Source organism: Virgibacillus sp. Bac330, from assembly GCF_003667845.1.
GTDB classification, from domain to species: Bacteria; Bacillota; Bacilli; order Bacillales; family Amphibacillaceae; genus Virgibacillus; species Virgibacillus chiguensis.
In genome coordinates this window covers 1,095,757-1,153,427 of the sequence record NZ_CP033048.1, presented here as the reverse complement: position 1 = coordinate 1,153,427, position 57,671 = coordinate 1,095,757, and the positions used below count along the sequence as shown (strand labels likewise).

Genomic DNA, 57,671 nt, shown 5'->3' with positions numbered 1-57,671 from the left:
TCATGGAGTAATGTTTGATACAGGATAATAGCAGCCATTCCAATTAAAGGTTGGTATAAATGAGTTAATGATTTTGCATAATCCGTTGGCAGATTTCCTTGAAATTCCACCCAGTATCCTTCAATGGGTAAAATTTTGCCTATCCTGTTCATTCCCATCTAACCCTTTCCATCCGTGTTATATTCTTTATTATTATTCATAATATCCTTTAGCTCGTCTAGGAAAACATTTATATCCTTAAATTGTCTATATACTGAAGCAAAACGTACATATGCAACTTCATCGACATCAGAAAGGCGGTCCATAATTTGTTCCCCTACATCTTTACTATGAACTTCTGAAATACCTTCATTTCGTAATTCTTTTTCTACATTTAAAGCAATATCTTCAATGGTTTCTAACGGTACAGGGCGTTTTTCACAAGCTTTAATTAAGCCACGAACTAACTTATCCCGACTAAATTCTTGCCTCGCGCCGTCTTTTTTCACTACGATTAACGGTACATCTTCAATCCGTTCGAATGTTGTAAACCGGAAGCCACAACGTTCACACTCTCTTCTTCGCCGAATTGCTTGTCCTTCTTCTATTGGTCTGGAATCGAGTACTTTTGTGCTTTTATTTTGGCAATTTGAACATCTCATCGTTCTGCCCACTCCTCATTTCAACCGTTACCTGTCTTGTTTCGTGATGAAAGGTAATGCTTTATTTATTTCTCTATATAATTGTTGAATGACTTTTGTACTATAACCAAAATCTATTGGTAGTTGAGATTCTGTTGTAACAGAAAAATCAATAGCGGTTTGATATGGTCGTACCATAATTACTGTTGCAATAATAAATGCTTTTTTCCCTTTTTTAACGTGTATACTTAATTCTCCATGCTCTTTGGACATAGCATGAATGCGGTATTTGGATGACTGTTGAAATAAATTTTCAAGTGCTTGCATTGCTTTGTCTTTCGTTGTTTTATAATAATGTGTTTGTAAACTGTCATCCCAATGATTATCTTGTGTTTCAGCATGATTACTAAAATATTTGGAAATGGTATTCCGAAAGCCCATTCTAAAAAGCCACCTTCATAACATAGATATTCTATTGTATAGTAGTTTCATTTTAACATGTTTTTCGTAAAACCTCTATATCATAACAACAGCAAATAGCGCAAGCCTTTGACTAACAGACCTTACGTACATAAAGCATACATTACTTCAGAATCTATTTCTTCTAATAAACTATACACATAGACAACAATGGGTTGATAGACTATGTTGTGTCTATCAACCCATTATTGTCATTATGTTACGCTTTCGATGATGTCAGTTTCCCTCAGCTTAGAAAACTTGGCTTAACACCAATCCCGTATAGACTCTGATTCAGCACATTCAGTACCACACGTTCTATTTTTCTACTTACATAATAACTGTAGAAAGGATATGAATTACTTTATTTTTCATTGCTGAAACGTAATGTTCCCATTCCTCTTGTGATTTCCATTTTTTCTACTTTGCTTGCCTGCAAGTGTTGCGATATACTTTCTACCGCTATGTAAGGATCAATACTGTATCCACACGTATATACATCAACACTAGCATACCCATGTTCTGGAAAACTATGTACCGTAAGATGAGATTCAGAAATAATAATGACACCACTTATTCCAATTGGTGCAAACTTATGAAACGTAACTTCTCTAATTTCTGCTCCAGCCTTTAAAGCAGCTTCAACGAAAAAACGTTCCATTTCTATTATGTTATTTAATACATCTTTATTGCATTTCCAAAGTTCAACAATGATATGCCTTCCCTTTGTATCCATTCACTACTTCATCCTTATAGTGTTCTTCATTTAATTGAAAAGCTCATAACTATAATTATAGTATGATTGTTCCATTTGAATACAACGAAAAGTATAAACGTTTTCTGTATGGATTGCAATATTTTCATTTCGTTCAGAGTGAACTTTACATAAGTACGTTCTTGAAAAATAATTTTTCCCATAAAGTGAATCTTCAATCAGTAGGGCAATTCATTATCCCCACTGATTGTTAGCGCCATCATTTTTACTCACAAGACCGACTGGATACGAAACATTATAATATTGTAGAAGTGTCAAACGTAAAACTTGCTGCTTGTTCATTTGATGTTACTTAGCTCATTTGCATATGCTTTTCAGCAAGATAATAACCTACGTGTTTCGTTAAATCCAATACACGCTTAGAGTAGCCCCATTCATTATCATACCATGCTAATACTTTTATTTTGCGCCCCTCCATGACTATCGTTGACAGACCATCTATAATGGCGGAATATTCAGTAGTTGTATAATCAATAGACACTAGTGGCTCATCACTATACTGAATAATGCCGCTGTAGTCAGCTTCGGCAGCTTTTTTAAATACTTCATTAACTTGTCTAGCTGTAACTTCATTTTTTACATCCACTACAAGATCTACTAATGAAACGTTAGGTGTTGGTACACGTAGAGCCATGCCATGAAGTTTGCCATTTAAATGAGGGAGCACTTCTCCCAAAGCTTTAGCTGCACCAGTAGAAGTTGGGATAATAGATTGGGTGCAACCTCTAGCTCTTCTTAAGTCTTTATGTGGATTATCAATGTTTTTTTGGTCATTTGTAAAAGCATGTACAGTCGTCATTAACCCATTTTCGATACCGAAATAATCGTCAATAATTTTCACAACAGGTGCAAGGCAGTTTGTAGTACAAGAAGCATTGGAAACAACATCATGCTTTTGTGGATCATAAGCATCTTCATTAACTCCCATTACTATCGTTTGATCTACTTCTTTACCTGGTGCAGTAATGACAACTTTTTTAGCTCCTGCACGAAGATGCCCACCAGCGCTTTCTTTTGTTTTGAATTTCCCAGTAGCTTCAATTACGACATCAATTGCTAGTTCCTCCCACGGTAATTGTTCGGGGACTCGAGAATTAACTAATTCAACATGGCTTTCTCCTACCATAATCCCTTTTTGAAGCGGTTTCACTTCCTCGTCTAAAATTCCATGTACGCTGTCATATTTAATTAAATGCGCTAACGTTTCAGCTGGATAACTAGCATTAATGGCTACCACATTTAGATTTTTATCTTTTATCGCTTGTCGAAAAACCATTCGCCCAATACGGCCAAATCCATTTATTGCAATTCTCGTTTTTCTCATACGACTTCCTCCTATTATGAGTTATACTTTTTTAGTTTATTTATTAATTAGTATAACACATTTAAATATATATGTGACTACAAAACTCAAATTCAAATATATTTCAGTTTTCTTATGATTTCGAACTAACGTGGTTTGAGGTATGCCCTTCATTTTTAATGATTGAGGAGCTTTTTCATGTTTTTTGTTTTTATAAGAACAAAGCGTAGGTCGTCTGTTTAACAACGTAGCGAATGAAACAAATCAACGAAGATAAAGGCATCACAGTAAGTGGCCGAAACGATGGCGACTTATCCTAAGGCTACTTCATGATGTCGCCTAGCTGTTGGGTGATTCCTTATCTACAAACACCTCACTTTATAAATTAATATCTTTTTAGAAAAACTTGCTCAGGGCTTTCTTTTTTCTTATGCGGGAAAAGTTCTATGCTTTCTTAAAAAAACATTCACACCGAGAATGGATGCGAATGTTTTTTGATTTAATCAGGGAGTATATTCCATGATAATAGCAACTTTTCCAATTGCTCAAAAGATGCAAATTTTGATCCAGTATTATCAATAACCCCGTCAGCTTTTTTGACTTTTTCTGTTATAGGCATTTGCGCTTTTATTCGTTGCTTGGCTTCTGCTTCAGAATAGTCGTCCCTCTCCATTAAACGCTGTAATTGCGTAGCTTCATCAACATAAACAACAATCGTTTTATCAACGAGCGAACTCAAATTATTCTCAAACAATAAAGGAATATCAAGCACAACACATGTATATCCTGATTGAAGATAAGCGTCTCTTTTTTCAACCATTTTTTTTCTTACAGCAGGATGAACAATATGATTTAATTGCTCTCGCTTCTGTTCATCTGCAAATATAATTTCACCTAGCAATTCTCGATTTAATGTCTTATCCTCACGTAAGATTTCCGAACCGAAATGTCGAATAATTTCTTCATATGCTTGCTCCCCAGGTTTTACAACTTCCCTAGCAAGTTTATCCGCATCAATGACAGGTATACGAAAATCATCAAACATTAAAGAAATGGTACTTTTTCCCGTTGCAATACTACCAGTTAGACCAATAATTACACTCATTATATCACCTCTTTATTGGCTGACAGCTTGTACAAATATGTGTGCCACGTCCACCAACCTTTAATTTAGCGATTGTATTACCACATGTTTTACAAGCTTGATTTTCTTGACCGTATACATAAAGTTTTTGTTGAAACATCCCCATTTCACCTTGACTATTGACATAAGAGCGTATTGTTGTACCGCCCTGCAATACAGCTTCTTCTAAAGTAGCAATGGCTTGCTTGCGAACTTCTTTTATTTCTTTCTGTGTTAATTTGTTTGCTGGTATTAAAGGATGAATACGCGCCTTGAACAACGTTTCATCTACATAGATGTTTCCTAATCCAGCTACAATCGTTTGATCTAATAAAGCGGATTTAATAACGCGCTTTGTTTTTTTCAGCTTCTCAATAAAATATTCTACCGTAAATGCATCATCGAATGGGTCAGGACCTAACAAACATAACGGCTTTTGATTCATTTCCTCTCCGCGATGAAACAAATGCATCGTGCCAAATTTTCGGACGTCATTATAACGTAATTCTTCTCCGGTAGAAAATCGAAAGATAATATGTGTATGTTTCTTTACCGGTTCTCCTTCTTGATGAACGCTATATTTCCCTTCCATTCGAAGATGTGAAACGAGAATATAATCATTTAATTCAAACAATAAAAATTTCCCTTTTCGGTGAATGTCTAATATTTTTTGCCCTATAACCTCTGACTGAAATTGCATGATATCATCAGGTTGCTTAATTATTTTTGGCCAATAAATATCTATTTGATCAATCGTTCTGTTGATTACAAATCGTTTTAACGTTTTGCGAATAGTTTCTACTTCTGGTAATTCCGGCATCTCCTTAACTCCTTACTTAGCATCAAACCAACTATCTCCATAAGCATAATCAACCTTTAAAGGTACATTTAAATCCACTGTATGTTCCATAATAGCTGGCACTATTTCTTTTAATGTTTCTACTTCAGACTGTGGTGCTTCTAAAATCAACTCATCGTGTACTTGCAATAAAATTCGTGCTTGCAACTGTTCTTCCTCTAGCTTACCACGCAAATCAATCATCGCTTTTTTAATAATGTCCGCTGCACTTCCTTGAATTGGCGTATTCATAGCAGTTCGTTCAGCAAAGCTTCTTTGATTAAAGTTACGACTGGTAATATCCGGTAAATATCTTCTGCGATTCATAATTGTGCTAACGTACCCCTTATGTTTTGCTTCTTGAACGATCTCGTCCATGTATATCTTTACACCAGGATAACTTTCAAAATATCGATCAATAAACTGTTTTGCTTCTTTTCGCGTAATACCTAGGTTCTGCGATAATCCGTAATCACTAATGCCGTATACTATACCGAAATTAACTGCTTTTGCTTGTCTACGCATATTTGCGGAAACTTCTTCTTTGTTCACATGAAAGACGTCCATCGCTGTCTGCGTATGAATATCTTTTTCCTGTTTAAATGCGGTCATCAATTTTTCATCACGAGCAATATGTGCTAATACTCTCAACTCAATTTGAGAGTAATCAGCAGCAAACATAACCCAATCCTTTTGAGCAGGAATAAAGGCTTGACGTATTTTTCTACCTTCTCCCAAACGTATAGGGATATTTTGTAAGTTTGGTTCGATGGAGCTTAAACGACCTGTTTGCGTTAGTGCTTGATTAAAACGAGTGTGAATTTTATCTGTTTTTTCATCTACTACTTTTAATAATCCTTCAATATAAGTAGACTGCAATTTACCTAATTGGCGGTATAATAATAGCTTCGGAATAATTTCATGCTCATCCTGAAGTTGTTCTAACACATCAGCAGCAGTGGAATAACCCGTTTTAGTCTTCTTAATAACTGGGAGACCTAGTTTTTCAAACAGAATCGGACCCAGCTGTTTTGGAGAGTTTAAATTAAACTCCTCACCAGCCAATTCATGAACCTCTTTCTCTAATTCTGCTAAACGATTTTTCAAGTCGGTGCGCATTTCTTCTAAACGTTTTGTATCAACAAGCACGCCTGTATGCTCCATCTCTCCAAGAATAAGCGCCAATGGCATTTCTAACTCCTTAAATAATTCGTACTGTTCATTTTCTTCAAGTTGTTTTTCCATCTGTGGCTTTAGTTCATAAAGCATGGTTGCTTTTCTTACCACATGTTCTCTAAAAACTGGCTGTTCGGGAATTTTCCGCTTCGCTCCCTTCCCATACACTTCATCATCTAGATACACATCCGTTCTACCTAATCTGTGGCTAATAGCTGGTATATCATGATTATTTTCCGATGGGTTAATTAAATAAGAGGCTAATAGCATATCAAACGCAATACCTTCAATGTGCATATTAGCTCGTGATAACGAAACGAATGTTTTTTTGGCATCAAATACATATTTTTTCATGGAAGAATTCCTTAACCATGATTGAAATTGACTTGATTGGATGGCAATATCTTTTGGTAAAAAGTAAGCCGCTTCTTCATTAACGATGGAAAAGCCTTGAATGGATGCTTGATGATAATTTTCTTCTAACATTTCAACAATAAGTGCCTCTTCTCCCGTAAACAAGTCATCGTTTACTTCCTCTAATATTGAAAATTCAATTGGCGGGTGTTGTTCCTGGTTTTCCATTGGCTTATCTTCTTCAGACCCTTGTATTCGAGTTAATAATGATTGAAAGCCAAGTTCGGTAAAAATCGCTCTGACTTTATCTTGCGCATACCCGTTATAGATAACATCGTCGGGTTTAATTGTAATGGGTGAAGATCGATTAATGGTTACAAGTTCTTTACTCATAAAGGCTTCTTCTTTATGAGTTGCTAGCTTCTCTTTCAGCTTTTTCCCACTAACATCTTCCAAATGGTCATACACATTTTCTAAAGTATGAAATTGTTTTAGTAATTTGACTGCCGTTTTCTCCCCCACCCCAGGGACACCAGGTATATTATCTGAATTATCTCCCATCAATGCTTTCAAATCAATAATTTGTTCTTGCGTAATTTCCATTTTTTCCTTTAAAAAAGCAGGTGTATAACGCTCAACGTCGCTAATTCCTTTTTTAGTCAAACTTACAGTCACGTGATCAGAAACTAATTGAAGCAAGTCTTTATCACCAGATATAACGGTTACTTCCCATCCATTTTCTTCTACTTGCTTAGATAGTGTACCGATTATATCATCTGCCTCATAATTATCCAGTTCATAATGTGGGATAGAAAATGCATCTAATACTTCTTTTAATAAAGGGAATTGTTCCGATAGTTCTGGAGGTGTTTTTTGTCTTCCTCCTTTATATTCCTTATATGTATCATGTCTAAAAGTTGTTTTACCGGCATCAAATGCGACCAACATATGTGTAGGCTTTTCTTCCTCTATCATTCTTAATAGCATGGTTGTAAAGCCATAAACAGCATTTGTATATACGCCTTTATCGTTATTTAAAAGCGGTAACGCGAAGAATGCACGGTAAATAATACTGTTACCATCAATTAATACCAATTTATTGCTCATAGTTTCGCCTCCGATTATTTCATCATTAAGCATATTTTATCATTCTATCCCTATAAAGTGAAACGCCGTATGCGCCACGTCTATTTTCTTTATACTACGATATTCTAAATGTATAGTAATAAAATAAGCCAAGCTCGCTGTTTTTATTAAAACTTAGCTGTAGCTCGTCTTCTCTACTACTTACCCCTAATTTTCTATCAATTAAGAAAAAAGGGATAGGAGACACTTAAGTTTCTCTCCTATCCCTTTTATTCGTTATTGTGCCTTATCGTCCTTATTCATTGGCAAACTAACCATTATCTTTGTCCCTTTATTAATTTCACTTTCTATATCAATCGTACCATCGTGTACTTCTACAATATGTTTGACAATCGCTAAGCCGAGCCCAGTGCCTCCGGTATTACGGCTTCTAGCTTTATCTACTCTGTAAAAACGTTCAAATATACGAGGCAGAGCCTTCTTTTCAATACCTATCCCTGTATCCTCTACTTCAATAAGTGCTTTATTGCCTTGCTCCATAATTCGTAAATAAATATGGCCTTGTTCTGGTGTATAGTTTATAGCGTTATCGATAAGATTAATAATAATTTGCTTCACTTTCTCTTTATCCGCTGTAAGTTGTAAACTTTCTTCAACAGATTTATCAAATGTCAATCCCTTATCAGCAAACTTTTGATGTATGACAGGAATTACTTCATCTACCAATTCATGCATAGTAAAAGTGGAAAGAACCAGTTGATGATTTTCCTTTTCTAGTCGAGAAAGAATTAACAAATCCTGAATTAATAATTGTAACCGATGACTCTCGTTATATATTATTTCTAAGAATTCCTTATTTCTCTCTAAATCTTTCATCGGATTATCTAATAATGTCTCAGCAAACCCTTTAATAGACGTAATCGGCGTTTTTAACTCATGCGAAACATTCGCCACAAAGTCTTTTCGCATTAATTCTAGTTTTTTCAACTCCGTTATATCATAAAGTACGAGCACCGCCCCTTTTAATAAATTACGTTCATCAAAAATAGGAGCGCCAACTATCTCAATATAGTATTTATCCAAGCCTTTATAATGCGTAAACTCTTCTTTAATATTTCGTTCGTATAAAAAGGTTTTTTGAACCGTTTCATGAATAACTTCATTGTGCAGCACATCATAATAAAGATGACCTTGAAAATCATTCGTTGTTTGCCCAAACATAACAAGAAATTTACGGTTAACAAAGTGGATATACCCTTTGGCATCTATTAAAACAAGTCCACTCTGTGTATTTTCTATAATCGTTGATAATTGTTCTGCCTGCATTTGCTCTTGAATAGTTAATTCATTTAAATTTCGCGCTAAAGCATTAATCTTCGTACTTAACTGTCCAATACTATCTGTACTTGGATGATGAAATCTAGCTCGATAATTACCTTTTACAATCTCATCCACTGTCTTGGTTGCTTTTTTAATAGGCTTTAAGACTGATTCATATAAATGAATGATAAATAACAATAAAACGATAAATTGAATTACTAGTACTGCAGCTAATACTAGATAATCTCCAATTAAAACGCTTAACAGAATACCGGTTACTAAAACAACTAAAAAAACACCTACTGTGTAACCGAATATAGGTTTTTCAAACAAAAATCGCATTAACTAGGGTCCTCCAATTTATAACCAAGACCTCGTACCGTTTTAATATAAACAGGTTTTTTAGAATCTGGTTCTATTTTATCCCGTAAATGAGAAACATGAACATCCACAATACGGGTATCACCAACAAAATCATAATCCCATACACCGCTAAGAAGTTGGTCACGTGAAATAACCTTTCCTTTATTCTTTGCTAGATAATATAACAGTTCAAATTCTTTTCTTGTAAAGGTAATCACTTTCCCCGCCATTTCTGCTTCATATCTTTCAGGGAACACTGTTAAATCACCAACTTGTATAAATGAAAAATTAGATTTTTCTACTCTTTTTGCTCTTCGTAAAATAGCTTTAATTCTAGCCACCACTTCTTTTGGGCTAAAAGGCTTCGTTAAATAATCATCTGCACCTAATTCCAATCCAAGTACTTTATCAAATTCCTCATCTTTAGCAGTAAGCATAAGAATCGGTGTATTTATCTGGTTATTTCTTAAATACCTACAAACATCCATGCCATCCATCTCAGGGAGCATAAGATCTAAAACAATCAAATCATAATTGTTGCTTTGTGCTTTTTGTACTGCTTCATAACCGTCATAAGCAACATCTGTCACAAAGCCCGCTTTCTCGATATTAAAGTTAAGCAATGTTACAATAGATTTCTCGTCATCTACAATTAAAATTTTCTCGTTCATATCCAGTCCCCGTTTCTACATACTTTAATAGGTTCCATCTCCATCTTACACTGAATTGTTTAGAATGTGAATACGATAAGAATTTGTAAATTTATTTTTACACAGTATCAATGTATGAAAAGGAATGTTGATTGAACGATAATACAGTTTATGCTAATAAGGGATAAGTTATGAACAAAGTTTTAGAGTAGTTTTAAAAGAAGTTTTCTAAAGATTGCGCAGTTAACGTATTTGGTTTATGAGCTGGTGTCACATACAATTTACCGTTTAAAACGACTTCTCCTTCCTCATCCTTTGCAACTACATTCATAGCGAGGCGTTGATTGCTCTCGTCAATGGCAATTACTTCTAGAGAAATATCTACTTCGGAATTATGATAGACTGCTCTAGGGAAAACCATTTCGTGATGAACAATATGGCTTCCTGGCCCTGGCAATTCCATAGATACTAAAGAAGATACCATGCCATACAGCATGACAGATGGCACGATTGGTTGTTTATAAGGTGTTAATGAAGCATAGTCATGTTGTAAATATAACGGGTTGGCATCATCCGTTAACCCTAAGTACAACAATAAATCTCGATCATTCATTCGAGTCGTTCGACTGCACGTATCACCTATTTTAATATCATATAAGGATTTGCCTAACGGTCGTCTTTTTCCAATCAATCCTTTCATCCCCCAATCCATGTAAGCGATTTCTATTATAGCAAAAATTCAGTCATTTGCCAATCCATATGATGTAATCTACTAAACTAGGCTTTTGTAGTACTTCAAACGAAATACTGGGATAGTAGAACAAAGGTGCAAGCGCCCATTTAGCGACGTAGCGAGTGGAACGAATTAACGAAAGTTTTAGGAATCACGGTGAGGAACGAACCGATGATGACTTATCTTAGGGCAATGGAGTGAAGTCGCCTAGTTGCTGGGCGCTGGAGCCGGACGTGGTTAAATAACTTAGTAAGTTTATCCACAGCTGCAAAATTTTATAACTTTGTAGACCTGAACAAAGGTGCAAGCGCCGGTTAGCAACGTAGCGATTTAAGTGCTGTTATCTCCAACTTACTTGATCAACTTCACTCTCCAATTCTTGAAGCAGGAGTCTTACAGCACCTTATGTTGGGGATAAACCATAAAAGTGTATGCTTTCCTATAGTACAAAAAAACACATGAAACGACAATTTGTTTCATGTGTTTTTCGTTATGCTATAAGCCTTTAATTTAAGACATCTAACACTTTTTTAACCGAATCTGCCGATTTATCAAGTGCAGCTTTCTCCTCTTCCGTTAATTCAAGCTCGATGACCTTTTCTATACCATTTCCACCTAATACAGTTGGCACTCCAAGATAAATGTTTGAGTAGCCATATTCTCCTTCAAGGTAAGCAATAGCAGGTAGAACACGACGCTGATCCTTCAAAATTGCTTCGGCCATTACTGTAAGCGAAGCAGCAGGAGCATAATAAGCACTTCCATTACCAAGTAACCCTACTATTTCTCCACCGCCTTTTCTTGTTCTTTCTACAATAGCATCTAAACGTTCTTTAGATATTAGTGTTTCGAGTGGAATTCCACCAGCATAAGAGTAGCGAATTAAAGGCACCATATCATCCCCGTGTCCGCCTAGTACAAATCCTGTGACATCTTTAACAGAAACATTTAATTCTTGGGCAACAAAAGTTCGAAAACGAGCTGTATCTAGTACACCTGACTGCCCAATTACCCGCTCTTTTGGCAAACCAGATTCTTTAAATACTGTGTATGTCATAGCATCAACTGGATTTGTTAATACGACGATATACGTTTCAGGAGAATATTTCATAATTTCTTGTGTTACAGACTTCATAATCTTAGCATTTGTATTCACTAAGTCGTCACGACTCATTCCTGGCTTACGAGCAATCCCCGCTGTAATAATTACCAAGTCTGAGTCTTTTGTATCTTCGTAATTCGAGGTACCAATAATAGACGCATCAAAACCCTGAACAGGACTAGCCTCTAGCATGTCTAAAGCTTTACCTTTGGTTGGATCTTCCATATTAGGTATATCAACAAGTACCACATCACCTAGTTCTTTTTGCGCAAGCATTAATGCAGTCGTCGCACCAGTGAATCCGGAACCGATTACAGAAATTTTACTTCTCTTTATTGCCATCATAAAAACCCCTTTGTTCTATTTGGTATAAAGTTAGTCGATTAGTTCGGCAAAAACTTCACAATATCTATGTGTGCATTCATCACACAATAGACGTAAAATTTACGTCTATTGTGCAGCAAATTTGTTATTAGTCCATGTTTTTAATTAATTCTTTTCCAAACTCTGAACATTTCACTTCTTTAGCACCGTCCATTAAACGTGCAAAATCATACGTGACGACCTTAGAAGCGATTGTTTTATCCATCGCTTTCGTGATCAAGTTAGCTGCCTCTCTCCACTCCAAATGTTCAAGCATTAAAACAGCAGATAGGATAACGGATGAAGGATTTACTTTATCCATGCCTGCATATTTAGGAGCTGTCCCATGTGTCGCTTCGAAAATAGCATGCCCTGTATCATAGTTAATGTTTGCCCCTGGAGCTATACCAATTCCTCCTACCTGTGCAGCAAGAGCATCAGAAATATAATCTCCATTTAAATTCATCGTTGCTACTACATCAAACTCTTTTGGACGCGTGAGAATTTGTTGCAAGAAAATATCTGCAATCGCATCTTTAACAATAATTTTTCCTGCAGCAACTGCTTCATCTTGCGCTTTGTTAGCAGCATCTTTGCCTTCTCTTTCAACAATGCGGTCGTATTCTGCCCAAGTGAATACTTGATTAGCAAATTCTTGTTCTGCTACTTCATATCCCCAATTTTTAAAAGCGCCTTCTGTGAACTTCATGATGTTACCTTTATGTACTAAAGTAACACTTTTGCGTCCTTCATTGAGTGCATATTGGATACTTGCACGCACCAAACGTTTCGTTCCTTCTTCAGATACTGGTTTAACACCAATCCCAGAAGTTTCAGGGAAACGAATATTAGAAACATTCATTTCTTTTTGTAAAAATTTAATAACTCTATTTACTTCTTCTGAACCTTTTTGCCATTCAATTCCTGCATAAATATCTTCTGTGTTCTCACGGAAAATGACCATGTCCACATCTTCAGGACGTTTAACTGGAGATGGAACACCGTCGAAATATCGTACCGGACGTAAGCAAGTAAATAAATCAAGTTCTTGACGAAGTGCCACGTTTAATGAACGGAATCCGCCGCCAACAGGGGTCGTTAATGGTCCTTTAATCGCAATTTTATATTGGTTAATTTTATCTAATGTATCTTGAGGTAGCCATTCGCCTGTTTTATCGTAAGCTTTTTTTCCAGCATATACTTCCAGCCAATCAATTGCTTTCTCCCCATTATACGCTTTCTCCACAGCAGCTTCGATTACTTCACGCGCAGCTGACCAAATATCTGGACCTGTACCGTCACCTTCAATAAATGGAATAATCGGGTGGTTTGGTACATCCATTTTTCCATTTTCTACAACAATTTTTTCTCCCTTTGTCATAACAATGATTACCTCCTAAATTCATTCTGTATATAGTTTAGCAAAAATAAGTTCCAATGAACATCTTTTGCACACTGTCCTTATTTATAAGAATCATTTTCTCTTCGTTGTAGTAGAAAATAATCGGTTAATCTAAAATTAGCTACATACTATCGTTTATCAATTGTACTGTATTCTGGCGAGATAGGCCCTGTATATTCTGCACGTGGACGGATTAAACGATTATCAGCGTATTGCTCAAGAATATGAGCTAGCCATCCCGATGTTCTACTTACTGCAAAAATCGGTGTGAATAAATCATGATCAATTCCTAGGCTGTGATATACAGAAGCAGAATAAAAGTCGACATTTGCCGGCAAACCTTTGTGATCTTTTATATAATCTTCAATTTTAACTGACATTTTATACCATTTTGGTTCGCCAATTAATTCTGTTAACTGTTTCGACATTTCTTTTAAAAATTTCGCTCTTGGATCCCCACTTTTATAGACACGATGACCCATTCCCATGATTTTCTCTTTATTGTCTAACTTTTCTTGAATGTAAGGGATCGCATTTTCTTCTTCGCCAATTTCTGTAAGCATTTTCATAACAGCCTCATTAGCTCCACCATGCAACGGACCTTTTAATGCACCAATTGCAGCTGTAACACCTGAATAAATATCAGACAGTGTTGCAACACATACTCTTGCTGTAAAGGTGGAAGCATTAAGTTCATGGTCTGCGTGAAGAACAAGTGCTTTGTTCATAGCTTCTACTTCAATTTCTTTCGGCTCTTTACCATTTAACATGAATAGTAGATTTTCAGCATAATTATAACTTAGCTTAGGCTGAACAGGGTCCTTTCCTTTACGGATTCGTGCAAAAGCGGTTACGATAGAGGCTATTTTTGCTTGAATACGAATAGCTTTTCGCTTGTTTGCTTGCGCTTCCATTACTTCTGCTTCTTCATCGTACAAACCTAACATAGAAACGGCGGTGCGTAGAGCAGTCATTGGATGTACAGTTGACAAATCATAAGAATGTAGATGTTTAATAATTGCTTCTGGTACTACCATATTTGAAGCAAGCTCTTTTCTTAATTCGTCTAGCTCATCTTGTTTCGGAAGTCTTTGATTCCATAGTAAAAAAATCACTTCTTCAAAACTGGAATTTTTAGCTAAATCATCAATCTTATAGCCTACATATGTAAGCTGATCATCTATTATGGAACTAATTGACGATTGAGTTGCTACAACTCCCTCAAGCCCTTTCGTTGTTGTTGTCATAACAAACCCTCTCCTTTGTAAATTATTCAGTGTACTATCTTTCGACATACAATCTAAGAACTAAATAATATCCCCCAATGATAATTATAAAGTATTATGAATCTAATGTGAATTGAAACCGATTCACTTACTATTAAATTTTACTAGAAGCTTGCATAATTTGCAAAAAAGAGTTTCCCTAGCTTCAACTTTGGTGAATAAGGAAGGCTAATTTACAGCAAAAATATAGTAGTATTTACCCAATAAATTAAGACTATAAACTAGAAAACTAAAAAAATAAAAGATTGTAATACTAATTTTATTTGGACTTGCATAAATTTATAGTAAGTTTTTAATGCGTAGGGAAAGTTATCCTTTCTTTTTTTACACTTTAGGAAAGCATCGAAATTTAGGTTTTATCGTATAAGTAAAACGCCGGTGTTTTATCCCCATTAAGACTTGATCGTAGCCAAGTTTTTCTCCTATTTTAAAAGTTTTTTTCTATGCTACATGTTTAGATTGTTTTAAGCGAGGAGTACTTCTCTGTTTAACTAACAGAAGGAAAATTATAAGAAAAGGAATTGAGGTTTTAAAGATGTACAAGCCAAGATTATACCAATTATTGCGTTTTATAATTGTAATAGCACTTACTGTTTTAGGCTATGTGTTACTAACTGTAGGTTTCTCCTATTTGTATCCATTACTTATAGCTAGTATTTTAGCGATGACAATCAACCCAATCGCTAATTTTTTTGAGGAAAAATGGAAACTTCCTCGGATGATGGCAGTAAGTGGAACCATGTTATTTACGTTTGCTTTTCTAAGTAGCATCATATTTATTCTATTTTCTGAATTTATGCAAGGAACTACTTTTTTAGCAACACACCTACCAGACTATGTGCAAACGTTTAGCAATTATGTAACAAGTATTTTCGATCAAAAAATCATGCCACTATATGAGAAAATGACGACGTACTTACAAGCATTGGACACTTCCCAACAAGAAGCAATAAACAATTCCGTCAAACATATTACAGAAAATATTAGCGTGAAACTTTCCGAATCTCTCCAATCCATTTTATTACAAATTCCTTCTTTGTTTACTGCCCTTCCAAGCTCCTTTACTGTAACGGTTTTTATCTTATTAGCAGCTTTTCTAATAGCAAATGATTACCAACAAATTTCCTTGTTTAGTCAAAAAATAATCCCTCATGCACTGCAAACTAAAATAAATGGTGTACAAACGCAATTTAAGAAAACTGTCATCGCTTATGTAAAGGCTCAGCTTATTTTAGTAATCATTTCTGCTTTTTTAGTATATATAGGTTTAAAACTTTTGCATGTTAATCATGCGTTTACCATTTCGCTATATGTTGCTTTCGTTGACCTTATTCCATATGTCGGATCCGGTATTATTTTCTTTCCGTGGATGATTTACTTATTTATAGTTGGGGATTATGCTTTAACAATTCAGTTAGCGATTCTATACGGTTCTATTGTCATTGTTAGACAGGTAATTGAACCAAAAATTTTATCTTCTAGTATGGGGACACACCCACTAGTAGCGCTTATTATACTGTTTATCGGACTACAAATTTGGGGAATCATTGGATTTATTATTGCTCCCCTTATACTTATTTCCATACAAGCTTTTTATCAAGCCGGTATATTTCAAGATGTATGGAAATTTATTAAAGGGTAGTGCTACCATCTTCGATATATAATGGTTCGTTTATTGAATAAATATTTTATAAATTTTTCTATTCTTTGGTTGAACAGCTTTCGAGTCATTGGAATAACTAGTAAAAAACCAACTATATCTGAAATAAAGCCTGGAGTTACTAGCAATACAGCACCTATTAGAATACAAATTCCATCAATAATATAGCTTGTTGGGGCTTCGCCACGTTGCATCGAAACCTGCGCGCGGTTCCAAGTTTCTATCCCTTGTTGTTTTGCTAAATAAAAGCCCACCCCTCCAGTAAGAAGAACAAGGCCTACAACCCACCATGGACCTATCCAACCGCCTATCCAAATAAAAACACCTATCTCTAGAGCAGATAAGATAAATGCAATAAGTAAAAATATTTTCATACTGCACACCTCCTGAACAAACTATAACATACGCTATCCGTATAAAACAGCTTAAACTTTCATAGCCTATAACATAAAAAAAGGGGGCGAAACGCCCCTTTTTTTATGTTATAGGACTTTTGTATGTCCTTGATAAATATCACCATTTGCTCCATCAATTGTAATAATTTCCCCATCTTTAATGTCTTCAAACACGTTTTTAACACCAACAATAACAGGGATACCTAGACTTAATCCTACCACAGCAGCATGGGAAGTTAAGCCACCTTCTTCTGTAACGATCCCAGCAGCTTTTTCAATCGCAGGCATCATTTCTCGATCCGAGCCATAAGTTACTACAATGTCTCCTTCACTTACTTTGCTAACTGCTTCTTCTGCTGATTTAACAACAACTGCTTTGCCAAAAGCACTTTTTCGACCGATACCTTGTCCACTAGCAATCACATTACCAATTACGTGTACTTTTAATAAATTTGTAGTTCCACTTTGACCGACTGGTACTCCAGCTGTGATGATAACGCGATTACCATGTTCGACCATGCCAGAACGCAATCCACGTTCTACTGCAATATCGAGCATTTCATCTGTCGATTTAGCCCGTTTACACATGACGGCATGAACTCCCCACACTAAGGAAAGCCTTCGATTTATTCTTTCAGAAAAAGTAACAGCAAGGATTGGTGAATGCGGACGATATTTAGATATCATTCTTGCAGTATGTCCACTTTCTGTCGGAGTTATAATAGCACTTACCGCTAAATTCATAGCTGTATGCGTAACAGATTGACTAATTGCGTCAGTAATTGTCATATCAACATTTCTAGATCGATCTTTCAATATGGAAGAATGATCGATTGCCGTCTCCGCTTTAACTGCAATATTGCTCATCGTTTGCACCGATTCAACTGGATAATCACCTGCTGCTGTTTCGCCTGAGAGCATAATTGCATCTGTACCATCAAAAATAGCGTTAGCTACATCGGAAGCTTCTGCTCTTGTTGGGCGAGGGTTACGTTGCATGGAATCAAGCATTTGTGTTGCCGTAATAACAGGTTTACCAACTGTATTGCACTTTCTAATTAATTGTTTCTGCACTAAAGGTACATCTTCAGCAGGTATTTCAACTCCTAAATCACCACGTGCGACCATTAACCCATCGCTTACTTCTAAGATACTATCAATATTATCGACACCCTCTTGATTTTCAATCTTCGGGATGATTTGTATATGTGTTGCATTATGGTTTTCCAAAAGTTCTTTTATTTCCAATACGTCTGATGCGCGTCTTACAAAAGAAGCTGCAATAAAATCGATATCCTGCTCTATACCAAAAAGAATATCATTAGCATCTTTTTCTGTAATACCTGGTAAATTCACAGATACATTAGGGACGTTAACACCTTTTTTGTTCTTAATTACCCCACTATTCAATGCAACTGTCTTTAATTCTTGATTAGCCTTATTTACTTCTCTTACTTCTAATTCAATTAACCCATCATCTAACAAAATCTTCGAGCCTTCATGGACATCATCAATTAATCCATGATAAGTGACAGAAAAACGTTCTGCAGTACCTTCCACTTCTTTCATAGATACGTAAACAGTTTTACCTTGTATGAGTTCTGCTTGTCCATTAACGAAATTATGTGTTCTGATTTCAGGACCTTTTGTATCCAAAAGAACAGCTACCGTTTTACCCGTTTTCTCTGCCGCAGCACGGATGTTTTTGATGCGTTCTGCGTGCTCCTCATAGTTTCCATGTGAAAAATTAAGTCGAGCAACATTCATGCCACATTCCATCAATTTTTCTAATTTCTCAATTGACTCTGACGCTGGGCCAATCGTACATACAATTTTAGTATTTCTCATTATAGTTCCTCCTTACATAATCCGTACAGCTGCATTTTTAAATCGATAACTCTTGAGAAAGTTTATACATATCATCGTTTATCATGTGCTTATCATGAAGGACTTTTGAAATATCATGATCAACTAATACATTTTTTTCAATTCCTACCATTCTGCCTGCTTTACCCTCTAATATTAAGTCAACAGCTTGAGCGCCAAGTCTACTTGCGAGCACTCGATCAGAAGCACTTGGAGATCCACCTCTTTGTATATGCCCTAAAACAGTAACTCTCGTTTCTAAATCCGTAGATTCTTCAATTTGTTTTCCATAATCAAATCCACTGCCTACTCCCTCAGCTAAAACGATAATACTATGTTTTTTCCCACGCTTACGACCGCGTTTCAATTTATTTACCACTGTTGCAAAATCTTCTTCTTTTTCTGGAATGAGGATACTCTCTGCACCATCGGCTAACCCTGCCCATAATGCTAAATCGCCAGCATTTCTCCCCATAACTTCAATGATGTATGTTCTTTCATGAGAAGTTGCTGTATCACGAACTTTGTCAATTGCTTCAATTACTGTATTTAATGCTGTATCAAAACCAATTGTAAAATCTGTACCTGCAATATCATTGTCAATCGTTCCTGGCACACCAATGCAAGGATAGCCTTTTTCTGTTAGCTTTTGCGCTCCACGAAAGCTACCATCGCCTCCGATTACAATCAAGCCTTCAATGCCAAATTTATTGAGCTGTTCAATGGCTTTTTCTTGGCCGGCATCTGTTTTAAATTCTTCACTTCTTGCAGAATATAGAATTGTACCTCCACGATGAATGATATCACCAACAGAACCAATCTCCATTCGTTCTATATTACCTTCCATTAAACCTTGATAGCCGTATTTAATGCCATAGACTTCAATGTTATGGTAAATAGCTTTTCTAACTACCGCTCGAATAGCAGCGTTCATGCCAGGTGCGTCTCCACCACTTGTTAATACACCTATTTTTTTCATAGTTACATTCCACCTCTGGTCTTACAAGTTTAATTTGGAAAAACTCAGCTTATCACCAGGCCTTAGCGAATGCTTCCGTTTTTCTTATGCTACAACTTCTAAAATTTATACTTTACTATAGTATAAAAAAGTCCTCTCTTAAAAGATAATGGGAAATGCTTAAAATAGCAATCGAAAGCTTGTAAAATAATGCACATTTTAAAATGTAAGCCCTTTTTTTGAACGTTTTTTTACAAACGTTGTTACTTACCCTATAGAAAAGTAAAATTTTGGCTTCATCGTATAAGAAAAGCAAAGGCTTTTGCCATAAAACTTGGTGATAAGCCAAGTTTTATGGCAATCAATTTCATGTTAATTTTAAATGCACAAACGTTCTTCCACGCCAAGAATGCTGGACAAGTCTTAACAAAAGATAGCATCCTTTTCCATTCACTTTATACTTCCCTATAATGTAAAAAATAATGCAACACCTTGTACGCAAGAAAATGAGAATAGAGGGAGACAGAAATTCTGCCTACCCCCTTCATCATCACAAACATATTTCTCCCGTAAGCCTTCTTAAACAGCATAGTTAGACGAAATTGCTGATCTTCTTAAAATCATTCCTTAAATTTATTTATCAAATGGTTCGTAATTAAAGGATCTGATAGGAACCCATTTTCTTATACTTTTCCCATCTTTTTTCAAGTAATTCTTCTATAGAATACTTTTCTAATGTGCGTAACGAATGATCAATTACTTCGTTTAAATAACTTGCTTGTTGGTTTAAATCACGGTGCGCTCCGCCCTTAGGCTCCGGTATAATTTGATCGATTAACCCAAGTTTTTTCAAATCATAAGCAGTTATTTGCATAGATTCTGCTGCCTGTTGCGCATAGCTAGCGTCTTTCCATAATATAGAAGCTGCCCCTTCTGGAGAAATAACGGAGTAAGTGCTATTTTCTAACATAAGAATTTCATCACCAACCCCAAGTCCTAATGCACCACCGCTGCCACCTTCACCTATAACAACACAAATAACAGGAACGGTTAGCCCCGCCATTTCTATTAAATTTCTTGCAATAGCTTCACTTTGACCCCTTTCTTCTGCTGCTTTTCCTGGATAAGCTCCTTTTGTATCGATAAAGCAGATAATTGGTCTTGAAAATTTTTCCGCTTGTTTCATATGACGTAATGCTTTCCGATAACCTTCCGGGTGCGGCATCCCAAAATTACGGCGAATATTTTCTTTTGTATCCTTACCACGTTGATGACCGATCACGGTTACAGGTTTTTCTTTATAAAAAGCCAGCCCTGTAACAATAGCAGCATCATCTCCAAATGAACGATCCCCATGAAATTCGATAAAATCAGTAAATAATTGCTCAATATAATCTAAAGTAGTTGGTCGTTCAGGGTGCCTGGCTAATTGAACTCGATCCCACGGCTGTAAATTGCCATAAATATCTTCTTCCAATACAGCAAGACGCTTTTCTAATGTTCTAATTTCCTCTGTTAAATCTATATCACTATCAGAGGTGAATCGTTTTAATTCTGCAATTTTTTCTTTTAAGTTTACAATGGGCTTCTCAAAATCCAACACTTGCTTCATGATTCTTTCCCACCTTTTTGATGAAACGATAACAATAGCGCTAAGGTACTCTTCATATCTGATCGATGAACAACTTTATCCAATTGACCATGCTTTAACTGGAACTCAGCCGTTTGAAAGTCATCCGGCAGTTTCTCCCTAATCGTTTGTTCTATAATTCTTCTACCAGCAAAACCAATTAACGCGCCCGGTTCTGCAAGATGATAATCTCCAATAGAAGCAAAGCTCGCCGAAACGCCGCCTGTAGTAGGATGAGTCATAACTGATATCATTAGCCCGCCTGCATCACTAAAACGTTTTACAGCTACCGAAGTTTTAGCCATTTGCATTAAACTTAGCAATCCTTCTTGCATTCTCGCGCCTCCTGAAGCCGTAAAAATAATAAATGGAATCTTTTCTTCTTTTGCTTGTTCAATGGCACGAGCTATTTTCTCACCAATTACCGACCCCATACTTCCCATACGAAATGAAGAGTCCATCACGGCAAAAGCAGTTTCTTTACCATCAATAGTACCTTTCCCTGTAACTACGCCTTCACGAAGACCTGTTTTTTCCTGATCTTTTTTTATTTTTTCTTCATATCCAGGAAAATTTAAAGGGTTGCCAGTTGATAATTGCTTGTCCCACTCCTCGAAGCTTGCTTCATCAAATAATGTTTCAATTCGTTGCCAGGCCTGTAACGGATGATGATAATCACAATGAGGACATACTTGTAAATTTTTATTCATCTCTTTGCGATAATAAATCTTATGACACCCACTACATTTTTGCATTAAACCTTCAGGCACATCCGTTTTTGCTTGTTCACTTGGAATAGATGCGTATCTTTTTCGCTTGCCAAAAAGATCTTTAAGCAAGACAATTCCTCCTTTTTTTCAAAACGACCCCTAATACGTATGATGAAGCTATGGCTTATATACGCTCAGAAATGTATTATGTTCGTTTAGAGAAACAACCAAAGAAAATTCTCATCAAAAAAACTCTACTTATAAGTCTTCTGTTGTCTCAGAAAAGTTAAAAGTGCTTGTAAAGATGATTTACACAGTACACTAAATATGGCATCTTTTTGAACACGCACTTTTAGTCATTATACAAAAAAATCATGAAGAATACTGTCAAAAAACGTCAAATGTTATAATTTATTTTAAAATCATTTTTTCAAACAACGTTTCAATCCCTTGGTAATCCTTTGTTTCATACATATGAATTAACTCTTTATAAAAAAATTTATGATTGCTGATTTCTTGCTCAACTGTCAAAAAATCATACATTAAGCTCCATATCTTTGCTAATAGTTTATTGTTGGATTTCTTAAAAATACATTGAAAAAAAATAGCATGCATATCTTTTAGCGAGTCTGCTTCTTGATAAATAATAGCTTGTAGGTGAGCTATATCTTGCTTTGTCATATTCCAAAAAGCTAGTTTCGCAGCTTCTTTTTCTAAAATTATAATGACGTCTGCTAGATCCAGCCTTGTTTGTTTCTCTTGTAAGATAAAGGAAGCAAGTAATTCCACAGTTTGAAAAGACTGATATGTACTTAAAAACGTTCCTTCACCACGTCTGGTTTCTATTAATCCTAAAAATTCCATCGCGCGTAACGCTTCTCGAATAGAAGACCGACCTGCACCAAGCGTATATGCAAGCTCCCTTTCGGAGGGGAGCTTGTCACCAGGTTGTAAATGTTGCGCATCCATATATTGACGAATTTTTTGGAGTATTCCTTGGTATGCTTTCTGTTTATGAGACATGGACACAGCCATGATTCACTCCTTTTAACAGATTACTTATTTTCAATTTGCGAGAGCTTTCTTGTTTTTTCAGCTATCTCTTCTGGATCTACTTCCATTCTAGCCACTCCGGATTCCATAGCAGCTTTAGCTACGCTTTTGGCTACAATAGGTGCTACTCTTGGATCAAATGGGGCTGGAATAACATAATTTTCTTCTAATTCATTTTCGGTAATTAGTGATGCAATTGCTTCGGCAGCGGCAACTTTCATTTTTTCATTAATTCTTGTTGCCCGAACATCAAGCGCTCCTCGAAAAATACCTGGGAAGGCAAGCACATTATTTACTTGGTTTGGAAAATCAGATCTGCCTGTCCCAATAACCTTCGCACCAGCCTCTTTTGCATCTTCAGGCATTATCTCAGGTTCAGGGTTAGCCATTGCGAAAATTATTGAATCCTCGTTCATTTTCGCAACCATATCCTTGGATAACGCCCCTCCAACAGATACACCAATAAACACATCTGCTCCCTCAAGCATTTCTTCTAAGCTGCCTGATTTCTTACCTTGATTCGTAAACGTTGCTACGCGCTCCTTCACATCATTCATACCTTCTGCACGCCCCTCATAAATAGCTCCCCTTGAATCACACATTATCATGTCTCGAACACCGAAGAAATAGAGCAATTTAATAATAGCGATTCCAGCTGCCCCTGCTCCGTTAGCCACTACTTTAATATCCGAAAATGATTTCCCAACTAACTTTAATGCATTAATTAATCCGGCAACAGTAACAATAGCTGTTCCATGCTGATCATCATGGAAAATAGGAATGTTTGTCTCTTTTTTTAATCGTTCTTCAATAGTAAAACATTTTGGTGCCGCGATATCTTCTAAATTCACGCCGCCAAATGTCGGTTCCATTACTTTAACTGCTTGTACAATTTCTTCCACGTCTTGGGTGCCTAGACAAATAGGAAAGGAGTCTACACCGGCAAAGCTTTTAAATAACACAGACTTTCCTTCCATTACAGGAAGTGCAGCTTCTGCCCCGATATTACCAAGCCCTAACACTGCTGACCCGTCACTAACAACGGCAACCATATTTCCTTTCATGGTATAGTCATAAACGGTGTCTACACGATCGTGAATTTCTTTACATGGTTCAGCTACTCCTGGAGAGTATGCCAGACTTAACTCATCCGCATTCGTAACAGGCATTTTGGAATGCGTCGTTAATTTCCCTTTGTTAACTTTATGAACATGTAGCGCTTTATCTCGTAAGCTTGCCATTTTCATCTTCGCTCCCTTTATAGAAAAAATAATATCTTCCATCCAACAGTGGTCTGACCACCAGTAACTACTACATTATAACAGATGCTCCGTTTCTGTAAAACAATGCTGTTTTCTAATTAGGATACTTAGTACACTATATCTATATTTAAATTAACAAACAAATGTCTTTCCCTCCTAAAGTTATTTTTCATCTCCAGCATCCTTCAAAAAATTCCATTCGACACTATAGCAATAATAGCGCGGTGAACGAAAGATTTCCTTATGAGTTAAAATTAGATACCTATATGCCCACTAACTTTTAGAGCAGGTTAAATAGTCACTTGTCATATACAACTTGATGAGTACCGAAGTAGTCTTGTAAACGCTGAATGCAAAGTAAATTCGGTGCAAGGTTGTATTCCTTGGATAATTGGTACGTTTGTTGTAGACTTTCTTGAAAAACAATTACTGGAGTATTTCCAGGGAAATAACGAGCTACCTCGCTAATTTTAGCTAAGTCTGCTTTAATATCTTTTCCTGTTAATTTTATAAACAGCCGATCTGTGCTTGTTTTATCTTCTAAAGCAGACTCTTCAAAACTTTGGATAGCAGATAATAATGTTTGTAATCCATTGTTTCTAGCCTCCAGCTTACCTTTTGCTACCACGAGCATCCCTTCTTCCCACCAACGATGGACTTGTCGATATAATTCAGGAAAGACAACTGCCTCCATTTCATCTGTTTCATCACTAATGGTAATAAAGGCCATTGGGTCGCCACGTTTTGTACGGATAGTTTTGATAGATTGAATAACACATGCACTTCTATGTTTAAAACCACTCCCTCTTTTTCTAGCTGCATCTATGGTAATATAACCTGCGCGCTGTAGTTGTTTTCGATAAACTGTAACAGGATGACTAGATATATATATACCGAGTAATTCTTTTTCATCAGATAGTTTTTTAATTACCGAGAAATCCTCTATTTCTACATAATCGCCTTCCAATTCAAGGTTGTTCGTTAGTATGCTTACCTGCTCTTGAAACTCACCAAACAACTCCCCTTGCTCGATTGCTTGGTCAATAGTTGCTAATAAGCTAGCACGATTTTTATGGAGCTCATCAAAAGCTCCTGATAGAACTAATAGCTCAATGATTGTTCGATTAATTAATTTTAGGGAAGTACGTAAGCAGAAGTCGAATAAATTTTGAAAAGGTCGCTCTTTACGTGCTCGAATAATTTCGGAAACTGCCTGATTTCCTACCCCTTTAATTTGTAACAAACCCATTCGGATGTGTTCTCCTTCGACAGTATATTTTCCAAAACTATTATTGATGGATGGACCAAGTAATTTTATATGCAGTTCCTTTATTTCTCTCCGATACAAGGTAATTTTCTGGTGTTGTTGCATCGAAGCACTTAATAATTCAGCAAAAAAAACTTGCGGATAATGGCATTTTAAGTATGCTAACTGATAAGAAATACGACTATAAGCCACAGCATGACTCCGATTAAAACCGTAATTCGAAAATCGAACAATCCAAGCAAATAATTCATTTGCTACCGATTGACTATACCCTCGCTGTATGCATCCATGGATAAACGCGGATTTTTGTTCTTCCATGACCTCTTCTTGTTTTTTACTTACCGCTCTTCGAAGTAAGTCAGCCTGTCCAAGAGAGAAACCAGCAATGTGATGAGCAATTTGCATAATTTGTTCCTGGTAAATTAACACACCATAGGTTTTTTCTAAAATAGGTGCGAGGTCTGGATGTGGATAAGTAATCTTTTCTATACCATGCTTCCGGTTTATATAAGTTTTAATGAAATCCATTGGTCCAGGACGATATAAAGCGTTAACTGCAACTATATCTTCAAAATGAGTTGGCTTTAAATCTTGTAATACTTGTTTCATTCCCTGTGATTCCAATTGAAATACACCGTTTGTTTTTCCTTGTTGCAACAATAAATAGGTTTTCCAATCTTCTTGAGGAATTGCTTCTAACAGGACAGCCTTGTTGTATTTGTAACGTATGTTTTGCAGTATTTGTTCTATGAGAGTTAAATTTCGTAAACCTAGTAAGTCAATTTTTAATAAACCTATCGCTTCAACATCATTCATTGCATATTGTGTTAAATACATTGTACCAGTACCAGAAGTTAAAGGTGCATATTCCATAAGGGGTTCCTTAGAGATAACAATTCCAGCTGCATGGGTAGATATATGTCTAGGGATACCTTCTAGCACCGTAGCTACCTTAAACAAACGGCGTAGCACTTCCGAACGCTTTATATAATCTTTTAATGCACTTGACTCTTGAACAATTTGGACAAGATTTTTTTTCGACTGCACTGGAATATGCCGTAACACAAAAGCAGCATCTTGTTTATTAATATCCATCGTTTTTATAAGCTCCCGCATTAAAGAGCGGGCAGCAAACGTTCCAAATGTAATGATTTGCGCTACGTGCTCTGAGCCATATTTTCTTTGTACATAATCCACTACTTCCTCTCTACGTGTATCCGAGAAGTCGATATCAATATCAGGCATTGTCATTCGATTTGGGTTAAGGAAACGTTCAAACAACAACTCATATTCGATAGGATCAATATCTGTAATTCCTAATAAATAAGCTACCAAAGAACCAGCCGCTGATCCCCTCCCAGGCCCAACGACAATATGATTTGTTTTTGCAAAATCAACCATATCTGCAACAATTAAGAAATAATCACTAAACCCCATTTGCTCAATAATGTTAAGTTCATGATGTAAACGTTCTCGAATCTCATCCGTTACTCTTGTATACTTTTGTGATAAGACTGTAAAACATTTCTCTGTTAAATAACGATGAGGTTGTTGGTTTTCTGGAAGCGGAAATGAGGGCAGATGTTGTTGTTCAAAATTAATATTTAAATTACATTTTTCTACAATGCTTGCCGTTTCTTCAACCACCTCAGGCCACTCAGAAAAGTACTGTTGCATTTCCTTTTCTGAACACAAATGATGATTACGCCATTTATCATCAACATAAGCGCCGTTCCAAATTTGCTGTACTTTCATCGCTCGTAAACAATCAAACGCAAGCGCATCTTTTTTATTTAAATAACGAACATCGTGCATAGCCACAACGGAATCATGATACATTTCTTGAAACTGCTTTACCTCTGCAAAAAAAGATGAATGATTACTCCCATCACCATAAGCCTCTAATGCTATGTAAAAATCGTTCTCGCCAAAAGCTTGTCTATAAACGGATATATATTCATTTAGTTCAACAAAGGATTTATTTCGCAATTGTTCAATTATATTGCCATGATTGAAAGAGAGAATGCCAATACAATCTGTTGTATATGTTAAGAGCTGTTCCGCCTGTATGCAGGGCAGTTCTTCAGTTCTTAGCCAAGTACTTAATCGAATTAGCTCTTGAAAACCTTGATTTGATTTAGCTAAAACAACCATTTCGTGCGCTTTTTCTTGACTATCGCCTACTAAAATCGTCAAACCAATAATTGGCTTCAAGCCGTTATTCTTTGCAGCTTTATAAAACTTAATTGCTCCATAAAGCACTTGTTCATCTGTTAGTGCTAAAGCAGTATAACCAAGTTTTGCCGCTCGTTGCACCAATTTTTCAATAGTAATTGTACTGTTTAACAAGCTATAGCTACTGCGTATTTGTAAATGTGTAAAAGCCATTGTATCCCACCTTCACGTGCTCTATTCCATATTATATCAATCAATGAAGAACGTGCATAAGGAAAAGTAGCGGTTAGCATAACTCGTTCTATTGTTTCATAAATATATAGTAGCAAATATACCATTCCTATAAGTAGAAAACAACAGACATTAGCGTTTTGTTTACAAGCAATAACTTAGCTCATTGACAAGCCACAAGCGATAAACGACTATATTATATACTATAAACTAATAAACGTTTATACATTCCAATAGTGAAAAAAAGTACAACCTTTTACAATTTTCATTATGTATTCATTTTTTATAACATAATTGCGTTACGTTATATCAAGGAGAAACAAAGAGGGGGAAATGATAAACATGGAAGAACGCTTTTTTGAAACATTTATTCATTGTTATTTTATAGCTTTTGGCGTAGTTATTGGCGGATCCATCCTCGGAAGTGTAGGTGCATTCATTACAGGAAACGCGCCGTTAACAGAGATCGGACGAATCGCAGTGCAATTAAGAATATGGGCTATCGTTGCAGCTATTGGAGGAACATTTGATGCAATAGCAAATTTTGAAAGAGGCATTTATGATGGGTCTACCATGGACTTATTTAAACAAGCATTATTTATCCTATCTGCAATGGGAGGAGTAAAAACAGCTATATTACTTCTGAATTGGTTAACACAGGAGGATATAGCATAATGCACATTCCTCCATATCATAAAAAAGTGACATGGCAACGTTTTTTTGTAGGAGTGATGGTTGGAGGAGTAATAGCCTATTGTATCTTGCTTTATATGTACGGAACAATGTATGAAGATCTAATTATCCGAACGAATCATATGCAAAGTGAAATAAGTCAACTAAGGAATCAAAATGAATCACTTCTTGCCGATAATGACGAACTTAATGAAAAATCAGTAAAACAAGTTACTATTGAATCCATCTCATTTACGGTAAAAAACACAGAAGAATTACGAATAGATCGCTTAATTGCAGGTAAATTAGAAGAACTGGTACAAGAGGAATTAAAACATATTATAGGGAAAGATTTATCTATAATTGCTGAAAGTGATAGCTTAATTGTAGCTTCATTAGAAAATAAAACATTCACTGTTGAAGAATTTGATTACACTTTTTCCGTTAACAAACTCATTATCTCTAATAATATCAAAATAATGGCCGATGCCAAACGTTCAGCATAGCTAGACTAATAGTAGCTTTTATAAAATATGTGAAATTGATGGGATTTTACTCTTTACAAGAAATTTCTTAATAGTACATGGACGATATGATCAAGAGAATCCCTTTCAAAAAGGAAATTGCTTTTATTTATTCAACTTCTGCACAATGTATAAACTCATTGTAAATAAACAAAAAGCAACGATGCCAGATAATATGACCTGTATCCAATTTACTTTATCATAAAATAAGCAAGAAACTAAACTGTAAATAATGATAATTGCAAAAGCAAAAACAGATGCTCCACTATACACTTTAAAATTCACAATCATCCTCCTTCCAGCTTTTTTTGGAAAATGGCTATTTTTAGAATGCAATAAAAGGCTTGGGGCATTCTCTTATCCTCGCGCGCTTGTTCCGTATCTTTTGAAAACTTGACTATTTGTTTATGGAACAAAGGCTCGGGCCGCTCGTTTAGCAACATAGCGAGTGGAACGAATCAACAAAAGTTTTAGGAATCATGCTCCTGCAACAGGAGTATGCCGGTGTCCTCCGGCAAGCCCGTCTTTAATCGGCCTTCCTATTTAAAACGAACCGATGATGACTTAGCTTAGGGCATGGCGTGAAGTCGACTAGTTGCTGGTGCTGGAGCCGGACGTGGCTAAATAACTTAGTTAGTTTATCCACAGTTGCTAAATTTGATGATTTCCTTAATTTCCCAGACCACAAAAACACGTCAACCTTTTATGAAGTATGTAGTAATCCGCTAGCATTACATCATATGAATTTTTTCAACACCCATTTTTCGAACGTTTTATGAAATATCCGAAAATTGTTCATGTTTAACATAATAATCATTTATACTAATAGTAAATCAACATTTTTATTCCCGTTAATATAGAAAGATTATATATTACAGAGCAAAACGATTACAGAAAGGAGTTGATGTAAACATGTGGGTAATCAGCCGCAGACAACAAAGAGATGAAAAAATAGCACGTTTGAAACAAGGTGATTCTGCATTTGCAGAATCTCTAGAATTAATTCGATTAATAAAGCGTGATATTGAAAAAGAGCATTTAGAAGTAATCTGTGAAGAAACTGCTTCTGGCTGCTGGTTTATACCAAAGAACAGAAGTAAAACTTCCTAAATTAGAATGTATAACTCTCTCAAAGCTTGGTATTCATAAAAGGCCCACACTAATATCGCATTCCATGCGCTTTACAAGCGGGATATTTGAGAAGGGGATGGACTCCCCCTTCTGTTTCTTTATTTCCAGTGCCTTACTAACACGTCTCTTCCTAATAATGCTACGCGTCGTAAGCTTCCACTATCATCTGTAAATCAGCAATTACTTGATCTGCCTCTTCCCACGTTATTACAGTAGCACCAGAAGCCATTGGATGACCGCCACCATTGTACTTGGTTGCTAATTCATTAATGCTTGGGCCTTTAGACCTTAATCGAACGCGAATGCTTTTTTCTTCTTCAACAAAAACAACCCATGCCACAATCCCCTTCACATCTCCCAAAGTACTAACCAACTGACTCGTTTCATTTGGATCAATACCGTATTGTTGCAATAAATCTTTGGTTAATTTTACATAAGCCATTCCAATGTCATCTATATAAAATTGTTGGTATATGTATCCTTTCAATTTGACTAAATTGTGTTGCATGCTATACAAATTTTCATATATAACAGAACGGTCAAAGTGATACGTAATCAGCTCCGAAGCAGCTTTAAATGTCTTCTCCGTAGTACTTGGATATAAAAATCTTCCTGTATCTCCTACAATGCCAGCATACAACAGACGGGCAACATCATCCGTAAGTGTAAATTTGTTGTTGTCAGAAGATGTATACAATTCGTAAATCATTTCACTTGTAGAGCTTGCTTTTGTATCCACCCATTGTATGTCTCCATATTCATCGACATTCGGATGGTGATCAATTTTAATAATCTTGTCTCCTAAAGTAAATCGCTGATCAGAAATCCGTTCCCTATTTGCTGTATCACATACAATAACAAGCGCACCTTCATATTGTTCATCAGAGATTATATCCATTTTTGCCAAAAAGGACAAAGAAGCTTCTTCTTCTCCAACTGCATAAACTTCTTTACCAGGAAAAGAATGCTTAACTAATTCCTTTAATCCCACTTGAGATCCAATTGCATCAGGATCTGGTCGCACATGTCGATGAATGATAACGGTAGAATATTGTTGAATTAACGCTAATATATTCTTCAAAAAGATCACCTACTAGAAAATGATTTTGTCTATCTGTAGCAAATTTTTTTTATAAAAGGTAAAATGGACAAAGAATCTATCTAAGATTCAGCTGGACTACATATACATACAAGCCGCAATAAGATTTATTGAACATGGATGGAGGGAGAAGTTATATGTTTATTTTTGCAGTTATTACTGTCACGGCATTTGTGCTTTGGATTTATTACAAAGTAGCTATTTTAAACACAAAAGACGGCTTAAAGCAAGCTTATTTTAACGCAAAATCACGTATTTGTTTAGGTAGCTTCCTCGTAGCCTTTACGATTAATCAATACATTTATTACGAAACACGTATTTCACTATTTGTTGGAATTGTATTTCTTGTTTTTGCTATCCCCCTTATTAGTCGAGGAATCAAAGAAGTTAAACATTACAAAAGTGAATGGAAACGATTAAACATGTCTAAATGATACGTTAACCATCGTTAGCTACTGTTCCCTACCTACACTAGTCTATGTAAATTTTGGATGAGGCAAAAAGTTTTCATTACCTCATCCATTTTTATTATAGGTTAAAGTGAGAATTTCTGCCTCTTTTTTAACCACTGATTGTTCGTAACCCAATACTATGACCGATAAGCTTGTTCCAAAAAGGGCGTTTGGTGCTGGTACACAGTTTAAACTTGTCCAATATACATATTATTGTTAGGATCAGAAAAACTTACAGTATGTCATAAAGTTAACGATTCATTAATTGAGCCATTAATAAACCTTTACTGGCAAGTTGCTGTTCCTCATATACCTCGATATCAATCTTAGCATACACTCTACCAATTTCTAATAATTTAGGCTTGATACGTAACGTGCTATCAATTTGCACTGGCTTAATGAAATAAATCGTTAAATTTTCGGCTACTAAGTCGCCTTTTTTATCCTGTAGCAATAATCTCCTGCTCGCTTCTGTCATTAAAGCTGTACAAACACCACTTGACAATGTTCCGAGTTGATTAGTCATTTGCGGGGCAACTTTCGTTTCAAAAACACCGGGTTCACTCTCTGATTCTACTATGTTTCGCGACACAATATCATCAATCGTCTCACCAATCTGGGGTTGACGTTGATTTTGTTGAAGCGCTTTTAATACGTCTTGCCTAGATATTATTCCCTGTAAATGATTCTGCTCATCTGTTACAGGGATCACTTCAATTCCTTCCCATACCATAAGGTGAGCCACAGAAGCTAAAGAAATATTCGTTTGGACGGTTTTAGGCTGCTTACTCATCACCTTGCTAATGGAAGTATCATTCGATTTCCCAACCACATCCTTTGACGTGACGATACCTAAAACCCTCCTCCGATCGTCTACAACCGGGAAACGCGTATGCTTTGAATAATTATTTAAGGCATACCAATCCTCTACCTCGTTACCTTCTTTTAGGTAAAAAGCTTTTTCATAAGGTGTATAAATATCCTCTACCAACACAATTTCCTTTTTAATTAATTGGTCATAGATCGCTCTATTTATCATTGCTGCTACCGTAAATGTATCATAACTGGTTGAAATAATAGGCAATTTTCTTTCATCGGCCAACCTTTTTATGTCTTCTGTCGTATCAAAGCCTCCCGTAATTAAAACTGCGGCTCCTTCTTTAATAGCTAATTCATGTGCTTTTGTACGGTTACCTACAATTAACAAGGCATCTGCCTCTGTATATCGCATCATGTCTTCTAGCTGCATGGCTCCGATAACAAATTTATTTAACGTTTTGTGTAACCCTTCTCTTCCACCTAGAACATGCCCTTCTACAATATTGATCAATTCAGCAAAAGTCAATTGTTCAAAATTATCTTTTTTCTTTTGTTCAATTCGGATGGTGCCTACACGTTCTATCGTACTAACGAGTCCTTTATTTTCTGCATCTTTAATGGCACGATAAGCTGTTCCATCACTCACGTGCAAATCTTTAGCAATTTGTCTAACTGAAATTTTATGCCCTACGTCTAAAGAATAAATATGCTCGATAATTTGTTCATGTTTACTTTTCATGGCACATACACCATCTTTCAACTGTACTAATAAATTATTTACCATTTATTATACAGTTGATCTTATAGAAACTCAATGATTATAGGTTTTTCGCTGTTTTTCTCTTTTCTGTTCCATTATTGGAGGCTGAATCATTTGTAATAAAGAAGCAATATTTGCACCAATTACAAGCAAAAATAAGAATAACCAACTCCCCCAAAACAATTGCTCAATAGAAGTGACACTTTGTGGTATAAATGGCCAAGCTACGTATAACAAAAAACTAGCAATCAAGATTCTTAATACTGCATACTGTCCTTTCATTTATTTTCCTCCTTTTATTCGTTTTAGATCTTTAGATACCAATCTAATGTAGCGTAAAAAAATGTGTCATATACCAATGAATCATCGCATCTCCATAGAAATAAGCAATCCATGTCCCGATTATTATATAAGGGGCAAATGGTGTTGGCTTACCTAGGCTTATTTGATTATATGCTAGTAACACTAAACCAATGATTGCTCCAATCATACTTGCAACGACGAAACTGAGAACAAGGTTGGTAGTACCTAACACAATGCCAAGTAATCCAAATAATTTCACATCCCCCATTCCCATTCCGCCGCGACTTACAATAACCACCAGTAACGGGATAAGCAAACCTACTAGTCCACCTTGAAATGTATCCCACCAAGGATCAAGCGGTACCATGACACGCAACAACATAAATACTGGTAGAAAAAATAAGAGTAATTGATTGGGAATAACCATGTAGAAAATATCAGATACGAGGCAAATGATAAGTAAGGAGCTAACTAATAATGCAACAATTAATTCCAAATTCCAACCAATGATAGAATAGCTTATCGTAAACACGGCTGCAGTCAATATCTCAATGATAGGATATATGGAGGAAATTTTATTTTTACAATGCCTACAACTACGTTTTAAAAAAGCATACGATAAAACAGGAATTAACTCAAACCAGCTTAGCCTTATACAACAATTAGGACAGCATGATCGTTCTGTTGTAAACGGCTGCTGCTTCGGCAAACGAAGACCAACAACAACAAAGAAAGATCCAAATATAAAGCCACTTAATGAGAAAAATAACAGTCGAACTATTTCCACTACATCATCTCCTTGAATAATAGACCAATTTTTTCGTTCATACTTTTCGTGTTTTTCATGTGATAATGGTATTTTTTTCTTGAGAAGAAATTACGCACGCTATACGAAACACTCTAAACATAACGTACAATTGGCATGATTTTTGTTGAGATTCATAGTTGAGATAAAAGTTTTTTACAAGAATGGAGGAGCTGTTAGAAAAACTTTCATGATTGTCAAAGCGTTAGGTTCCAAAAAAAGCTAAAAAAGAATACACAGCAAAATAGGATTGTTTTTTCAAAGGGGTTACAACCAATAAACTAAGCGAGGGATTTTTATTTCATGTTGACGATACATATGATGATTATCGTGGGTTTTGAAGAATTTAAAGAGATCTTGTATTGAAAGAAATCTTGTGTTGGGTGTAAGGAGGTTTAAAACGAAGCCTTGACCATAGGAAGTTTATAAACCGCGGGTAGAGACCCACGGTTTATTGAATGGTAATGATTACAGATGTACAGCTTCACCAATCTTCATTACCTTTCCAATACCAGGCTCGACTTGCTTTGCAAAAGCAGCTGCATCTTGCTCAATAACGGGGAAAGTATTGTAATGAATGGGCACAACTGTTTTAGCCCCCACCCATTTCGCAGCAATGAGAGCGTCTTCTGGTCCCATCGTAAAATTATCCCCAATTGGAATAAATGCTAGCTCTATATCATTCATTTCACCAATCAATTTTAAATCAGAGAAAAGTCCTGTATCTCCAGCATGGTAAATGGTTTTTCCGTTAATAGTAAGTAATATACCAGCAGGCATTCCAGTATAAACAATGGAGCCATCTTCTTCTGTATAGGCTGATCCGTGGAAGGCTTGTGTAAACTTTACCGTACCGAAATCAAAGCTATTTTTCCCACCAATATGCATTGGATGCACTTGCAAACCTTTTGTTCCTAAAAATTCAGCTAATTCATTTGGCGCAATAACCATTGCATTTGTTCGCTTAGCAATCGAGATCGTATCACCCACATGATCGTTATGACCATGTGTTAATAAAATGTAATCTGGTGAAACGATTTCAGCATCTAAATCACATGCCTCATTTCCTGAAATGAATGGGTCAATCAATATGTTGTGTTTATCGGTTTCAACCTGTACAACGGAATGACCATGATAAGATATTTTCACAACAACCTCTCCTTTCAAGTATTTTGATTCATTATAGCAAACCTGTCTATATGTTTTATACCCTAAGGGACTATTTTTTACACATTTGAACTGGAGCTTGTGTTAGGTAACCAAGTGTGACCTAAAGTAAATTTAAAACAGCTTCCTATCCGATAAATTTTTCTTTCAGCAATATTTTTTCAGTGAAACTTGGCTTGTCGCCAAGCTTTTGTTTTTGCTAGACGATATAACAAAAGATCTTATTCGATCTAAAGAAAAAATTTTGTGACACGTTACATTCTCCATTCATTTCACACCTTTCTTAAAACCATCTTTGTTATAATAGTACATAAACATTAAAGGAGTGTTATAATCATGAAACAAAGAATCGAAACACTTTTACGCCATATGGATCAGCAGCATATGGAAAGTATTTTAATTACGTCACCGGCAAATGTATATTACATAACGAACTACTTTACCGACCCACATGAACGTCTAGTTGCTGTATATATACGTAAGCATGAAGATCCTATTCTCGTTCTTCCTGCAATGGAGAAAGCAGATGCTAAAAACGCAGGTTGGAAACACTCTATTATTTCGTATCAAGATCACGAAAACCCTTGGGAAATGCTATCTAAAGTAATAAAGCAAAACGAAACTATTCCAAAAACAATTGGCGTGGAGTTTAATCATTTTACATTAGACCGCCAAACCATACTGCAACAGATTTTACCGCAAACAGAAATTAGACAAGCTGAAGCGTTATTAGCTCAATTAAGGCTTATTAAAAACGAATATGAATACAAAAGGCTTAAAACAGCAGCAGAACTTGCTGATTTTGGTATAAAAACAGGGGTTGAAGCAATAAAAGAAGGGATAACGGAGTTAGAAATTGTCGCTAAAATTGAATTTGAACTAAAAAAACAAGGTGTGCAAGCGATGTCGTTTTCCACGATCGTTTTATCCGGTACAAAAACAGCCTCTCCTCACGGAAACCCATCGTTAAAAAAAATTGCTAAAGGTGATTTGGTTTTATTTGACTTAGGCGTTGTATATGAAGGTTATTGTTCTGATATCACAAGAACAGTTGCTTTTAAATCCATTACCAAGGAACAAGATCGTATCTATAACAATGTGTTACATGCACAACAAAAAACGATAGAATCAGCTAAAGCAGGTGTTGCTGTAGGGAAATTAGATCAAGTTGCGCGAAACGCAATAAACTCAAATGGATATGGGGACTATTTCACGCATCGAATTGGGCACGGATTAGGTATCCAAACTCACGAATACCCATCTATGCATAGTGATAACACATTACCATTGCAGGAAAATATGTGCTTTACTGTTGAGCCAGGCATCTACGTGCCTAATATTGGGGGTGTAAGAATAGAAGATATGCTATTTATCAAAGAAAGTGGTCCAGAAGTTTTAACGCAATTTCCAAAGGAATTAATGATTGTTGATTAGACAATTAAAAATGATCAAAGCGTGGCAATGAATGTAAGAAGAAGCAGCGGTGGGTAGTCACGCTGCTTTTTCATTGACTAGGAAATTAAGGAAATTATAAAATTTAGCAGCTGTGGATAAACTTACTAAGTTATTTAGCCACGTCCGGCTCCAGCGCCAGCAACTGGGAGCCTTCACTCCATTGCCCTAAGCTAAGTCATCATCGGTTCGTTCTAAATAGGGAAGGCCGACTAAAGAGGCTTGCCGGAGGGCGCCGACATACTCCGGTTGCAGGAGCATGATTCCTAAAACTTTCGTTGGTTCGTTCCACTCGCTACGTTGCTAACCGGGCGCCCCGAGCCTTTGGTCTTTTACTTGTCGTTTTCACATATTATTACAACTCAAGTAATGTGTGTGGGTCGACATAGTTCATTTCATGAGCATTTGCGACGCCTTGATGAGTTACAATTCCTTTCCATGTATTTACCCCTTTTAAGAGTGATTCGTTATTTTGAAAAGCCATCTCCACTCCAAAGTTAGCCAATTGCAAAGCATATGGCACAGTGACATTCGTCAATCCAATAGTAGACGTTCTAGGAACAGCTCCTGGCATATTAGCTACGGAGTAATGTAAGACACCATGCTTCGTATAAGTTGGGTTATCATGCGTAGTGACATGGTCACTCGTCTCAAATATTCCTCCTTGGTCAATAGCTACATCTACAATGACAGACCCATCAGACATATTTTGTACCATTTCTTCCGTTACTAATTTTGGTGCTTTCGCTCCTGGGATTAGCACTGCTCCTATGACAAGATCCGACTCAGCTAAAGCGAGACTTATATTCATTGGATTCGACATCATCGTATTAATTGAGAAACCAAAAATATCATCAAGCTGTCGTAAACGTTCTGGATTCAAATCAATTAAAGTTACATCTGCTCCTAAACCGACAGCTATTTTCGCTGCGTTTGTTCCAACAACTCCGCCACCAATAATAGTGATTTTGGCCCGTCTGACACCAGGAATTCCGCTTAACAGAATACCTTTTCCACCTTTCGTTTTCTCTAAAAACTGAGCGCCGATTTGTGAAGCCATCTTCCCAGCTACTTCACTCATAGGTGTTAAAAGCGGTAATGTATTATTTGGTAATTGCACTGTCTCATAAGCAATTGCAGTCACTTTTTTATTAACTAACTCTTTCGTTAGCTCTGCTTCTGCTGCTAAATGCAAATATGTAAATAAAATTTGACCTTCATAAAAATAACTATATTCTTCTGGTAAAGGCTCTTTCACTTTCATTACCATTTCTTGTGACCATGCTTCTTTTGGGCTTGAAACAATGGTAGCGCCAGCATTTACGTATTGCTCATCAGAAAAACCTGATCCTAAACCTGCATTTGTTTCCATAAAAATTTGATGACCAGCCTTTGTTAATGTTAAGACGCCAGACGGAGCCATCGCCACCCTATTTTCATTGTTTTTTATCTCTTTTGGTACTCCGATGTTCATCTTGTAAATACCTCCTTCATCAATATAATTCATTTATAATCTAACAGTATCAAATATTTAAAAAAATAGGAAGTAGAAAGAAATGGAGATATAGGTTTTTTTGAAAAAATTTCCTAATAGAGCTTATGAAAATGTAAACTTTTACGTTTTCAGTTTTTGTTTAAAGTGGGGATAAATTAATAACAATCGGGATGAAAGGGATAGGAAGAACAGTGATGATAAAAAAGACCGCTTCTTTGCCCTACAGGAAAAGAGACTCACTAGTCTTTAACGGAAAACCGTAGCGACGAGAGCCTCTATTAAAAAATTAATTTTTTCGATTATTAAAAGTATAGATCCCCTTATTATTATGCAGTTGTTCCACAACCCCACTTTGATAGCTTTCATTTAACTGATTTCGAACTGCCTCTACACCTTTTTCATCTGAAAACAATTTCTTGGAACCATGGTTTTGCTGATTATTTTTTGCCAAATATATCCCTCTTTCACTGAATAGAGATTGTAGCAAAAGCGAAATGGCTTTTGAACTCACTTATAGTATTGCCGTGATATGTGGCGATATTATACTATTATTTTAACAAAAACACCATATATTGATTGTTGTAAAAGTAAAATGGGTATATAGTGGAAATAGAAAGGGGAGATGAAAAGTGGAATATAAAAATATTGTTGTTGCGGTAGATGGATCTGAAGCATCTGAAAAAGCATTTAAGAAATCACTCGCCATCGCCAAAAGGAATAACGATGCAAGGCTCATTCTAGCACATGTTGTTGATTCTCGAACATTTGCTACTGCAGAAGCATACGATCGTACTTTAGCAGAAAGAGCGGATGAGTATGCAAAAGAGCTACTAGATAGCTACGTTGATAACGCTAAAGGAGCCGGAGTGGACGATTTAGTACGTTGTGTGGAATATGGATCTCCGAAAGTAAAAATTGCAAAAGATATTGCCAAACAATTTGAAGCCGATTTAATTATTTGTGGAGCAACAGGTATGAATGCAGTAGAAAGATTTTTAATTGGAAGTGTATCGGAAAACATTACTCGTTACGCCACATGTGATGTTCTTGTCGTTCGATAAAAGCTTTAACCGTATACAGCGCTTCTGTTAGGAAGCGCTGTCTGAACTATAGCAACAAGTTTTATAAGGGTTTTGTCATGGCTAAACCACGCCAAAACCTTTATAATTGTCTATAAAATTATAAAATTTTGCAAGGTGTGGATAAACTTACTAAGTTATTTAGCCACGTCCGGCTCCAGCGCCCAGCAACTAGGCGACGTACTTCATTGCCCTAAGCTAAGTCATCATCGGTTCGTTCCAAATAGGAAGGATCGACTAAAGACGGGCTTGCCGGAGAGCCCGGCATACTCCTGTTGTAGCAGCATGATCCCTAAAACTTTCGTTGATTCGTTCCACTCGCTACGTTGCTAAAACGAGCGCCCGAGCCTTTGGTCTTAAATTGACTCTGTTAGTCGAACTGTGTCCCGTGCAATCATTACTTCTTCATTTGTAGGAATAATGATTACTTTTACAGGGGAATGAGGATAATTAACAAATTGTTCTTTTCCTCGTGTGTTATTCAATGTAGGATCCCAGTATACACCCATAAATTCTAAGCCGCGTAAAACTTTCTCCCGAATTAATACACTGTTTTCTCCAACTCCAGCTGTGAAAATGATCGCATCGACGCCACTCATTTTAGCTGCATAAGAACCTAAGTATTTATGGATACGTTCAGCAAATACATCTAATGCAAGCTTAGCTCTAGGATCTTCATCTGCCTTTTGCTCAATATCCCTTAAATCGCTAGAAAAACCAGATAAAGCTAACATACCACTTTCTTTATTTAACACATGAACGACTTCCGAAGCTGATTTTCCTGTTTTCTCCATAATATATGGTATAAGTGCTGGATCAATGTCTCCAGAACGAGTCCCCATTGTTAAACCAGCTAGTGGTGTGAACCCCATTGACGTATCAAGTGATTCTCCACCTTGAATAGCAGCGATACTAGACCCATTTCCTAAGTGGCAAGAGATTAACCTTAAATTTTCAAGTGGCACACCTAACAATTCTGCTGCACGCTGGGAAACGTATTTATGCGATGTCCCATGGAAACCATATTTACGAATACCATAGTCTTCATAGTAATTATATGGCAAACTATATAAGTAAGATGACGGCGGCATGGTTTGATGAAACGCAGTATCAAACACAGCAACCATAGGCACTTCTGGCAAGATATGACGAAATGCATGGATGCCCGTTAAATGTGCTGGATTGTGTAAAGGAGCTAATTCAGAGATTTCTTCAATTCCTTGAATAACCTGTTCAGTAATTAACACAGAATCGCTAAATTTTTCTCCTCCATGAACAATACGATGCCCTACTGCATTAATTTCATCAAGGGACGTAATGACACCCGATTTTTTCAAACCTTCTAATAATTTCTTTACAGCTTCTTCATGATTAGGAATGTCACCTACGAATTTTTCTTTTTTCTCTTGTGCTTTCATTTCAAAGATAGCTTCATGAAGACCAATTCTTTCTACAAGCCCTTTAGCAAGAACCGTTTCTTCTGGCATTTTTATTAGTTGGAATTTCAAAGATGAACTACCGGCATTAATAGCCAATACGTTACTCATTGCTGTTCAACTCCTCTTTTTATACGTTTGGAACCAATTATTTATTTGACCTAAAATATCTCCCATTGCATTGGTATTTGAAAAAGAAGGCATTTTCACCAATAATGGTTGTTTAGGAGTGGTGGTATGGCGACCTTTTTTTTGTAAAATTAAAATACTCTTTTTTTGTTTATCTGTTTGGAATGCTGTATCAGGTAAACCTAGTAGTCCTACAATATGTGCATGTTCATGTAAAAATTTCTTTAATTGATCTGCCTGATCACTTTCAAACAAAAACTCAGGAATAACAAATATAAGATATCCTCCATCTACAGTATACTTAAGACTTTGCTCCATAAATAAATGATGTGCATAGGAATGGCCTTCTTTTGCTTGTAATTCAAAGCGTGACGCCCGCACATCATCAGGGTAATAACCCACTGGTAAATCTGCTACAACTAAATCAACCGGGTCTAGTAAAAAAGGTTGCAAACTATCTTGGTGAAAAAATTCAATTTGCTGCTTTTGTAGATTGGCATTCCATACACCTAGTTGAATTAATGTTGAATCGACTTCACTTGCATACGCTTCTTTATCTTGAGAAAGTTGACTAAATACAGTTGTCAACAAGTTTCCAGTACCGCTTGCTGGATCAAAAATACGTATTTCTTTTTTCTCATCCATTAGTTTGTTGCTTAGATAAGCTATAATCAAAGCAATTGTTTCAGGAGTCATCATATGCTGTGCTTGAGTTGAGCCTTTCATTCCTTTTAATATTGCTAGCTGATTTGCCTTTCTAATCTCTTCAACTGTATAGTCAGCTAAGGATGTGGTTTGTAATAATGTTTCCAGCTTATGAGTCAGTTGTTCGTCATGATTTATTGTAGGTGTGCAGTGAAAAATACATTCTTGTGCATATATCAAGCTGTCTAAATAAGTTTCATTCACATATTCTTGGATAGTTGTAGTAATCTCATCTATCCAACTATAAAGTGACTCTACATTTGTTTTTGAATTCTTCATTCATTGCAGCCTCCATTCGGTTGCTATAAAGCGTCATCTATTGTATCAAAAGGATTAAATGAATACAATGAATTGTGCTTTCATCCGATTGGACAGTAAAAATCCCCCTCCCAATGGAGAGAGATGTTAATTTGCTTTCTTCGCAGCCTCCAGAGCAGCTTCATAATCTGGATGATTGCTCACTTCACTCACATATTCGACGTATTGAACTGTGTCGTTACGATCGATGATAAAAATAGCTCGCGCAAGCAAGCGTAATTCTTTTATAAGAACTCCGTATTGATGACCAAAATTTGCATCACGGTGGTCGGATAACGTTTCTAATTTATCGATATTATGCTCGGTTACCCAACGCTTTTGTGCAAAAGGCAAATCCATACTCATTGTTAGCACTTGAACGCTACCTATTGCAAATGCTTCTTCATTAAACCGCTTTGTTTGATCAGCACATACACCAGTATCAATCGAAGGAACGACACTGATTAGCTTTACTTTCCCTTTGTAATCATCCAACGTTGCATCTTGTAAATCAGTCGTCAATACCCTGAAGTTTGGTGCTTGATCACCAACTTGCACCTCTGTACCTAACAGGGTAACTGGTTTATGTTGGAATGTCACATTTGCCATAAGAATCATTCCTTCCTAAATAATTGTATTCCCCTACTATTATGAATTGATTCATGATCCATGTCCACTATTTTACGAGGAATAATTTGTGAACAAAATAACAACCGCTTTCATTTTTGTTTATACACATTCAACTTTGTTTCACCATTCCGTTTACAAATCACTCCGATTACCATATTTATAGTGAAAATGATAATTCCCCTTTAGAATTACCCCAAAAGTTCAATACTCTTAAATCAAACATCATATTGCGTCGGAGCTTGTTTCTCTTTTTTTTCGGTATCTTTCTTAGATGACTGTTTCTTGTCAGCAGATTGAATGATCTCTTGTACTTTTTCGACAACTTGAGGAGCAAAATGCAACATTTTTTCATAAATATGTGTTTGCTCATCTAAATGAACCATCTTAATTCCTTGATTACTTGCAATTAAAAAGGCTACAGGTGTAATGGATACGCCACCTCCACTACCACCGCCAAAGGGCAATGTCGCTTCACTGTCTGATGAAAGGTTACTTGTTGATTGAAATTCACTACCACCTGCTGCAAAACCAAAACCAACTTTAGATACAGGAATAATTATACTACCATCTGGAGATTGTACAGGATTACCTATAATGGTATTTGCCTCCACCATATCCTTTAAGTTTTCCATTGCTGTTGTCATTAAACCTTGTATTGGATGATCTTCCATATACTTTACACTCCTTTAACTTTGCTTTGTTTGCATATCTACTATTCGTAACACTTGTATAAAACTAGTTATAGCTTGTGTGATTTTAATGGATACCATACAAGAAAAATACATCTCTATATATCTTTGTTGAAATAAAGGTTGCACTTGCAAGTCTGATTTGCAACTTTGCTTACTTTTCCCTATAATCCAGCTAGTTATGACACCTTTAATTCCCCAAACGAAACCAGAAAGCGTGCCTGTTACAGCCGCATCCCCTGTCCCTCCTTTCGTATACCATTGCCATTGCTGAATAACGATATGTTGTAAAATAGCTTTGGCTATAGCATTGATCTCTTTTAGAAGACGATACATTTTTTGTAACTGGTCAGATAAACAATCAAAAGAATGCGCTTCATACGTTTCCAGTTGCTGAAGTTGAATTGTCTTATTTACTATTTGAATAAAAAGCCAACTTATTTTTATATGTAAAACAAATTGCGTTGGAGAGTATTCAATACGAATATTCATTTTCCAATTAATGGAACAAATCATGATTATAAGTATTAATAAAATAAATAAAATCCAAAATATAATCCACACACTTTTCACCCCATTACAAGTTATTATTCTACTGCAATTCTATTTTTATCCAAAAATAACTACAAACGGTACTTTTTTTAAATCTTTTGTTAAACATGGTAGAATGAAGTGAAACAATCTTTCATAATAAAAAAAGCATACATAGACGGAGGGTGTAATAGGATGGAACGAAATAACTTGTTTTTTTACTACTTAAATCCAACCGGTATAGAAGAAAAAATAGCGACTATTCATCATGCAGCAATTGAAAACGGTTTTAAAGTTGTAGAAGATGCTAAACACGCAAATATAATTGTGAGTATCGGTGGCGATGGTGCTTTTCTGCAGGCAGCTAGAAAAACAAAATACCGTCAAAATTGCATTTATATTGGAATTAATCGCTCAGGAGAAGCCAGTTTATATTGTGATTTTTATTTGGACAATGTTAATGAAATGATGCATACTATGCAGCATGAAGAACTTGAAGTAAGACGTTTTCCTATTATTAAAGTAAATATTAACGATGAGACTAGCTTCTTTTGCCTTAACGAACTAAGTGTTCGTTCTACCATTATAAAGTCAATTGTGATGGATGTATTCATTGATGAGCAACATTTTGAAACATTTCGCGGAGATGGCTTAATTGTTGCTACTCCTACTGGGAGTACTGGATATAATAAATCTACAAATGGTGCTGTCATAGACCCTCGCATTCCTTGTTTCCAAGTAACAGAACTGGCATCCATTAACAATAACCGTTATCGTACACTTGGTTCTTCTTTTATACTTAACAAAGACAGAACTTTACGTTTGTCTGTGCGTCAAGATGGAAATGATTACCCAATTATTGGCCTTGATAATGAAGCATATTCCATTAAAAACATTCAGGATATCACTGTTACTTTAAGCGACAAAGTCGTAAAAACTGTAAAATTAAAAAATAATTCTTTCTGGGATCGTGTCAAACGAACCTTTCTGTAAGTTAACTTTATACTCTACTTCTACGCATTGCGAAATTTAGCTTTTAAAGGCACAAAAGCACAAGCGCCCGTTTAGCAACGTAGCGGCTGGAGCGAATCAACGAATGTTTTAGGAATCATGGTGAGACGGAGTTGACGAACCAATGATGACATAGCTTAGGGGCGATTCGTAGTTGCCTAGTTGCTGGGCGATGGAGCCGGACGCGGCTAAATAACTTAGTAAGTTTATCCACAGCTGCTAAATTTTAATAATTTCCTAGTCTACAAGCAAAAGGACTACCCTTGAACGGATAGTCCTTTTTTACCATACATATTATTTTAGTAAGTTTGTTGACCACCAAATTGTTGCTCTGCCATTTGTACTAGACGTTTCGTAATTTCCCCACCAACAGATCCGTTAGAGCGAGAAGTTGAATCTGGTCCTAATTGAACACCAAATTCTTGAGCAATTTCATACTTCATTTGATCTAGAGCTTGTTGTACACCAGGGACTACTAATTGATTTGAATTGTTAGTTGCCATATTAAATCACCTCCTTGGTACTTATAGAATGTGTACCAAGAAGAAAATCCATTCATAATTTTGTTTGGTAGTTACTGTAAATAAAGGAATAGATGTTACATATATAACCCAAACATAGCAAAGCACCTTAAGAACTGATACAATAATACGCCGCGCTTTAACTAAACAGTGTATATTCCACTATGCCAGGAATAAAAACACCTCCGACAAAATGTTAACTATGTCAAGCCATTCATTTTGTCTTTAAAATAAATCAACGTAAGCATTTTCGTTAGAAGTAATTTTAATTGTCTCTACTTCCATTATAGCTTCATTCATTAACTTCGTGAAATCTGCTTTTGCTTCAAAATGATTAGCTTTATCTCTTTTTGGTTTGGTTTTTGGAGATTTTGGCACAAAGACCGTACAGCAATCCTCATAAGGAAGAATGGAAGTCTCAAATGTACCAATTCTTTTAGCTATATCAATTATTTCTGTTTTGTCCATTGCAACCAATGGCCTCAATATAGGGAAGTTTGTAACTTCATTAATAACATGCATGCTTTCCATCGTTTGACTAGCAACTTGACCTAAATTTTCTCCTGTAGTTAAGGATAAAATGGATTGATCTTGACAAATTTTTTCACTAATTTGCATCATTACACGACGCATAATCGTCATTGCATAACCATCAGGCACCTGCCGAAATATTTCCTGTTGTAACTTCGTAAATGGCACCAGATGAACTTGCATAGATTTCCCAAAATGTGTCAATTGTTTAGCTAAATCAAGCACTTTTTGCTTTGCTCGCTCGCTCGTAAATGGAGGGGAATGGAAGTGTATAGCCTCCAATTGAACACCTCGTTTCATTGCCAGATAACCAGCAACAGGACTATCAATACCGCCGGATAATAGCAATAACGATTTACCAGAAGTACCAACTGGTAACCCGCCAGCTCCTTGGACAACACTGGACGTAATATACGTGGCTTCATGGCGAATTTCAATTTTAATTTCTATATCTGGGCGATGAACATCTACTGTAATACCACTTGTATTCAATAACAAATGTCGTCCTACTACCTGGTTAAATTCTTGCGATCGAATTGGAAAAGCTTTGTTTATGCGCTTTACTGTCACTTTAAATGTCTTAGCAGCAGTATTTTTCTTTAGTGCATATAGCGCTGCTGCTTTAATATTTTCAGGTTCATTTTCTTCCTTAATGGCCAAGCTTAAACTATGAATACCAAAAATATATTTACACTTCGCTATGATCGGTTCTGGATCATGACCATTTAATAAAATAAACATTCTGCCTTGCGTGCGTTTTACCTTTACGTTTTCATAATCCTGCAATTTACTTTGAATATTCTCCTGCAAACGAAGAACAAATGCTTTCATATTTTTTCCTTTTAAAGCCATTTCTCCGTAACGAATTAATATATGATCGTATTGCATAAATATCTACCCCAGTACATTTTTTAATTGCTGTATACTCTTACTTAATATATTAATAAACCTTTGTAACTCTTCCATTGTATTCATATAGGAAAGACTAATACGAAGTGCAGATGTTGCCCTTGACTTAGGTAAACCACAACCTACAAGAACCCTACTGTCCTCGGATTGCTTAGAAGAACAAGCGGACTTCGTTGAAATATAAATACCATGATTGGCTAGTGTGTGAATGAGAACCTCTGGCTTTATACCAGGAACAGAAAAATTGATAATGTGTGGTGCTGCATGTAACGGCGTATTTATAAAAACATCCGGCAGTTCCTCTAGCTCCTTACGAATGTATTGTTGCATTTGTATTAGGTCGTATCTTTGATTTTTTTCTTTTTCCAAAATCAATCGTAATGCTTTTATGAATGAAACTGCTCCTGGCAAATTTTCTGTTCCAGAACGTATTCCTTGTTCCTGAGACCCTCCATGAAATAATGGATAAAGTGTGGTTCGATCTTTCACATATAAGATGCCAGTTCCCTTTAACCCATGGATTTTATGGCCTGACATCGTACACAGATCTATTCCACTATCTTTGAAAGACAAAGGCACTTTCCCTAGCCCCTGCACGTAGTCAACATGGAAAAATAATTTCGGATAACGCTTGGAAATTTTTGCAATTTCCTCAATAGGTTGTATCGATCCAAGTTCGCTATTTACGTGCATGATACTTATTAAAATTGTGTCATCTTGGATGGCCGCCTGTAAATCATTTAAATTAATAACCCCCTCTTGGTTAACGGGTAAATAGGTGACATCAAAGCCTAATGTCTCCAGACCTTTGCACGCTTCGTATACAGATGCATGTTCAATAGCAGTTGTAATTATATGCTTTCCTCTATGCTGATGCTCAAAAGCAATTCCTTTAATTGCTAGATTATTCCCTTCCGTTCCACCAGAAGTAAATACAATTTCGGAAGGAGCAACTTCTAATAACTTAGCTGCCTCTCCTTTTGCTTGATGCAACAATTTCTCCGATTCTCCCCCTAGTGAATGGATAGAAGAAGGATTCGCAAAAAAATGCATGGACACTTTTTCATAGCTTTTTAACACAGATGCTTCCGGTTTAGTGGTTGCACTATTATCTAAATAAATCATTTTCTATATTGCCATACCTCTCTTTTTTTATGTTTCATATCCAAGTTAAAACTGTTACAAAAAACTTGGCTTGTCGCTACATTTTTATGGCGACAAGCCATGTTTTTTATACTATAAAAAAGTATAAAAACAAAGGTCTATAGTGAGAAAAACTACAGCTTTTTCCAGAGTGTCTTGGCGATAGATCAAGTTCTTCTAATCACCTTTTTTAAAGTGAAAAAAGGATATCATCGAATGCATATCCTTCTTCCATACGACCTTGTATATACTTATTCCTCAACAGCGGATTGGTAAGCCTCAATGCGCTTTAGGGCTCCCGGCTCGACCTCTTCAATTGCTTTAGCCGCATTCTCAAGTGCTAATTCATACTCATATTTCCGAAACAAACGTTCCGACTCCGCCAATTTTTCCGCTAACAACGGGTATTGACTCCGATATCGGTTTGCATATTGAATGACCTGCTCAGTCAAATAGGCTTGTTCTAACATCAATTCTGTTTGTTCTACACAATAGGTCACAGCGTTTTTCGCATCATTTAATGCTTGTTGCACTTCTGCCATCTCTAAAGGCTGATTTTCTAATGCTTTTACGACACGTTGATTTTTATCATTCGCTGTTTCTATAAGATTCCAAATAAATGTAGGAACTCCAGGTACATTACTTTTTTTAAGCTTTCGTTGTACAGAATACAACTCATTCCGCATTTCTGTCAACTTTTCCTTAGCCTCTAGCTCATCTTTGCGTAGGTTTTGAATTCGTTTTCTGAATGCTTGATGGCTTTCTTTTAATTTCTCAATTTCTTCAAGGGCTGCTTCTATTTCATTTCGAAGCTTTGTATGCGGCGATTTTTCTTCTTTCAAATCGGAGACGACTGTTTCCACTTGTGAATTTAATTTCGAAATCAATTTTTCCAAGGATATATATTTTTCCATATCACTATCTTCAAAATAATAAGCCTTTTGTAGCTGCTCTACCTCTTGCTTTGTGTCATTAAAAGTAGCTGTAACTTCTTGCATCGTTTGTTGATAAGTCGGTAATTTTGTTTCCACATAATTTTTAGCAATTGCCTCTTTTTCCAATAATTGATACATTTCCTTGGAACGTGTTTCGATCTCTTCAATTAATGTCTCGCCATTAGCCATGTCACCTTTATCCAGTTTATCCACCATCTGTGTAAGCTTTTGCTGATAGTTGCGAATTTCTTTTTCAAACGCAAGATGCTCAACGCGGTACCCTTCACTTTTCATTTCCTTAATTCCCGAAAGTAGATCATCTAATTGAGAAGGAAGCTCTTGTTTACACATTTTATATACATGTGGAAATTCCTCAAGCTGTATTTGCAAATGGTCAAGAGAAAGTTTAAGATTATCAACCAATTGTTTTGCCTCTATGTAATTCCCTTCTTCTATTAGTTCATAGTAAGAAGCAAGCTCTTTAAACAGTTCATCTAATTTTGTTTCAAAATAACTCTCTGCTTTCCCATATTGATAACGATTTTGCGATAGTTTCTTCCGCAAATCTTTTAGCGTTGGTTCAACATATTCGATTTCTTTTCGACTCTCTGCTTCAGAATTGAGTAATTCATCCACTTCTTTAATAATTTGTTCAATTTCCATTTCTACTTTTTGAAGTATTTTTTCCACTTCTGCTAAAGTTTTTTTTGCTTTTGAAAAGCGATAACGGTCTGCTGCTTCCTCTGCATCAAACAAATGCTCTTCAATATCTGTTAATTCCTTTGTAACAATATGTTCCCAACGCTCTTTCCACGCCTCAAACTTATCTTGCGTTTCTCCAGACAAGTTAAGTATTTTTATACGGGAGAGCTCGGCATTGATGTTTCGACCCATGATATCCATTTTCCAAGCTTCATTGCGATCGACAACATCATATACCCTTTTACGTAAAATTAGTCCTGTAATAATAAGTGCGATAACTACAAGTATAATGCCAATGATGTATGCCATAAAATGCCTCCCAACTAAATCTCCTAAGACCCTTTTCCTAATTTTTCAATTACAACGCTTCGATAACTAAAACGATACGCCTTTAATATTTATATTGAAACCACTACTCACGCGGATTCAAGGTATCACGCAACTCTTATATAAGCATATAACAAACATTCTCTTAAACAAGGGAAGTTAAAAATACACACAACTTTCGACTGTAGTTCGTATAGGTATTATAATAACAAAATTTGAGAATGGTTTTTTAACATTATATTTAGCGAATCATAATAAATCTACCTATTATAATACCATGTTCTACGTACCTTTTGCTAAAAAAATACAAATTAATTGCATAATCGTTAAAAATATTACATTTGATAAATAAAAATAATCCCTAGAAATTATTTCCTCCCATTCTATAATTTGCAAACCTTATACGAAATGACTTTATTTGTCTATCAAATCTATCCTCTACGCATAATTTTTTTGCTTCATAACTAAACAATCAAGCCAGTCATGAATTGTTTTCACATAATTTCGAACGAAGATTTGGTGCGAGTATTCTCCAATTATTTGATGTTTCCATTCATTTGGCATCATATATGGTGTTACTAACATACCTTTCAACTGCATAAACAAATAGGTTCGATCATTAATTGATGTCCGTTCCTCATCCAACACTCCGTAGAACGCTTGAGTTAATAGATGATTTTCCTTCGCTAAGTATGTAACGGAGATTTCTCTTACAAAAACGGAATCTAATGACAACTCTCTATGGATAAAACAAGAGAATTGATGCTTTGTTTGTTTATACTGTATAATGAAAAAAATTAATTCTTTTAGTTGTTGCAATTTGTTTAAATGTTGATTCTGTTTAATGGTAGCTTCTACTGTTTCAAGGTATTTTTCATAGTAATCTGTAACAGCAAATTCAAGTAAACCTTGTTTTCCTTTGAAATAATAGCTGATCAAGGATACATTGACTCTTGCTTTATCTGCAATATCACGTACGGATGTACCATGAAACCCTTTTTGAAAAAAGAGTTCAGTAGCCGCTTCAATAACCTTTTGTTTTGAGGGATTTATTTTCATTTAATTCAACTCCTTATATCAACTTTACGACAAACGGAATCACTTATCCTGCATTTTTTACTCGACAAAAATAACACCTTTGTCGAAATTCACTGTAATAAAGGGGACGTTTTTTTATGTTTCAAACTATTTATTATTCGGGAGATAAACAGAAAGATTATGATTTGTTAATTCGCCAGCTTCAAGCGTTAAGCGATGGGGAGCAAGATGAAATAGCCGTTCTCTCTAATGCATCTGCGCTTTTAAATCAATTTTTAGATAACACAAACTGGGTTGGATTTTATATTTGGAAAGAAGAACAAAATGAATTAGTGCTAGGGCCTTTTCAAGGCTTACCAGCCTGTATTCGAATTGGTTATGGAAAAGGCGTTTGTGGTACAGCTATTGTGGAAAAAAAGACGCAACTCGTTGCAGATGTCCACCAATTCCCTGGTCATATTGCTTGCGATGGGGACACTAATTCGGAAATAGTCGTACCTATTATACTAGATGATAAAATATTTGGCGTACTAGATATTGATAGCCCTATACATGACCGATTTGATGAAACAGATCGAATTTACTTGGAGAAATTTGTACAAACGTTGCAGTACTATTTAAGCGTACCTAAGACGACTAGTTAGAAAACTTGGCTTGCCGTCAACTTTTTATAGCGGAAGCTGTAGCTTTTCACACTGTCATATGGATGGGTCTTACACCATTTGTTACACCTACCCTCTTACAACACTGTTTTTACCTTTATGCTTTGCCTTGTACAGTGCACGATCTGCACGAATAAACAACTCACTAATAGAGTCATTGTAATTGTTTTCCCAAGTAGACACACCACAAGAGAGAGTTACTGGCGGGTCCGTATTATTTTCCACATAGTTGCAAATTTCTTCTGCCAATACTACCGCTTCGTTAATTTTCTTATCCGGTGCGTAAATCGCTAACTCTTCCCCACCCCATCTTGCTGGAATTGCGTGATGATTCGAATATTGCCGAATAATTTCCGCTACTTGTTTTAACACATGATCACCAACATGGTGTCCATATGTATCATTTACTTTTTTAAAATCATCAATATCAAAAAGAATTAATGAACCATTTCGTGTTATTTGTCGCTGTTGACTAATTTTTCCTTCTAAATAATTCCTCGAATAAAGTTTCGTTAAATCATCTGTAATCACTGCTTTTTGAAGTTCTTCTTTTAAAATAGTGTTAAAGAACGCTAAAGAACAATGCTGAATAAGTGATTGCATAAATTTAAACATCTCAAAGGAAAAGAAATAAGAAGAAGAATGCATAAGTACTACCATGCCATAAACCTTAACTCCTTGCTGTAAAGGAATCCATATTAAAGAGCGATATGGCAAACCGGGAAAAGCATTGTAATTTCCATGAAAGGTTGCTCGCATGTCTTGCTCCATTAAAAACGTAGTAAAGCTATCAGAACCATGAAAATAATCTGTGCTTGCTTGTAAAATTGTCATCTCTCCAGTTTTCGTATAAAAAATAAAGCCAATTTCCTGTGCTTCACATATTTCTATAATGGTGTCTCGTATATACTCCGCAATATCTTTCAAATCTAAGTTGGAATTAAGGTGATGCGTGACGTCATTAATTAATTTTAATTCTGAAATGAGTCGTTTGTTATGTTCCATTAGACTAGCATTTTCAATTGCCTTCCCTGCCGTTTGCGCTACATTAGTTACAAATAAAATATCTTGGTTTGAAAAATCATGCCCACCCTTCCCAAATAATTGAATGACACCATAAACGCCTTGGTTTCCTGTTAACGGCAAGAAAATGCTGGATACAGTTTCTAATTGTTTTTCAACTTGCACCTCTCCAGATATAAATGCCTTGGTACTCAAACTTGCTGACTGTTTATCCTTATATTCAATTGGTTCTATTGGATAATCAACATCTATTTCCGTGTCTTGTGATAACGATAAATGAATTTTAATGGTAGGATAAAAGTGCATGAAGGCATGCACTATTATTTCTACGATGGTTGATTTCTGTTTTTGCACAAACAAAGTAGCCGTTAAATGGTAAAGGAATTGATATTGTGTTCTTTCATTCATTTGTCCTTGCATCACATCCAACATATTTATAACTTCGGAACGTATAAGAGAACGAATGGAAGCTTGCATAGGCTTCCTTGTTGTAATTAATAACAAATAATCCTCCTTTACCTGTATCGAGTATCCCTTTTCATTTGTTCCTTCGTAAAGCTTTTGTTTCTCTATTGTCATCTTTTCAGGAGTAGCATACGTACTGTTTTTTAGCTCGTGTAAAAGAATGCGTTTGTAGTAGGTACCATGCCATTGATAAACAGCCACAACGTCAACATCATTTAAAGCATATATTTGATTTACAATAAATGACAAGTGGTCCATACGCTTGCAATCCCATATACTACAGAGTAATTTATCATATGCTTGTTGTAGATGATCCCTTACATGTTGTAAATCCATTATTCTCACCATCTTAATAAAATATTTTATAATCCTAAAGAATGCCAAGATATTCAGATCATATACTTGAAATAACCCTTGACTATATATCTTTTTTTATTTCTATTATAAACCAAATAGGACTTTATTCCTATAACAAAACATAATATTTAATTCACCTCAAATAGTTGACTTATAAACAAAAAAACTATATACTATTCGTTGTGTAAAATAATAAAGTAGCCTTAGTGATCTGGCACCTGTTGTCATGTTGTTCCTCCAAATAAAGAGGTGTATCGCGTAACTCTTAGCTGCTGGAGCGATGGTACATGAAAACATCATGAGCAAGTGAATAGAACACGCTCTTTTATTTTATACAAATAAAAGAAAAAGGAGGAAATGTCTTATGGCTCGCTATACTGGACCAGTATGGAAAAAATCACGTCGTCTTGGCATTTCATTAACAGGAACTGGTAAGGAGTTAGATAAACGTCCTTACGCACCAGGTCAACATGGACCGAATCAACGTAAAAAAATGTCTGAATATGGTTTACAGCAACAAGAAAAGCAAAAGCTTCGTTTTATGTATGGTTTAAATGAACGTCAATTCCGTACTTTGTTTAACAAAGCAGGAAAAATGAAAGGTGTTCACGGTGAGAATTTCATGCTATTACTTGATTCTCGTCTTGATAACTTAGTTTACCGCTTAGGTTTTGCTCGTACACGCAGACAAGCTCGCCAGCTTGTTAACCATGGTCATATTACAGTTGATGGTTCTCGCGTAGATATTCCATCTTACATGGTCAAACCTGGCCAAGTTATCGGTTTACGTGAAAAATCTAAAAACCTAGATATCGTAAAAGAAGCAATGGAAGTAAACAACTTTGTTCCTGATTACTTGTCACTTGATGAAGAAAAATTAGAAGGAACATTCACGCGCTACGCAGAGCGTGAAGAGTTACCAGCAGAAATTAACGAATCCTTAATTGTCGAATTCTACTCTCGTTAATTTCAGAGTATATTTTTTAACAGTTTCCAAAGCCCTAGAAAGCTTGTTTTATCAAGCATTCTAGGGCTTTTCTGTTTTTTATGGCTTCGTAAAATAATGTATACTCCCTCATTCATTTGGGGGAGGATTTTAAGAAAGTGTGGACAGGCGTTTCTTTATTTTAAAATAAGTAAAAAGAAAAGGTTTTTATGCCTTCTCTTTGTTTATCAATACTATGAAAATATATCCGTACTTATCTCCATCTCCAGTAAATATCCCCATCTGGATAAACCGCCGGTATAACTATTCCTTTTTTTTCTTTTTGGTTATCTATTATATACCAATTATTATCATCTAACCATTCTTTATTAAAATTTGCTTCTACTAACTCATTTTCTTCATTAACAATTGCGGCAAAAAAAGCCTTGAATTTTTCAATATTCTTATTGGGTATTATATTTCCATTTACCCACATACCCTCAACATTTACGTTTTTAATTTCCCCTAAGCATTCGTTTGAAAAATATAGTTTCAAAAATTTTCACTCCTTTGACGAAACCTTAATAAACTGACCCGGAATTTCACCTTTAATTAAATATTCTTTATCCCTTTTCGTCCAGTTTACAGCTCTTCTCTTCCAAAAATCAGACGTATAATTATCTCTTTCTATTAATTTTTCAATTTGTTTTGGTGATAGTATAACTACATCTTTTACATTTCCTGATCTTATATTTTTTCTTAGGGCAGAAATATCTAATTCAACAGTGCTTCCACCATAATTGCCAACTACATTTTTGTTATTGGTAAAGCTAGTATAAGGGCTATTAGACTTAGCGCCTCTTCTATATCCTCCGAGTATATGCTCTGTAACAGTAACTTGCCTTTCTTTATATAGACCATCCTTATTAGCTGGAACCAAATTTCCGGTATTTGAGATGTGAGGCTTTTTAATCCCGTTTTGTCTTTTTGGAGAGTAAAGTAAACTATCCCCTCTATATAAATTATTGTTTTTGTTTACAAAAGCATTATCTAGATCCTTAACCTTCTTCGCTGTCTGCTTACCCTTGTCCGCAAATTTAATAACTCCGCCAGCTTTAACTAGCTTTAAGACTTTGCCCGCTGGAATAATAGAAGCGCCAGTCCATAATCTTTCACCTGTAGAGGCCTCTGAGTCCAGAACGGTTTTTATATCATCTACAATAACAAAGTCTAACGCTTTCTTGGAAAGTTTTAAGCCCGTTTTTCCAGTCTTATATCCTGCTAAACCTACGTGTAAACCTGCTTTGGCTATTCCTTGTGTTGTCTTTTCAATCCAATTCTTTTCCGGCTCTTTTGGCTTGTGTCTGTCAGCAGGAATAGCATCCACTAATTTATACTCAACGTTTCCGGATTCTGATTGATATTTCCTTACAAATCTACCATCTGTCAACGTATAGTAAGTTCCCTGGTGTACTTTTTTATAGTCGGAGATCTTTACTGAGGAAACTACTTGATGTTCAATGGTAGTAAATTCCCTTGTAGTTAAACTATCTCCTGATGCTGCCACAGCTGCCTGCATTGCTCGGTAGCTATAATCCATTGTTTGTAGCCCGAATTTTTTCTGTAGATAATGCACGAACAAGTTTGCTGGTGGCAAATGCTGAGATAATAGATACTTGCCAACCTCACCAAGCACCGTCTCTAGACCAACGGCATTTCGAACAGCCTTACTCCTAATGCCGCCTATTAGCTCTTTATGAAACTTTTGATCTGCTAATTGCCGTGCTTGGTAATTGCCAATATGTATTTGGCCATTATTTCCTAACTCGCGGATTTGGCTAATGTAGTTTTTCATCATGTGAATATCTTGTTCAATCGGTTCCAGCTTAGCTGTATTATGACGATCCAATTCATACAACTTTTCTAGGGTCTTATGGGTCTTTTTCTTTCCATGTTGTACATTATCCAAGAACTCGCTATCATCTATCTTAGGTAAGTCCACAATATCACTTACCGATTGGATAATAGCATTCGCTTCATCTGTTAAATCCATCGTAACTTGTTCCATCCGTTCTAATCCCCGTCGTACATCTTGAGAAAGAAAATCTTCTCGAATAACCCCGTCTTTATCTGGTTCCATGTACTGAATCGACTTCTTCATTTCCTGTAAAGTATCGGTGTATTTCGTAATAAATCCCTCTAGAAACAACAGAAACGGCATGTGCACCTCTTGATAAAAGGCACGAATGGAATTAGCCAGTTTTCCTTTAAATTCATCCTCCAAAGCTATCATAGCTTCTATACTCTTCTGGATGTTTTTCACTTGTATATGTACTTGTTCTAGGCGTGATATCGTTTTGTCAATATAGCTATGGAGGTCGCTCACATAAAGCGCCTTAATGAACATCCCCTCCCATCCCCATTGGTAATAATTTCAATGTAACCCCTTTATTCGCATTATACTAAAAGTATGAAATATATGGAATTGTTTATTAAATATTTTATTGCAAAAATTAGGGGCTGTTGCACAATCAGATAACTGATTGTGTAACAGCTTTTTTGTGTATACACAAAAAAACAGACCACAAAGGGTCTGCTCTCATGTATTATTGATTTATGACAAATAAAAGAATGATACAAGCCCAGTATACGCAAACTGCAGCAAATTATCAATTATATTTACCGATGGATGTAGAAGAAATGATTCCTATGGATGATTCGGTCCGGCTCCACTGCCTCTTATGTGAAAGGATGGATTATAGAGAACTACTGCAGGCATACGCTTCC

General features: G+C 36.0%; 54 protein-coding genes (2 of these 54 only partly in view). 11 read left to right on the top strand and 43 right to left on the bottom strand.

What is annotated here, in order from left to right:
- The 14 genes from D9780_RS05135 to citZ all read right to left on the bottom strand — a co-directional run.
- Window positions 1-152: the 5' end (the start) of a replication initiation and membrane attachment family protein gene (locus tag D9780_RS05135; protein ID WP_073010302.1), read on the bottom strand. Its footprint begins 1,183 nt before the window's first position; 152 of the gene's 1,335 nt are visible here — the first part of the coding sequence; the start codon lies at window positions 150-152; the stop codon falls past the left edge of the window.
- 6 nt (window positions 153-158) lie between these two features.
- A complete protein-coding gene (gene nrdR, locus D9780_RS05130; protein ID WP_073010139.1) occupies window positions 159-641 on the bottom strand; it encodes a transcriptional regulator NrdR in 483 nt (160 codons plus the stop codon).
- A 27-nt stretch (window positions 642-668) separates the two neighbouring features.
- Complete coding sequence (locus D9780_RS05125; RefSeq protein WP_073010137.1) at window positions 669-1,061, bottom strand: cytosolic protein; 393 nt, start codon at window positions 1,059-1,061, stop codon at window positions 669-671.
- A 382-nt stretch (window positions 1,062-1,443) separates the two neighbouring features.
- Complete coding sequence (speD, locus tag D9780_RS05120; RefSeq protein WP_121639486.1) at window positions 1,444-1,815, bottom strand: adenosylmethionine decarboxylase; 372 nt, start codon at window positions 1,813-1,815, stop codon at window positions 1,444-1,446.
- A 331-nt stretch (window positions 1,816-2,146) separates the two neighbouring features.
- Window positions 2,147-3,178 carry a glyceraldehyde-3-phosphate dehydrogenase gene (locus tag D9780_RS05115; RefSeq protein ID WP_116278228.1) on the bottom strand — a complete coding sequence of 344 codons (1,032 nt, stop codon included), beginning with the start codon at window positions 3,176-3,178 and terminating at the stop codon, window positions 2,147-2,149.
- A 478-nt stretch (window positions 3,179-3,656) separates the two neighbouring features.
- Window positions 3,657-4,262 carry a dephospho-CoA kinase gene (gene coaE, locus D9780_RS05110; RefSeq protein WP_116278229.1) on the bottom strand — a complete coding sequence of 202 codons (606 nt, stop codon included), beginning with the start codon at window positions 4,260-4,262 and terminating at the stop codon, window positions 3,657-3,659.
- A 4-nt stretch (window positions 4,263-4,266) separates the two neighbouring features.
- Entirely contained in the window at window positions 4,267-5,100 is an 834-nt protein-coding gene (mutM, locus tag D9780_RS05105) for a DNA-formamidopyrimidine glycosylase (protein WP_121639485.1), read from the bottom strand.
- Window positions 5,101-5,112: 12 nt separating this feature from the next.
- Entirely contained in the window at window positions 5,113-7,755 is a 2,643-nt protein-coding gene (polA, locus tag D9780_RS05100) for a DNA polymerase I (protein ID WP_121639484.1), read from the bottom strand.
- Window positions 7,756-8,010: 255 nt separating this feature from the next.
- On the bottom strand, window positions 8,011-9,396 hold the full coding sequence (gene pnpS / locus D9780_RS05095) for a two-component system histidine kinase PnpS (RefSeq protein WP_073010122.1): 1,386 nt from the start codon (window positions 9,394-9,396) through the stop codon (window positions 8,011-8,013).
- Window positions 9,396-10,088 carry a response regulator transcription factor gene (locus D9780_RS05090; RefSeq protein ID WP_073010119.1) on the bottom strand — a complete coding sequence of 231 codons (693 nt, stop codon included), beginning with the start codon at window positions 10,086-10,088 and terminating at the stop codon, window positions 9,396-9,398. The genes pnpS and D9780_RS05090 overlap by 1 nt, the downstream gene beginning before the upstream one ends.
- Window positions 10,089-10,281: 193 nt before the next feature.
- Window positions 10,282-10,767: a MaoC/PaaZ C-terminal domain-containing protein gene (locus D9780_RS05085; protein WP_073010299.1), complete on the bottom strand. Its 486-nt coding sequence runs from the start codon at window positions 10,765-10,767 to the stop codon at window positions 10,282-10,284.
- Between the two features lie 538 nt (window positions 10,768-11,305).
- Window positions 11,306-12,244: a malate dehydrogenase gene (gene mdh / locus D9780_RS05080; protein ID WP_073010117.1), complete on the bottom strand. Its 939-nt coding sequence runs from the start codon at window positions 12,242-12,244 to the stop codon at window positions 11,306-11,308.
- A 130-nt stretch (window positions 12,245-12,374) separates the two neighbouring features.
- Window positions 12,375-13,646: an NADP-dependent isocitrate dehydrogenase gene (icd, locus tag D9780_RS05075; RefSeq protein WP_121639483.1), complete on the bottom strand. Its 1,272-nt coding sequence runs from the start codon at window positions 13,644-13,646 to the stop codon at window positions 12,375-12,377.
- Between the two features lie 149 nt (window positions 13,647-13,795).
- Window positions 13,796-14,914: a citrate synthase gene (citZ, locus tag D9780_RS05070; RefSeq protein ID WP_121639482.1), complete on the bottom strand. Its 1,119-nt coding sequence runs from the start codon at window positions 14,912-14,914 to the stop codon at window positions 13,796-13,798.
- A 574-nt stretch (window positions 14,915-15,488) separates the two neighbouring features.
- Here citZ and ytvI point away from each other — a divergent pair.
- Window positions 15,489-16,595 (top strand): sporulation integral membrane protein YtvI, encoded by a 1,107-nt coding sequence (ytvI, locus tag D9780_RS05065; protein WP_121639481.1) that lies wholly within the window; start codon window positions 15,489-15,491, stop codon window positions 16,593-16,595.
- A gap of 2 nt (window positions 16,596-16,597) precedes the next feature.
- On the opposite strand, the gene D9780_RS05060 is transcribed toward ytvI, so the two are convergent.
- The 8 genes from D9780_RS05060 to dnaE form a co-directional block, all read right to left on the bottom strand.
- Complete coding sequence (locus D9780_RS05060) at window positions 16,598-16,987, bottom strand: FxsA family protein (protein WP_073010104.1); 390 nt, start codon at window positions 16,985-16,987, stop codon at window positions 16,598-16,600.
- A 108-nt stretch (window positions 16,988-17,095) separates the two neighbouring features.
- A complete protein-coding gene (gene pyk, locus D9780_RS05055) occupies window positions 17,096-18,856 on the bottom strand; it encodes a pyruvate kinase (protein ID WP_121639480.1) in 1,761 nt (586 codons plus the stop codon).
- A gap of 37 nt (window positions 18,857-18,893) precedes the next feature.
- Complete coding sequence (gene pfkA / locus D9780_RS05050; protein WP_073010098.1) at window positions 18,894-19,853, bottom strand: 6-phosphofructokinase; 960 nt, start codon at window positions 19,851-19,853, stop codon at window positions 18,894-18,896.
- 634 nt (window positions 19,854-20,487) lie between these two features.
- Window positions 20,488-21,444, bottom strand: a complete 957-nt coding sequence (gene accA / locus D9780_RS05045) for an acetyl-CoA carboxylase carboxyl transferase subunit alpha (protein ID WP_121639479.1) — start codon at window positions 21,442-21,444, stop codon at window positions 20,488-20,490.
- Window positions 21,441-22,301 carry an acetyl-CoA carboxylase, carboxyltransferase subunit beta gene (accD, locus tag D9780_RS05040; RefSeq protein ID WP_073010093.1) on the bottom strand — a complete coding sequence of 287 codons (861 nt, stop codon included), beginning with the start codon at window positions 22,299-22,301 and terminating at the stop codon, window positions 21,441-21,443. The genes accA and accD overlap by 4 nt, the downstream gene beginning before the upstream one ends.
- A gap of 282 nt (window positions 22,302-22,583) precedes the next feature.
- On the bottom strand, window positions 22,584-23,207 hold the full coding sequence (locus tag D9780_RS05035; protein WP_121639478.1) for a FadR/GntR family transcriptional regulator: 624 nt from the start codon (window positions 23,205-23,207) through the stop codon (window positions 22,584-22,586).
- A 20-nt stretch (window positions 23,208-23,227) separates the two neighbouring features.
- Window positions 23,228-24,466 (bottom strand): NADP-dependent malic enzyme, encoded by a 1,239-nt coding sequence (locus D9780_RS05030; protein WP_073010293.1) that lies wholly within the window; start codon window positions 24,464-24,466, stop codon window positions 23,228-23,230.
- Between the two features lie 319 nt (window positions 24,467-24,785).
- Window positions 24,786-28,142, bottom strand: coding sequence for a DNA polymerase III subunit alpha (gene dnaE / locus D9780_RS05025; RefSeq protein ID WP_121639477.1), 3,357 nt, complete (start codon window positions 28,140-28,142; stop codon window positions 24,786-24,788).
- Between the two features lie 360 nt (window positions 28,143-28,502).
- Here dnaE and D9780_RS05020 point away from each other — a divergent pair, with 360 nt between their 5' ends.
- Complete coding sequence (locus tag D9780_RS05020) at window positions 28,503-28,835, top strand: sporulation membrane protein YtrH (protein WP_073010088.1); 333 nt, start codon at window positions 28,503-28,505, stop codon at window positions 28,833-28,835.
- Window positions 28,835-29,338, top strand: a complete 504-nt coding sequence (ytrI, locus tag D9780_RS05015; RefSeq protein WP_121639476.1) for a sporulation membrane protein YtrI — start codon at window positions 28,835-28,837, stop codon at window positions 29,336-29,338. The genes D9780_RS05020 and ytrI overlap by 1 nt, the downstream gene beginning before the upstream one ends.
- Window positions 29,339-29,461: 123 nt before the next feature.
- Here ytrI and D9780_RS05010 read toward each other — a convergent pair whose 3' ends face one another.
- Entirely contained in the window at window positions 29,462-29,641 is a 180-nt protein-coding gene (locus D9780_RS05010; RefSeq protein WP_121639475.1) for a hypothetical protein, read from the bottom strand.
- 627 nt (window positions 29,642-30,268) lie between these two features.
- Here D9780_RS05010 and D9780_RS05005 point away from each other — a divergent pair.
- The gene (locus D9780_RS05005; protein ID WP_073010079.1) at window positions 30,269-30,466 is read left to right on the top strand and encodes a YtzJ family protein; all 198 of its coding nucleotides are present in this window, start codon (window positions 30,269-30,271) and stop codon (window positions 30,464-30,466) included.
- A 160-nt stretch (window positions 30,467-30,626) separates the two neighbouring features.
- Here the strand turns inward: D9780_RS05005 and D9780_RS05000 are convergent, their stop codons facing one another.
- Entirely contained in the window at window positions 30,627-31,574 is a 948-nt protein-coding gene (locus D9780_RS05000; protein ID WP_121641431.1) for a DHH family phosphoesterase, read from the bottom strand.
- Between the two features lie 149 nt (window positions 31,575-31,723).
- Between D9780_RS05000 and D9780_RS04995 the strand changes: the two genes are divergently transcribed.
- Window positions 31,724-32,020 (top strand): YtpI family protein, encoded by a 297-nt coding sequence (locus D9780_RS04995; RefSeq protein WP_121639474.1) that lies wholly within the window; start codon window positions 31,724-31,726, stop codon window positions 32,018-32,020.
- Window positions 32,021-32,288: 268 nt separating this feature from the next.
- On the opposite strand, the gene D9780_RS04990 is transcribed toward D9780_RS04995, so the two are convergent.
- The 4 genes from D9780_RS04990 to D9780_RS04975 all read right to left on the bottom strand — a co-directional run bounded on the left by D9780_RS04990 (window position 32,289) and on the right by D9780_RS04975 (window position 35,874).
- On the bottom strand, window positions 32,289-33,596 hold the full coding sequence (locus D9780_RS04990; protein WP_121639473.1) for a DRTGG domain-containing protein: 1,308 nt from the start codon (window positions 33,594-33,596) through the stop codon (window positions 32,289-32,291).
- 72 nt (window positions 33,597-33,668) lie between these two features.
- Window positions 33,669-33,899, bottom strand: coding sequence for a hypothetical protein (locus D9780_RS04985; RefSeq protein WP_121639472.1), 231 nt, complete (start codon window positions 33,897-33,899; stop codon window positions 33,669-33,671).
- A 43-nt stretch (window positions 33,900-33,942) separates the two neighbouring features.
- A complete protein-coding gene (locus D9780_RS04980) occupies window positions 33,943-34,707 on the bottom strand; it encodes a prepilin peptidase (protein WP_121639471.1) in 765 nt (254 codons plus the stop codon).
- 486 nt (window positions 34,708-35,193) lie between these two features.
- Entirely contained in the window at window positions 35,194-35,874 is a 681-nt protein-coding gene (locus D9780_RS04975) for a metal-dependent hydrolase (protein WP_116279438.1), read from the bottom strand.
- A gap of 354 nt (window positions 35,875-36,228) precedes the next feature.
- Here D9780_RS04975 and D9780_RS04970 point away from each other — a divergent pair, with 354 nt between their 5' ends.
- A complete protein-coding gene (locus tag D9780_RS04970; RefSeq protein ID WP_121639470.1) occupies window positions 36,229-37,326 on the top strand; it encodes a M24 family metallopeptidase in 1,098 nt (365 codons plus the stop codon).
- A 373-nt stretch (window positions 37,327-37,699) separates the two neighbouring features.
- Here D9780_RS04970 and ald read toward each other — a convergent pair whose 3' ends face one another.
- Window positions 37,700-38,818 (bottom strand): alanine dehydrogenase, encoded by a 1,119-nt coding sequence (gene ald / locus D9780_RS04965; protein ID WP_073010059.1) that lies wholly within the window; start codon window positions 38,816-38,818, stop codon window positions 37,700-37,702.
- A gap of 307 nt (window positions 38,819-39,125) precedes the next feature.
- Entirely contained in the window at window positions 39,126-39,290 is a 165-nt protein-coding gene (locus tag D9780_RS20980; protein WP_162985788.1) for a hypothetical protein, read from the bottom strand.
- 178 nt (window positions 39,291-39,468) lie between these two features.
- Here D9780_RS20980 and D9780_RS04960 point away from each other — a divergent pair, with 178 nt between their 5' ends.
- Window positions 39,469-39,900 (top strand): universal stress protein, encoded by a 432-nt coding sequence (locus tag D9780_RS04960; protein ID WP_073010055.1) that lies wholly within the window; start codon window positions 39,469-39,471, stop codon window positions 39,898-39,900.
- 374 nt (window positions 39,901-40,274) lie between these two features.
- On the opposite strand, the gene D9780_RS04955 is transcribed toward D9780_RS04960, so the two are convergent.
- From D9780_RS04955 to D9780_RS04935, 5 genes are all read right to left on the bottom strand, one after another.
- Window positions 40,275-41,465: an acetate kinase gene (locus D9780_RS04955; RefSeq protein WP_121639469.1), complete on the bottom strand. Its 1,191-nt coding sequence runs from the start codon at window positions 41,463-41,465 to the stop codon at window positions 40,275-40,277.
- A 6-nt stretch (window positions 41,466-41,471) separates the two neighbouring features.
- Window positions 41,472-42,467 carry a class I SAM-dependent methyltransferase gene (locus tag D9780_RS04950; RefSeq protein ID WP_121639468.1) on the bottom strand — a complete coding sequence of 332 codons (996 nt, stop codon included), beginning with the start codon at window positions 42,465-42,467 and terminating at the stop codon, window positions 41,472-41,474.
- Window positions 42,468-42,593: 126 nt separating this feature from the next.
- The gene (gene tpx / locus D9780_RS04945) at window positions 42,594-43,094 is read right to left on the bottom strand and encodes a thiol peroxidase (RefSeq protein ID WP_073010046.1); all 501 of its coding nucleotides are present in this window, start codon (window positions 43,092-43,094) and stop codon (window positions 42,594-42,596) included.
- A 236-nt stretch (window positions 43,095-43,330) separates the two neighbouring features.
- Window positions 43,331-43,786 carry a GerW family sporulation protein gene (ytfJ, locus tag D9780_RS04940; RefSeq protein ID WP_073010043.1) on the bottom strand — a complete coding sequence of 152 codons (456 nt, stop codon included), beginning with the start codon at window positions 43,784-43,786 and terminating at the stop codon, window positions 43,331-43,333.
- Between the two features lie 15 nt (window positions 43,787-43,801).
- Window positions 43,802-44,368: a DUF2953 domain-containing protein gene (locus D9780_RS04935; RefSeq protein WP_121639467.1), complete on the bottom strand. Its 567-nt coding sequence runs from the start codon at window positions 44,366-44,368 to the stop codon at window positions 43,802-43,804.
- Between the two features lie 162 nt (window positions 44,369-44,530).
- Between D9780_RS04935 and D9780_RS04930 the strand changes: the two genes are divergently transcribed.
- Entirely contained in the window at window positions 44,531-45,328 is a 798-nt protein-coding gene (locus D9780_RS04930; protein ID WP_121639466.1) for an NAD kinase, read from the top strand.
- A 317-nt stretch (window positions 45,329-45,645) separates the two neighbouring features.
- On the opposite strand, the gene D9780_RS04925 is transcribed toward D9780_RS04930, so the two are convergent.
- The 5 genes from D9780_RS04925 to refZ form a co-directional block, all read right to left on the bottom strand.
- Complete coding sequence (locus D9780_RS04925) at window positions 45,646-45,849, bottom strand: alpha/beta-type small acid-soluble spore protein (protein WP_073010034.1); 204 nt, start codon at window positions 45,847-45,849, stop codon at window positions 45,646-45,648.
- A gap of 243 nt (window positions 45,850-46,092) precedes the next feature.
- Entirely contained in the window at window positions 46,093-47,286 is a 1,194-nt protein-coding gene (thiI, locus tag D9780_RS04920; RefSeq protein ID WP_121639465.1) for a tRNA uracil 4-sulfurtransferase ThiI, read from the bottom strand.
- Between the two features lie 6 nt (window positions 47,287-47,292).
- Entirely contained in the window at window positions 47,293-48,432 is a 1,140-nt protein-coding gene (locus tag D9780_RS04915; protein ID WP_073010028.1) for a cysteine desulfurase family protein, read from the bottom strand.
- A 269-nt stretch (window positions 48,433-48,701) separates the two neighbouring features.
- The gene (gene ezrA / locus D9780_RS04910; protein ID WP_121639464.1) at window positions 48,702-50,396 is read right to left on the bottom strand and encodes a septation ring formation regulator EzrA; all 1,695 of its coding nucleotides are present in this window, start codon (window positions 50,394-50,396) and stop codon (window positions 48,702-48,704) included.
- A gap of 456 nt (window positions 50,397-50,852) precedes the next feature.
- Complete coding sequence (gene refZ, locus D9780_RS04905; protein WP_073010022.1) at window positions 50,853-51,473, bottom strand: forespore capture DNA-binding protein RefZ; 621 nt, start codon at window positions 51,471-51,473, stop codon at window positions 50,853-50,855.
- Window positions 51,474-51,589: 116 nt separating this feature from the next.
- Here refZ and D9780_RS04900 point away from each other — a divergent pair, with 116 nt between their 5' ends.
- Window positions 51,590-52,096 carry a GAF domain-containing protein gene (locus tag D9780_RS04900; RefSeq protein WP_121639463.1) on the top strand — a complete coding sequence of 169 codons (507 nt, stop codon included), beginning with the start codon at window positions 51,590-51,592 and terminating at the stop codon, window positions 52,094-52,096.
- An 87-nt stretch (window positions 52,097-52,183) separates the two neighbouring features.
- On the opposite strand, the gene D9780_RS04895 is transcribed toward D9780_RS04900, so the two are convergent.
- Window positions 52,184-53,938, bottom strand: coding sequence for a sensor domain-containing diguanylate cyclase (locus tag D9780_RS04895; protein WP_162985787.1), 1,755 nt, complete (start codon window positions 53,936-53,938; stop codon window positions 52,184-52,186).
- 385 nt (window positions 53,939-54,323) lie between these two features.
- On the opposite strand from D9780_RS04895, the gene rpsD reads away from it, so the two are divergent.
- On the top strand, window positions 54,324-54,926 hold the full coding sequence (rpsD, locus tag D9780_RS04890) for a 30S ribosomal protein S4 (protein WP_121639461.1): 603 nt from the start codon (window positions 54,324-54,326) through the stop codon (window positions 54,924-54,926).
- 232 nt (window positions 54,927-55,158) lie between these two features.
- Here rpsD and D9780_RS04885 read toward each other — a convergent pair whose 3' ends face one another.
- Both D9780_RS04885 and D9780_RS04880 read right to left on the bottom strand, forming a co-directional pair.
- The gene (locus D9780_RS04885; protein ID WP_121639460.1) at window positions 55,159-55,440 is read right to left on the bottom strand and encodes a hypothetical protein; all 282 of its coding nucleotides are present in this window, start codon (window positions 55,438-55,440) and stop codon (window positions 55,159-55,161) included.
- Between the two features lie 6 nt (window positions 55,441-55,446).
- A complete protein-coding gene (locus D9780_RS04880; RefSeq protein ID WP_121639459.1) occupies window positions 55,447-57,291 on the bottom strand; it encodes a ribonuclease YeeF family protein in 1,845 nt (614 codons plus the stop codon).
- Window positions 57,292-57,500: 209 nt separating this feature from the next.
- On the opposite strand from D9780_RS04880, the gene D9780_RS04875 reads away from it, so the two are divergent.
- On the top strand, window positions 57,501-57,671 hold the beginning of the coding sequence (locus D9780_RS04875; RefSeq protein ID WP_121639458.1) for a transposase. 798 nt of this gene lie beyond the right edge of the window; 171 of the gene's 969 nt are visible here — the first part of the coding sequence; its start codon is at window positions 57,501-57,503; its stop codon lies off the right edge, out of view.

Coding starts and splice junctions, on each gene's coding strand:
- nrdR (WP_073010139.1), bottom strand. CDS start 641: ATGAGATGTTCAAATTGCCAAAATAAAAGCACAAAAGTACTCGATTCC.
- D9780_RS05125 (WP_073010137.1), bottom strand. CDS start 1,061: ATGGGCTTTCGGAATACCATTTCCAAATATTTTAGTAATCATGCTGAA.
- speD (WP_121639486.1), bottom strand. CDS start 1,815: ATGGATACAAAGGGAAGGCATATCATTGTTGAACTTTGGAAATGCAAT.
- D9780_RS05115 (WP_116278228.1), bottom strand. CDS start 3,178: ATGAGAAAAACGAGAATTGCAATAAATGGATTTGGCCGTATTGGGCGA.
- coaE (WP_116278229.1), bottom strand. CDS start 4,262: ATGAGTGTAATTATTGGTCTAACTGGTAGTATTGCAACGGGAAAAAGT.
- mutM (WP_121639485.1), bottom strand. CDS start 5,100: ATGCCGGAATTACCAGAAGTAGAAACTATTCGCAAAACGTTAAAACGA.
- polA (WP_121639484.1), bottom strand. CDS start 7,755: ATGAGCAATAAATTGGTATTAATTGATGGTAACAGTATTATTTACCGT.
- pnpS (WP_073010122.1), bottom strand. CDS start 9,396: ATGCGATTTTTGTTTGAAAAACCTATATTCGGTTACACAGTAGGTGTT.
- D9780_RS05090 (WP_073010119.1), bottom strand. CDS start 10,088: ATGAACGAGAAAATTTTAATTGTAGATGACGAGAAATCTATTGTAACA.
- D9780_RS05085 (WP_073010299.1), bottom strand. CDS start 10,767: ATGAAAGGATTGATTGGAAAAAGACGACCGTTAGGCAAATCCTTATAT.
- mdh (WP_073010117.1), bottom strand. CDS start 12,244: ATGGCAATAAAGAGAAGTAAAATTTCTGTAATCGGTTCCGGATTCACT.
- icd (WP_121639483.1), bottom strand. CDS start 13,646: ATGACAAAGGGAGAAAAAATTGTTGTAGAAAATGGAAAAATGGATGTA.
- citZ (WP_121639482.1), bottom strand. CDS start 14,914: ATGACAACAACAACGAAAGGGCTTGAGGGAGTTGTAGCAACTCAATCG.
- ytvI (WP_121639481.1), top strand. CDS start 15,489: ATGTACAAGCCAAGATTATACCAATTATTGCGTTTTATAATTGTAATA.
- D9780_RS05060 (WP_073010104.1), bottom strand. CDS start 16,987: ATGAAAATATTTTTACTTATTGCATTTATCTTATCTGCTCTAGAGATA.
- pyk (WP_121639480.1), bottom strand. CDS start 18,856: ATGAGAAATACTAAAATTGTATGTACGATTGGCCCAGCGTCAGAGTCA.
- pfkA (WP_073010098.1), bottom strand. CDS start 19,853: ATGAAAAAAATAGGTGTATTAACAAGTGGTGGAGACGCACCTGGCATG.
- accA (WP_121639479.1), bottom strand. CDS start 21,444: ATGAAGCAAGTGTTGGATTTTGAGAAGCCCATTGTAAACTTAAAAGAA.
- D9780_RS05035 (WP_121639478.1), bottom strand. CDS start 23,207: ATGGCTGTGTCCATGTCTCATAAACAGAAAGCATACCAAGGAATACTC.
- D9780_RS05030 (WP_073010293.1), bottom strand. CDS start 24,466: ATGGCAAGCTTACGAGATAAAGCGCTACATGTTCATAAAGTTAACAAA.
- dnaE (WP_121639477.1), bottom strand. CDS start 28,142: ATGGCTTTTACACATTTACAAATACGCAGTAGCTATAGCTTGTTAAAC.
- D9780_RS05020 (WP_073010088.1), top strand. CDS start 28,503: ATGGAAGAACGCTTTTTTGAAACATTTATTCATTGTTATTTTATAGCT.
- ytrI (WP_121639476.1), top strand. CDS start 28,835: ATGCACATTCCTCCATATCATAAAAAAGTGACATGGCAACGTTTTTTT.
- D9780_RS05005 (WP_073010079.1), top strand. CDS start 30,269: ATGTGGGTAATCAGCCGCAGACAACAAAGAGATGAAAAAATAGCACGT.
- D9780_RS04995 (WP_121639474.1), top strand. CDS start 31,724: ATGTTTATTTTTGCAGTTATTACTGTCACGGCATTTGTGCTTTGGATT.
- D9780_RS04990 (WP_121639473.1), bottom strand. CDS start 33,596: ATGAAAAGTAAACATGAACAAATTATCGAGCATATTTATTCTTTAGAC.
- D9780_RS04985 (WP_121639472.1), bottom strand. CDS start 33,899: ATGAAAGGACAGTATGCAGTATTAAGAATCTTGATTGCTAGTTTTTTG.
- D9780_RS04970 (WP_121639470.1), top strand. CDS start 36,229: ATGAAACAAAGAATCGAAACACTTTTACGCCATATGGATCAGCAGCAT.
- ald (WP_073010059.1), bottom strand. CDS start 38,818: ATGAACATCGGAGTACCAAAAGAGATAAAAAACAATGAAAATAGGGTG.
- D9780_RS04955 (WP_121639469.1), bottom strand. CDS start 41,465: ATGAGTAACGTATTGGCTATTAATGCCGGTAGTTCATCTTTGAAATTC.
- D9780_RS04950 (WP_121639468.1), bottom strand. CDS start 42,467: ATGAAGAATTCAAAAACAAATGTAGAGTCACTTTATAGTTGGATAGAT.
- tpx (WP_073010046.1), bottom strand. CDS start 43,094: ATGGCAAATGTGACATTCCAACATAAACCAGTTACCCTGTTAGGTACA.
- ytfJ (WP_073010043.1), bottom strand. CDS start 43,786: ATGGAAGATCATCCAATACAAGGTTTAATGACAACAGCAATGGAAAAC.
- D9780_RS04930 (WP_121639466.1), top strand. CDS start 44,531: ATGGAACGAAATAACTTGTTTTTTTACTACTTAAATCCAACCGGTATA.
- D9780_RS04925 (WP_073010034.1), bottom strand. CDS start 45,849: ATGGCAACTAACAATTCAAATCAATTAGTAGTCCCTGGTGTACAACAA.
- thiI (WP_121639465.1), bottom strand. CDS start 47,286: ATGCAATACGATCATATATTAATTCGTTACGGAGAAATGGCTTTAAAA.
- D9780_RS04915 (WP_073010028.1), bottom strand. CDS start 48,432: ATGATTTATTTAGATAATAGTGCAACCACTAAACCGGAAGCATCTGTG.
- ezrA (WP_121639464.1), bottom strand. CDS start 50,396: ATGGCATACATCATTGGCATTATACTTGTAGTTATCGCACTTATTATT.
- refZ (WP_073010022.1), bottom strand. CDS start 51,473: ATGAAAATAAATCCCTCAAAACAAAAGGTTATTGAAGCGGCTACTGAA.
- D9780_RS04900 (WP_121639463.1), top strand. CDS start 51,590: ATGTTTCAAACTATTTATTATTCGGGAGATAAACAGAAAGATTATGAT.
- D9780_RS04895 (WP_162985787.1), bottom strand. CDS start 53,938: ATGGATTTACAACATGTAAGGGATCATCTACAACAAGCATATGATAAA.
- rpsD (WP_121639461.1), top strand. CDS start 54,324: ATGGCTCGCTATACTGGACCAGTATGGAAAAAATCACGTCGTCTTGGC.
- D9780_RS04880 (WP_121639459.1), bottom strand. CDS start 57,291: ATGTTCATTAAGGCGCTTTATGTGAGCGACCTCCATAGCTATATTGAC.